Annotated in this window: 41 protein-coding genes (1 of these 41 running past the window's edge); 17 read left to right on the top strand and 24 right to left on the bottom strand. The window is 55.7% G+C overall.

Going from position 1 to position 57,671, the window contains the following annotated elements; genetic code table 11:
* Positions 1–705: 705 nt before the first annotated feature.
* Positions 706–1,665, top strand: coding sequence for an integron integrase (locus Q354_RS0106395; RefSeq protein ID WP_027856879.1), 960 nt, complete (start codon positions 706–708; stop codon positions 1,663–1,665).
* 163 nt (positions 1,666–1,828) lie between these two features.
* Here Q354_RS0106395 and Q354_RS0106400 read toward each other — a convergent pair whose 3' ends face one another.
* The 4 genes from Q354_RS0106400 to Q354_RS0106415 form a co-directional block, all read right to left on the bottom strand.
* On the bottom strand, positions 1,829–2,206 hold the full coding sequence (locus tag Q354_RS0106400) for a RidA family protein (RefSeq protein ID WP_027856880.1): 378 nt from the start codon (positions 2,204–2,206) through the stop codon (positions 1,829–1,831).
* Positions 2,207–2,344: 138 nt separating this feature from the next.
* Positions 2,345–3,883, bottom strand: a complete 1,539-nt coding sequence (locus tag Q354_RS0106405; protein WP_407637270.1) for a BCCT family transporter — start codon at positions 3,881–3,883, stop codon at positions 2,345–2,347.
* A gap of 110 nt (positions 3,884–3,993) precedes the next feature.
* Entirely contained in the window at positions 3,994–5,004 is a 1,011-nt protein-coding gene (locus Q354_RS0106410; RefSeq protein ID WP_027856882.1) for a dipeptidase, read from the bottom strand.
* Between the two features lie 13 nt (positions 5,005–5,017).
* Positions 5,018–6,463, bottom strand: a complete 1,446-nt coding sequence (locus Q354_RS0106415; RefSeq protein WP_027856883.1) for an aldehyde dehydrogenase family protein — start codon at positions 6,461–6,463, stop codon at positions 5,018–5,020.
* 93 nt (positions 6,464–6,556) lie between these two features.
* Here Q354_RS0106415 and Q354_RS0106420 point away from each other — a divergent pair, with 93 nt between their 5' ends.
* From Q354_RS0106420 to Q354_RS0106435, 4 genes are all read left to right on the top strand, one after another.
* Positions 6,557–7,453 carry a LysR family transcriptional regulator gene (locus Q354_RS0106420; RefSeq protein ID WP_027856884.1) on the top strand — a complete coding sequence of 299 codons (897 nt, stop codon included), beginning with the start codon at positions 6,557–6,559 and terminating at the stop codon, positions 7,451–7,453.
* A gap of 651 nt (positions 7,454–8,104) precedes the next feature.
* Positions 8,105–9,826 (top strand): hypothetical protein, encoded by a 1,722-nt coding sequence (locus Q354_RS0106425; RefSeq protein WP_027856885.1) that lies wholly within the window; start codon positions 8,105–8,107, stop codon positions 9,824–9,826.
* A gap of 24 nt (positions 9,827–9,850) precedes the next feature.
* On the top strand, positions 9,851–10,600 hold the full coding sequence (locus tag Q354_RS0106430) for a DUF3726 domain-containing protein (protein WP_027856886.1): 750 nt from the start codon (positions 9,851–9,853) through the stop codon (positions 10,598–10,600).
* 260 nt (positions 10,601–10,860) lie between these two features.
* On the top strand, positions 10,861–11,595 hold the full coding sequence (locus tag Q354_RS0106435) for a sulfite exporter TauE/SafE family protein (RefSeq protein ID WP_245601001.1): 735 nt from the start codon (positions 10,861–10,863) through the stop codon (positions 11,593–11,595).
* Between the two features lie 20 nt (positions 11,596–11,615).
* On the opposite strand, the gene Q354_RS0106440 is transcribed toward Q354_RS0106435, so the two are convergent.
* The 5 genes from Q354_RS0106440 to Q354_RS0106460 form a co-directional block, all read right to left on the bottom strand.
* Positions 11,616–13,358, bottom strand: a complete 1,743-nt coding sequence (locus Q354_RS0106440) for a M14 family metallopeptidase (protein ID WP_027856888.1) — start codon at positions 13,356–13,358, stop codon at positions 11,616–11,618.
* Positions 13,355–14,209 carry an ABC transporter permease gene (locus Q354_RS0106445; protein WP_027856889.1) on the bottom strand — a complete coding sequence of 285 codons (855 nt, stop codon included), beginning with the start codon at positions 14,207–14,209 and terminating at the stop codon, positions 13,355–13,357. Before Q354_RS0106445 ends, Q354_RS0106440 begins: the two co-directional genes overlap by 4 nt.
* Positions 14,210–14,215: 6 nt before the next feature.
* A complete protein-coding gene (locus Q354_RS0106450) occupies positions 14,216–15,139 on the bottom strand; it encodes an ABC transporter permease (RefSeq protein WP_027856890.1) in 924 nt (307 codons plus the stop codon).
* A 66-nt stretch (positions 15,140–15,205) separates the two neighbouring features.
* Positions 15,206–16,732 carry an ABC transporter substrate-binding protein gene (locus Q354_RS0106455; RefSeq protein ID WP_027856891.1) on the bottom strand — a complete coding sequence of 509 codons (1,527 nt, stop codon included), beginning with the start codon at positions 16,730–16,732 and terminating at the stop codon, positions 15,206–15,208.
* A 47-nt stretch (positions 16,733–16,779) separates the two neighbouring features.
* A complete protein-coding gene (locus tag Q354_RS0106460) occupies positions 16,780–18,612 on the bottom strand; it encodes an ABC transporter ATP-binding protein (protein WP_027856892.1) in 1,833 nt (610 codons plus the stop codon).
* Positions 18,613–19,033: 421 nt separating this feature from the next.
* On the opposite strand from Q354_RS0106460, the gene Q354_RS0106465 reads away from it, so the two are divergent.
* From Q354_RS0106465 to Q354_RS27260, 3 genes are all read left to right on the top strand, one after another.
* The gene (locus tag Q354_RS0106465; protein ID WP_036228833.1) at positions 19,034–19,948 is read left to right on the top strand and encodes a LysR family transcriptional regulator; all 915 of its coding nucleotides are present in this window, start codon (positions 19,034–19,036) and stop codon (positions 19,946–19,948) included.
* 319 nt (positions 19,949–20,267) lie between these two features.
* Positions 20,268–21,308, top strand: a complete 1,041-nt coding sequence (locus Q354_RS24840; RefSeq protein ID WP_169828864.1) for an ABC transporter substrate-binding protein — start codon at positions 20,268–20,270, stop codon at positions 21,306–21,308.
* On the top strand, positions 21,305–23,701 hold the full coding sequence (locus Q354_RS27260) for a putative bifunctional diguanylate cyclase/phosphodiesterase (RefSeq protein ID WP_051559952.1): 2,397 nt from the start codon (positions 21,305–21,307) through the stop codon (positions 23,699–23,701). The genes Q354_RS24840 and Q354_RS27260 overlap by 4 nt, the downstream gene beginning before the upstream one ends.
* Before the next feature lie 103 nt (positions 23,702–23,804).
* On the opposite strand, the gene Q354_RS0106480 is transcribed toward Q354_RS27260, so the two are convergent.
* Both Q354_RS0106480 and trmA read right to left on the bottom strand, forming a co-directional pair.
* Positions 23,805–25,784 (bottom strand): methyl-accepting chemotaxis protein, encoded by a 1,980-nt coding sequence (locus Q354_RS0106480; protein ID WP_027856894.1) that lies wholly within the window; start codon positions 25,782–25,784, stop codon positions 23,805–23,807.
* Positions 25,785–26,031: 247 nt separating this feature from the next.
* Positions 26,032–27,120, bottom strand: a complete 1,089-nt coding sequence (gene trmA, locus Q354_RS0106485; RefSeq protein ID WP_027856895.1) for a tRNA (uridine(54)-C5)-methyltransferase TrmA — start codon at positions 27,118–27,120, stop codon at positions 26,032–26,034.
* 196 nt (positions 27,121–27,316) lie between these two features.
* Between trmA and metG the strand changes: the two genes are divergently transcribed.
* The 3 genes from metG (at position 27,317) to Q354_RS0106500 (ending at position 30,534) form a co-directional block, all read left to right on the top strand.
* Complete coding sequence (gene metG / locus Q354_RS0106490) at positions 27,317–29,362, top strand: methionine--tRNA ligase (protein ID WP_027856896.1); 2,046 nt, start codon at positions 27,317–27,319, stop codon at positions 29,360–29,362.
* 425 nt (positions 29,363–29,787) lie between these two features.
* The gene (cspE, locus tag Q354_RS0106495; RefSeq protein ID WP_027856897.1) at positions 29,788–29,997 is read left to right on the top strand and encodes a transcription antiterminator/RNA stability regulator CspE; all 210 of its coding nucleotides are present in this window, start codon (positions 29,788–29,790) and stop codon (positions 29,995–29,997) included.
* Positions 29,998–30,129: 132 nt separating this feature from the next.
* Entirely contained in the window at positions 30,130–30,534 is a 405-nt protein-coding gene (locus Q354_RS0106500) for an SMI1/KNR4 family protein (protein WP_027856898.1), read from the top strand.
* Between the two features lie 207 nt (positions 30,535–30,741).
* Here the strand turns inward: Q354_RS0106500 and Q354_RS24850 are convergent, their stop codons facing one another.
* Positions 30,742–31,770, bottom strand: a complete 1,029-nt coding sequence (locus Q354_RS24850; RefSeq protein WP_051559953.1) for an AraC family transcriptional regulator — start codon at positions 31,768–31,770, stop codon at positions 30,742–30,744.
* Positions 31,771–32,537: 767 nt separating this feature from the next.
* On the opposite strand from Q354_RS24850, the gene Q354_RS0106515 reads away from it, so the two are divergent.
* Positions 32,538–33,641 (top strand): phosphoribosylaminoimidazolesuccinocarboxamide synthase, encoded by a 1,104-nt coding sequence (locus Q354_RS0106515; RefSeq protein WP_027856899.1) that lies wholly within the window; start codon positions 32,538–32,540, stop codon positions 33,639–33,641.
* Positions 33,642–33,704: 63 nt separating this feature from the next.
* Here Q354_RS0106515 and Q354_RS0106520 read toward each other — a convergent pair whose 3' ends face one another.
* The 3 genes from Q354_RS0106520 to Q354_RS24855 all read right to left on the bottom strand — a co-directional run bounded on the left by Q354_RS0106520 (position 33,705) and on the right by Q354_RS24855 (position 37,414).
* Positions 33,705–34,685 (bottom strand): sterol desaturase family protein, encoded by a 981-nt coding sequence (locus Q354_RS0106520; RefSeq protein WP_027856900.1) that lies wholly within the window; start codon positions 34,683–34,685, stop codon positions 33,705–33,707.
* A 102-nt stretch (positions 34,686–34,787) separates the two neighbouring features.
* Positions 34,788–36,212, bottom strand: coding sequence for a DUF4856 domain-containing protein (locus Q354_RS0106525; protein ID WP_036228931.1), 1,425 nt, complete (start codon positions 36,210–36,212; stop codon positions 34,788–34,790).
* A gap of 230 nt (positions 36,213–36,442) precedes the next feature.
* Entirely contained in the window at positions 36,443–37,414 is a 972-nt protein-coding gene (locus Q354_RS24855; protein WP_084332497.1) for a DMT family transporter, read from the bottom strand.
* A 125-nt stretch (positions 37,415–37,539) separates the two neighbouring features.
* Here Q354_RS24855 and Q354_RS24860 point away from each other — a divergent pair, with 125 nt between their 5' ends.
* Positions 37,540–38,460, top strand: coding sequence for a LysR family transcriptional regulator (locus tag Q354_RS24860; protein WP_051559955.1), 921 nt, complete (start codon positions 37,540–37,542; stop codon positions 38,458–38,460).
* Positions 38,461–38,491: 31 nt separating this feature from the next.
* On the opposite strand, the gene Q354_RS24865 is transcribed toward Q354_RS24860, so the two are convergent.
* The 3 genes from Q354_RS24865 to rapA all read right to left on the bottom strand — a co-directional run bounded on the left by Q354_RS24865 (position 38,492) and on the right by rapA (position 44,898).
* The gene (locus tag Q354_RS24865) at positions 38,492–40,915 is read right to left on the bottom strand and encodes a putative bifunctional diguanylate cyclase/phosphodiesterase (RefSeq protein WP_036228836.1); all 2,424 of its coding nucleotides are present in this window, start codon (positions 40,913–40,915) and stop codon (positions 38,492–38,494) included.
* A gap of 33 nt (positions 40,916–40,948) precedes the next feature.
* The gene (locus tag Q354_RS0106545; RefSeq protein WP_156948254.1) at positions 40,949–41,779 is read right to left on the bottom strand and encodes a substrate-binding periplasmic protein; all 831 of its coding nucleotides are present in this window, start codon (positions 41,777–41,779) and stop codon (positions 40,949–40,951) included.
* 251 nt (positions 41,780–42,030) lie between these two features.
* A complete protein-coding gene (gene rapA / locus Q354_RS0106550; RefSeq protein WP_027856903.1) occupies positions 42,031–44,898 on the bottom strand; it encodes an RNA polymerase-associated protein RapA in 2,868 nt (955 codons plus the stop codon).
* A gap of 285 nt (positions 44,899–45,183) precedes the next feature.
* On the opposite strand from rapA, the gene Q354_RS24870 reads away from it, so the two are divergent.
* The 4 genes from Q354_RS24870 (at position 45,184) to Q354_RS0106570 (ending at position 51,901) form a co-directional block, all read left to right on the top strand.
* A complete protein-coding gene (locus tag Q354_RS24870; protein WP_051559956.1) occupies positions 45,184–46,488 on the top strand; it encodes a DEAD/DEAH box helicase in 1,305 nt (434 codons plus the stop codon).
* A gap of 216 nt (positions 46,489–46,704) precedes the next feature.
* A complete protein-coding gene (locus Q354_RS27265; protein ID WP_051559957.1) occupies positions 46,705–48,597 on the top strand; it encodes a sensor domain-containing diguanylate cyclase in 1,893 nt (630 codons plus the stop codon).
* A gap of 288 nt (positions 48,598–48,885) precedes the next feature.
* On the top strand, positions 48,886–49,926 hold the full coding sequence (gene gshB, locus Q354_RS0106565; RefSeq protein WP_027856904.1) for a glutathione synthase: 1,041 nt from the start codon (positions 48,886–48,888) through the stop codon (positions 49,924–49,926).
* Complete coding sequence (locus Q354_RS0106570) at positions 49,910–51,901, top strand: flavohemoglobin expression-modulating QEGLA motif protein (protein WP_027856905.1); 1,992 nt, start codon at positions 49,910–49,912, stop codon at positions 51,899–51,901. Before gshB ends, Q354_RS0106570 begins: the two co-directional genes overlap by 17 nt.
* Before the next feature lie 57 nt (positions 51,902–51,958).
* Here the strand turns inward: Q354_RS0106570 and lhgO are convergent, their stop codons facing one another.
* From lhgO to Q354_RS0106600, 6 genes are all read right to left on the bottom strand, one after another.
* Positions 51,959–53,170 carry an L-2-hydroxyglutarate oxidase gene (gene lhgO / locus Q354_RS0106575; protein WP_027856906.1) on the bottom strand — a complete coding sequence of 404 codons (1,212 nt, stop codon included), beginning with the start codon at positions 53,168–53,170 and terminating at the stop codon, positions 51,959–51,961.
* A gap of 118 nt (positions 53,171–53,288) precedes the next feature.
* Positions 53,289–54,608: an ATP-binding cassette domain-containing protein gene (locus tag Q354_RS29060; RefSeq protein WP_084332500.1), complete on the bottom strand. Its 1,320-nt coding sequence runs from the start codon at positions 54,606–54,608 to the stop codon at positions 53,289–53,291.
* 28 nt (positions 54,609–54,636) lie between these two features.
* Complete coding sequence (locus Q354_RS0106585) at positions 54,637–55,395, bottom strand: ABC transporter ATP-binding protein (protein ID WP_027856908.1); 759 nt, start codon at positions 55,393–55,395, stop codon at positions 54,637–54,639.
* On the bottom strand, positions 55,392–56,348 hold the full coding sequence (locus tag Q354_RS0106590; RefSeq protein WP_051559958.1) for a branched-chain amino acid ABC transporter permease: 957 nt from the start codon (positions 56,346–56,348) through the stop codon (positions 55,392–55,394). Before Q354_RS0106590 ends, Q354_RS0106585 begins: the two co-directional genes overlap by 4 nt.
* Positions 56,348–57,223 carry a branched-chain amino acid ABC transporter permease gene (locus Q354_RS0106595; protein WP_027856910.1) on the bottom strand — a complete coding sequence of 292 codons (876 nt, stop codon included), beginning with the start codon at positions 57,221–57,223 and terminating at the stop codon, positions 56,348–56,350. Before Q354_RS0106595 ends, Q354_RS0106590 begins: the two co-directional genes overlap by 1 nt.
* A 108-nt stretch (positions 57,224–57,331) precedes the next feature.
* A protein-coding gene (locus tag Q354_RS0106600; protein ID WP_051559959.1) for an ABC transporter substrate-binding protein crosses the window boundary here: on the bottom strand, positions 57,332–57,671 show its 3' portion. 809 nt of this gene lie beyond the right edge of the window; only the last 340 of its 1,149 coding nucleotides appear in the window; its start codon lies beyond the right edge, outside the window; it ends in the stop codon at positions 57,332–57,334.

Genomic DNA, 57,671 nt, shown 5'->3' on the forward strand with positions numbered 1-57,671 from the left:
CTAACACTTAGTTCACGACGCGAGCTTGCGCTGTTTGCAAGCACGCCTCGTGTAACGGATTGTTGGATTGGGCCGCCGTGACCAAGTAGCAGTTATTCATGTACTTAAAGGCGGTTCCACTGGAATATAATAGGTGTGCGTTGTCTCCAATCCAGTCAAATACCCAGAAAAAACAAAGCCCATATCCCGCTTGGCCTTACGGTAAACCGCAGGGCGCGTCGTTCTGAACCAGTTCATACGCGCGCCCTGCGGTTTACCGTATAGGAGAAAGGAAATCGGAGATATAGGACATTTTCTGAATCTTGCACGTTTCGGAGGCTCCTTCCCTGTTAACCCTAAAAACCACTTAACTATATGATACTTTTATATTTTTAGGGTAGGCATCATATTCAACAGTTTTAATACTGCGCATGCGCGTTTTCATGTCTTTAGGAAAAAGACAAAAAGCGTAAATTTTTGAGGAATATCAATAGCTTGCAGATACATCATGTATTTTTCCTCCCTGAAAAACGAGCATGCGCGTATATATGAGATATCGCGCATTACCGATGTACTGCGCGTGTCCTTATAAGTGTCTGATTGTATAGCATATTTCCCCTGATTTTGTCATCGACTGAGGGCGGCCTTGCGCGTTATACCCTTGGCAAACTTCGCTTTTTTGAAATACACTGTATATCCATACAGTTTTACAGGGAGTGTGAAACAATGGCAGCAAGCCCCTTTTTGAACCGGATTCGATCAGAAATCCGCTTACGCGGCTATAGCCTGGCAACCGAGAAAAGCTATATCAGCTGGATCAAGCGCTATATCTACTTTCATAACAAACGCCATCCTCAAGAGATGGGCGCTGCTGAGGTACGGGCTTTTCTTAATCATTTGGCAACTAACCGCGAGGTCGCGGTCAATACCCAGAAGTCAGCGCTGAACGCTCTCGCCTTTCTTTATAATCAAGTGTTTAAGCAACCCTTGGGAGACCTTGGTTTCAGGTATACGAAAAGCCCTCAGCGCCTGCCGACTGTTCTGACAACGGACGAAGTTTCCAGTATCCTTGCCCAGCTAAAGGGCCGCGACAGCATCATCTTCCAGCTTTTATATGGCAGCGGATTACGTATCAGCGAGTGCCTGCGGTTACGGGTGATGGATATCGACTTTGATCAATGCAGCCTGACAGTCCGATCAGGGAAGGGGGATAAAGATCGTGTCACGATTCTGAGCCCTTCCCTACTACCTGCTCTGCGCGCTTTAAAAGATAGCGCCATCGCTCTGCAGCAGAAGGATAACCTCAGCGGAGTAGGCCCTTCCCTGCCCTATGCTCTGGGCCGTAAATATCCAAATGCATTTCGCACCCCGGCCTGGATGTATATCTTTCCTTCGACATCGATCTCTGCGCACCCGATCACAGAACAGAGCTGCCGTCATCATCTGCACCCTTCAGTGCCACGTAAGGCGTTGAAGAAAGCCACTATCGCAGCTGAGATAACGTACAAAAAGATAAGCTGCCATACCTTCAGACATTCGTTTGCCACCCATCTGCTGCAGGCAGGGCGTGATATCAGGACAGTACAGGAGTTGCTGGGACACAGCGATGTCGCGACGACACAGATCTATACCCATGTGCTGGGACAGCGGTTTGCCGGTACTTCCAGCCCGCTGGATCGGCTTTGAGAGGCTGTAACAGAGAAGGAAAAAGGGGGAATCCGGTCGCCAGACTCTGAATCAATCTTCAGATTCCCCAAGGGGAGCACTTCACTTCAGGAGCCTGCGGACAGGACTCCCGGGTGAAGTAAGGTAAACATGTAACAGAAAGCCAAAGGGTGGTTAAACCCTGTTACTGTGGCACGGCCGCGTAGGCAACGATTTCACACAGCATCTCTTCGCGGGCCAGGCCGGCGACGATCATTGCAGCGCGGTTCGGGTACGGCGCTTCAAAGTATTCAGCGTAAACCTTGTTGAAGACCGGCAGCTGGCTGCGGTCGGTGACGTAGATCAGTACCTGGGTCACGTCAGCCATGCTCAGCTCGGCGGCTTCGATGGTGTGTTTGAAGTTTTCCATCGTCTGACGCGCCTGGGCTTCGATACCGCCCTCTACCACTTTACCCTCAGCATCGATCGGGATCTGCGCGGTGGAGAGCTGTCCATTGGCGATAACAGCCCATTCCAGTGGTGCTTTGGAAGCGTAGAGGTCGGTTTTTACTACAGTTTTCATTTCAGTATCGACTTTAGATAAGTTGGGGAGTGTGTCGTTTCTGGCTTTCCGATAAATCGAAAAGCCTTAAAAATCCGGAATTTTGGCAAAAAAAAGGAGCGCCGAAGCGCTCCCTTGCTCTTCAGTTGTTCAGCGTTATTACAAGCCCTGCTCGTCCGCCATCTTTCTGGCGATCTGCGGTGCGGTCCAGAGTGATGGCAGCAGTACCAGAGATACAGGTACGGCCGTTACCACGATGAAGGACTGCAGTGCGGAGATACCGCCGGAGCCGATGGAGATCAGCAGCGCGGCAACCACACCCATCATGATGCCCCAGAACACACGCACAGAGCTCTGTGGGTGGTCAGTACCGGTCATAACCATGGACACTGCGTAGGTCATGGAGTCACCGGTGGTGGCGACGAAGATCGTCGTCAGGATCAGGAACAGTACTGAGATGAAGAAGCCCATCGGCAGCTGTTCTGTGATCGCCAGCAGTGCCGCCGGCAGGTTGAAACCGGTGAACGGCTCGGAGATCACGCCTGGGTTCTGCAGTTCGAACGCCAGACCGCTGCCACCGACGATGGTGAACCAGAAGCAGGTGATTACCGGTGCAACTACAGAGATCAGCAGGATCATCTCGCGGATAGTACGGCCGCGGGAGATACGCGCTACAAACATCGCCATCAGCGGGCCGTAACCCAGGAACCAGCCCCAGAAGAACACGGTCCACCAGTCCAGCCAACCCGGGCTTGCACGGAAGGTCGCCATCGGGATGAACTCATTCAGGTAGATACCGAAAGAGTGCAGGTAGCTGTCAATGATGAAGGCCGTTGGGCCGAAGATCAGGATGAAGGCCATCAGGATCACAGCCAGGATTACGTTCGCAGAACTCAGAATCTGGATACCACGGGTCACACCGCTCACGGCGGAGATGGTGTAGATACCGATCAGGCCGATCAGGATAGACACCTGAGTACCGTAGGTGTTCGGGATACCAAACAGTTTTTCCAGACCGAAGCTGACCTGCAGGCCGAGGAAGCCGATCGGACCAACCGTACCGGCAACAACGGCCAGGACACAGCTAGCGTCAACAATCGCGCCCAGTGGGCCAGTCATCACTTTGTCACCGAATAACGGGTACAGCAGGGTACGCGGTTTCAGCGGCAGGCCTTTTTCATAGTGCAGGTACATGAATACCACACCGGTCAGGCTGCCCAGAATCGCCCAGGCCAGGAAGCCCCAGTGCATAAAGCTCTGTGCCAGCGCGTTGTACGCAGCATCGGTTGTGCCGGTCTCACCACCAAACAGCGGTGGCGGAGAGGTGAAGTGTGCCATCGGCTCAGCAGCAGCCCAGAAGACGCCGCCACCTGCCAGCAGGGTACACATGATCACGGAGATCCATTTGAAGCTGGTCATCTCGGGGGTTTTAACACCACCCAGAACCACAGAGCCGGTGCGACCCAGTGCCAGTACCAGACCAATAACAAAGGTCAGCAGCAACAGTACCTGCCAGTAGGCACCGAAGTATTTAGTCGAAGTGGCGAAGGCGCTGTTTACCCAGGCGGATACCATTTCGATATCGTAGAGGGCCAGTACGGCAAACAGTGCCAGTACGCCTCCACTGATCAGGAATACCGGCATATCAACTCCGGCAAACAGACCACCCTTATTGGTGTCTGAATCACGCATGGCCATGGAGGCCTCGGACGCATTACTCATATTAGTCTCCTGATGGATCTCTTATTTTTATGTATCAGAGCTCTAATCAACCTGCCGGGGAGAGTCGGGGGCCCTCCCCGGCAGTATCAATTACCGGTTGCCTGCGGCTGCAGGCCATCATCCAGGAAGTTGAGCCAGTTCAGGCCCATGATTTTGGCCACTTCTTCAGCGCTGAAGCCGCGAGCCAACAACCCTTCGGTGATGTTCGGGAAGTCTCTGCTGTCCTTAAACCAGGACAGTGGACGCGGCCAGTCCGCATTGGACTTAGAGCCTTCACCGTAATCCATGGACTTGGACCAGCGACCGTTACGCATCCACTCCAGTACGGACAGGGGCTGCTCCTGGCATAGGTCAGTACCGATACCGATGTTGTCTACGCCCATCAGGTCAGCCGTGCTGGCTACCATGTCGCAGAACTCTGCCAGGGTGCAGTCCGGGCCGTTCTTCAGGTGGAACGGGTAGAGACTGAAGCCCAGCAGGCCACCGGATTCGCCCAGCGCCTTCAGAACAGTGTCTGATTTGTTGCGCTTGGCAGCGTGGAAGCTGGTCGGGTTGGCGTGGGAGATCACGATTGGACGCTCGGAAATTTCGATCGCATCCAGTGTGCTTCGCTCGCCGCTGTGGCTCATGTCCACAATCATGCCAACACGGTTCATCTCTTTGATCGCCTGGCGACCAAAGCGGGTGACACCGCTGTCTTCTGCTTCGTAACAACCGCAAGCCAGCAGGCTCTGGTTGTTGTACGTCAGCTGCATGATCATCAGGTTCAGCTCGCGCATCACCTCAACCATGCCGATGTCGTCTTCGATTGGAGAGCAGTTCTGCGCTCCGAACATGACACCGACCTTGCCCAGTTCTTTGGCGCGACGGATATCCGCCGCGCCCTTAACTGGCATGATCAGGTCGCTGTTCATTTCGAAGTGACGGTTCCACTCTGCGATGCGTAACAGTGTTTCGCGGATCTGCTCGTGGTACACGATGGTGGCGTGAACCATGGTCACACCGCCTGCGTGCAGCTGTTCGAAGATCTCACGGTTCCAGTTGGAGTACTGGAGGCCGTCGATCACGATCATTTCGTTATGAAGCTCTCTGCTCATTGACCTGCCCCCGTTATGCGCGGATGTAGGTGGTTTTCACAACGGTGTAGAATTCCTTGGCGTAAGTACCCTGTTCACGAGGACCGAAGCTGGAATCTTTACGGCCGCCGAACGGTACGTGGTAATCGGTGCCGGCAGTTGCCAGGTTCACCATTACACAGCCTGTCTTAGCGTTGCGTTTGAAGTCAGTGGCGTACTTCAGAGATTCGGTGCAGATACCACCGGTCAGGCCGAAGTTAGTGTCGTTCAGAGTCGCCAGTGCTTCTTCGTAGTCTTTAACCTTGATGACACAAGCGATCGGCGCGAAGGCTTCTTCACGGTTGATAGTCATGTCGTTAGTGGTTTCAGTGAACAGAGCCGGCTGCATGTAGTAGCCTTCTTTCTCTTCGTTCAGGACTTCACCACCGTAAACCAGCTTGCCGCCTTCGCTCTTAGCCAGTTCCAGGTATTTCAGGTTGGATTCCATCTGACGGGCATCAGCCACGGCACCGATGTGAACGCCTTCTTTCAGAGGGTGACCCACAACCAGTTTCTTCATGCGCTCTACAACAGCTTCTACGAAGCGGTCGTGGATGCCTTCAGTCACGATCAGACGGGAGGAAGCAGTACATTTCTGACCGGTACCGCCGTAAGCGCCACCCACTGCGCACTCAACCGCGTTCTCCAGGTCAGCGTCATCCAGTACAACCAGGGCGTTCTTGGAGCCCATTTCCAGCTGACACTTAACCAGGTTAACGGCCGTCGCAGCAGCCACCTTGCGGCCAGTCTCCAGGGAGCCGGTGAAGGTCAGTGCGTTGATATCGCGGGAGTTGATCAGTACATCACCCACTTCAGCACCCGGACCCATTACCAGGTTGAAAGTACCGGCTGGCAGCCCCTGACGGGAGATGATTTCAGTCAGTGCCCATGCAGATGCAGGTACCTGGTTAGCAGGTTTCCAGACGATGGCGTTACCGAATGCCAGCGCAGGCGCGATCTTCCAGGCACCTGTTGCAGTCGGGAAGTTCCAGGGCGTGATAATACCGACAACACCCACCGGCTCGCGGCGTGTTTCGATTTCGATACCCGGACGTACGGAGTCAGCCGTTTCGCCCATCTGACGCAGCACTTCAGCGGCGTAGTAGTGGAAGAACTGACCGGAACGGTAAGTTTCGCCGATACCTTCAGCCAGCGTCTTACCCTCTTCACGGGCCAGGATTTCACCCAGCTCGTTTTTACGTGCGATCAGCTCGTCACCGATAGCCATCAGGACGCTGTAACGCTGTTCCAGGCCGCTCTTAGCCCACTCAACCTGACCAGCAGTCGCCGCAGCGATTGCAGCTTCAGTCTGAGCTTTGTCAGCCTGAGCGTATTGACCGATTACGTCGCTGGTGTCGGCAGGGCTGATGTTTGCCACGCTGCCTTTGTTACCTTCTACCCACTCACCTGCGATGTAATTACGAAAAACTGAATCAGACATATTGACCTCCTGAAAGTGATTGGAAGCATCATATGCCCTGTGCTTTAATAACAAAAATTAATAAATAATATTCCTTGATAAGGAAGACTTATCATGCTGCCAGAACTTAAAATTACTCAGCTGCGCCACTTTGTCTGGGTCGCAGAACTCAAGGGCTTCCACGCCGCTGCAGAGAAAGCGCACCGCACCCAGCCGGCGATCTCGCTTTCTATAAGAGACCTGGAAAATAAGCTGGGCGAGTCCCTGTTTGAAAAGCGAAACGCCAAAACAGCCAAGACCGAGCTGACCCCGTTCGGCCAGCATTTCCTGCCCAAGGCCAAGGAGCTGATCGCCCATCACGATCGCATCGCCGAAGATATGACCTTGCTGGCGGAGCATAAGACCGGCCACCTGCGTCTGGCCTCAGTACCTTCTATTGCCAGCCAGGTGTTACCCGAGTTGCTGCTGGAGTTTGTCGCCGAAGCACCTGAGCTGCATGTGAGCTTCTTCGACGACAATTCCGATGCCGTCCTGAAGATGGTGGAAAACCAGCAGGTGGATTTTGGTATCGCCAACCTGTTCCATGAGCATGAGCACAGCGACAAGACCTTCACTCCGATCTGGGAAGACCATATCGGCGTGGTATGCCCCCAGGACCATCCACTGGCACAGCAGAAAGAGGTGCACTGGAAAGCGTTGCGCGAACACCGTCATATTAGTAACGGCACCTCGCGACTGCTGGAAGATACCGAAGCGCGCTCGCTGCTGGGTCACTCCCAGTTCTATGTCTCTAACATGATTTCACTGGTGGCGATGCTGGAAGCCGGGTTTGGGGTCACCACCCTGCCCCGCTACGCCTTTCCGAAAGAGAGCAATACCCTGACCTTTGTCCCGCTGGTAACGCCCGAAGTGATCCGGCGCATCGGCATTGTAAAGCTGACCAACAAGTCGCTGACACCACCCGCCCAGGCGCTGGTGGATTTTATTCTGAGTAAAAGCGCCAAACAGTAACCCTCTGCCTGATATGCACTGCCCGGCAGAAACACACTCGGCCCTGTGGAAGCGATTTCGAATCTGTTGCCAGATCGATCGCCCCCGGGGTTAGCCGTCATAAAAGCCACGGCTAAACAGCCGCTGGCGCAGCCCTGCCCCCTCCCGAATCAGTCATTTTTCCGAAAATAACGACAAGTGCATTATTTCCAGCATCACTTGCCTGACTGCTGCGGCATTAGCCGCGCGCGATACCCTGACTTCTATTTTCTGGCAACCCGAATAAGTTGATCTGACCCCAACTAAGCTTAGAAAAAATAATACCTTTCATGCTTTTGATAAGTTGCACTTATCGAACGATTTAACCTTTTGATTTGTGCCGCGTCTGTCGTTGCCCGATTATGAACAGGCAGCCGGGGTGTTATGGAACGATCCCTCTCCGACTGTCACCGGATAGATCACCTGAAATGCGCAACGGAGATTGTCCTCAGGTGCAGCGCCCTCTGACAACAACGATTACAAACGGAACCGACAGAGGATAAAGCTGGACATGCCGGGCCGGGTGTAGCCCGACATGATCAAACACAGGTTCCGACACATCTATGCTGCCGCTGGTGATAGCACCGGCTTTTTAAAAAAGAGATGTGTAGCAAATTAACGAGGACAAAAATAATGACGACGCCTGCAGCCATTAACGCCTCCCTTCGGGGTGACAATGCACTGCCGCTACGACCAGCACGCCAGGTAATGAATCTGGAACGTCTGGGCGCCATGCATCAGAGCCGATTGAGTTTCATGCGCACTCTGGTGCGTCGCATCATGCGTGAGCGCTGGCAGATTGAGCCGGCCCGCTTTGAGCTGGACGAACAGGGCTACGGCACTGTGGTCTACGAGATCAAGGCGCCTCACGGCCTGTTCAGTTTCGTACTGTTTTCCAACTACCTTGCACCGGAAGACCGTAACGACCGCGTAATCGCCACCCAGTGGGACCTGACCATGGCACTGGTCGATGGCGACGTGGACGATATCTATCTGGAGAAACTGCGCCAGAACGTCCCTAAACAGGAAGCCGGCCGCGTCGACTCCCGTGTTTTTGTTCTCTCCCGCGCCAACCGCAGTGCGCGTAATTTTGACTATGTCGTCAATCAGCTGGCACAGGGTGAACAACCTGACGTGCAGAAAATTGCTGAGGTCGGCTACCTGTACCGTACCACCGCTGTGTATGGCAGCGGTAAGCTGGGCATGGCTGACTGGGAGAAAGTACGCTCCCGCTGGCCAGACTTCGCCCGTCCGTTTGCGGCCGAGATGTTTGTCTGCCTGATGCTGCGTAACTTCAGCCTGCTGCAGGCAGAACATATCGCCCAGCATAAGGCTCCGGACAGCTACAAGCCGATGGACCCACAGATCAAGCGCTACTTCGGGATCGGTAACTCCACCGGTCTGGGTATGGCGCCTTACCTGATCAACCATCCGCTGCTGATTAACCAGTGGGTTGAGATGCGCGAACTGGCGCTGGCACGCGTGCGTGTGCTGGGGAATATCGATGCCCGCCTGCGCACCCGTCTGGTTGAACTGCTGGCACGCAGTGAAGTCCACACCTCCCAGATCGTGACTGAAGATGAGTGGCAGACAGCTAATAACCAGCAGGTACTGCTTGATCTGGCTGCAATGAAACAGCAGATCGATGACAGCTTTGACAACTGGGATACGCTGCTGAAATGGAGCGAAGAGAACTGCTCCCTGCAGGGCCAGGAGTTGCTGGTCTCCGTGATGCTGGAACTCTATCCGGAGCTGGTAGACGACGTAGAAGACTACACCTGCGCCGAAGAATTCCTCGACCTGGACCCGTTGATGCCGGTGCAGCAGCTGAAGGAAGTCATCGAAACCCGTTACGACTGGGCACTGGAGATCGACTTTGGTGCCGATGGCGCCCGTGAGATCTTCTGGTACCGCTCCGAAGAGAAGATGGAGCCGCGCCTGGGCAACACCAACGAAGAAGATGGCAAAGAGAAGCAGATGGCACTGGGCGTGGGTTACGCGGTGCGCAAATGCTACGACCAGCTGTGCGAATACGTTGAGCAAAACCCTGAACACAGCACTGCCCGCTTTATGGTGGCCCGGCCTAAACTGCGTGGCATCGTGCGTCGAATCCAGAGCATGAACCGCTGCATCTATGGCGACATCCAGGCGAACCTGCTGGACCGTGACGTACTGCCGATGCACCTGCTGCGCGCCAAGCTGGCCTTCTTCGGTGTCAGCAAGTTCGATCCACGCTCCCGTCTGTGGGTACGTAATACGATGTTCCAGGGCGCGCCGCTGCTGGAAGACATTGGGAAGACGTTCAATGATGACTGGTTTATGCCGCTGGCCCCTGAACAGTCCAACCCACAATAAGCACGGCAGTTAAGGAGAGTACCCATGATTGTATCCATGAATGAACTGAAAGCTGCCCTGCGTCGCTGCTTTGAAGCCACCGGCTACTACGTTGGCAACTATGAAGACGCCGCCAATATGATCCTGTGGCTGGAAAAGCACGGACTGAATGGCCTGGGTGAGCTGGAACGCGCCCTGCCGTATATCGGCGAGGACAACAACAAGCCGCTCAGCACGGTAGTGTACGAAGACAGCACTTCGGCGATTATCGACAGCAACGGTCGCAGCGCGCTGAACTGCATCGCCGCCTCCGTCGACCTGGCCCACGCTAAGGCGCTGGAGTGCGGTATTGCAACCGTGACAGTGCATAACTGCCACAACCGTATGTTTATCCTCAAGGCACTGACCGATTGTGGTCGCCGCGGCATCAGTGTTGCGGCTTACTGGCAGAACGGCAGCCAGACGGTAACCGAGCACACTGCCGCCATCAAGGCCGGTGCCCGCTACCCTAGCTACAGCGAAGCCACCACGACACTGGAATCCAACCCCGACGACAAGCAGGCGCTGACGATTATCTGCAGTTCCCGTGTCGACCTGACCTCTTCATTGCAGAAGTCCAAAGGCAACCGCAACTCGCGCTATGTCAGCGCCAAACAGGTTGCCGAGAACAAGGAGCTGAGTGTCGATAACGGCATCGAGCTCAGCGACGAGCTGTGGGCCGAGATCAATCGTATCGGTGAAGGTATCCTGGTAGAAAACAGCGAGCGCTCCCGCCAGGGCGCTGGTGGCCGCTAAGCCTGAGGCTTAGCAAGCAAGACCCGGGAGGTGCCCTGGCCGGCATCTCCTGAAGCGGTTTAATCAGATCCCCTGTATTGAACCGCTTCATCCCCTGATGATCTGACCGGCGATAGAGGCAATCATCAAACTGCTTTAGGATGCTCCTATGCAAGGGAATCAGCGAACCAGTCAGAAGTATTTCGGGCTTATTCGCAGATTCCCCTTTATCCACAGCCCTCGCCCTGAGGGCTGTTTTTTTGCCTGTCACGGAGCTTTTTTTGCTGTCATTCTCTCTCTATGACCTGCTGGCACTGCTGATCGTCACCTGCGGTATTACCCTGCAGGGCCTGGTGGGTATCGGCTTTGGCCTGGTTGCCGCACCACTGCTTTACCTGATCAACCCGGCTTATGTTCCGGCACCAATCCTGATCTCCGGCTTTCTGCTGTCAGTGTTACTGGTACTTGGAGAACGCAATAGCGTCGACTGGCGACGGGTGCTCACCGCTTCCCTGTTCCGCCTGCCCGGTGCCTATCTCGGCACCCTGCTATTGCTAACCCTGCCCCAGCAAAGCCTGAGCATCCTGTTCGGACTGACACTGCTATTTGCCATTGCAGTCAGCTGGCGCGCCTTCAGCATTCAGATCACCCCCTTTAACCTGGCCACCGGCGGCTTTTTCTCCGGCCTGATCGGCACCGCCACTTCGGTCGGTGGCCCCCCGATCGCGCTGGTATATCAGCAGCTGGACCGCCTCACGGTCCGCAATGAACTGGCCGCGTTTTTCCTCATCGGTACACCGGTCTCGATCCTGATGCTGTTCTCGCAGGATGCCGTCAGTGATGAAAGCCTCGCCCTGACAGTAAAGATTCTGCCTGCGGTCATCGCAGGCTGGGGACTGTCACGCATCCTAAACGGCAGACTGAAAGCCGGCTCGGCAAAACCGGCTTTGCTTGGCATCTCCCTGCTGTCTGCTCTGGTGGTACTGATTGACGGGTTGTCCAGCAGCCTGGGGTGACAGCGCCCGATATCAGCGGGCTAGCGTGACATTGCCTGATGAGCGTCATAGGCGGCGATCACCGTGGCCATCTGAATACTGTGTGCCTTGATGAAATCCTTACCATAGATGGTCTCATCCGGGTACTCAGTGATCAGTTGCAGCGGCACGTCCGGTGCCTCATCGGCTGAGATCATACAGGGAAAACCATTTACCACCCTGAAGCCGCTCTCTCCGGCATAGATCCGGAAATGCTCCAGCTGGGATCGGTTAAAGGCCATCAATTCAGGAATGGCCGCCAGAGATGCGGTCACCCGATGTATAAACTGCTCCGCCTGCTCCCGCCATTGGCTGCAATGACGCAGAATCAGGAAGAACCCCTTCGGCAATGTCCACATATCAAAGCCACGCGGGACATAGCCCGACAGTGGCCGGGTCCACTCATGGGATGGATAGCCATGCAGGTTGATATGCAGCCGGGCCTGACTTAGCGCCTGCGCCTTACGGCGAATCTCCTTTTCATACAACGGACCGCCTGTACGGTACCCGAGGTCATCCCCCAGAGCGGTGTAGCGCGCAGCATGGTGCATATGATGCGGGTTTTCGACGATCAGGCGCTGGTGCAGCGCATAACCATCCGGATTTTCCAGTGGCGAAATTGTAAAGTGGCAGTTATCCCGCTGAGCCAGCTTTTGTGCCGCACGCAACGCCCCGACCACTCCGGTGGTCTCGTTGGAGTGTTGCCCGCCACTGATCATCACCGGTGCATCGGCACCCTTACGGTAGCGGGCGAGAATCCTGCGCCCGGCTCGCGACTCGGCGCTGAACGGGTCTCCATCCACTTTTGCCAGCTCGGTTGCAATCTGAGCAGTACTGAGGGGAGCGACGGCGGCATCCAGCTCCTGTAGCGGGCCTTCAATTTCCTGCCCGGACAGGCTGCGGCTCTCCACTACCACGGACAGGGCACGGCCCCCACTACGGATCTCAGGCACAATCTGCCCCGGCTGGCCCTCGCGGTCATCGACCGTTCGTCCGGCCCTGACCTGAAAGTACTCCTGGGCTGAGAAGTATAGGTCTTCATGAAGCGCCTCAAACAGGCTGATCACTTCATGATCATGAGCGATCGTATGATCAGCTCCCGGCAGTCGGACACTGATATTCAGCTCACCAAAGTAGGGTTCCTGCACGCCCCAGTCATGCCGGACGATGGCGGCCATCGTATCGGAGAACAAGCGCTCGTAATCGGTTTCCAGACGTTCATCCTGCAGCAGCCTGTTATCGGCGTCGAATACTCTCAGCCAGCCGGTCGGCGAATAGTGAGTGGCACCGATAGCGTCCTGATGCAGCCGGTTAGGCGCAAAAACCCGGTGCTGGGTTTGCAGGCCCGATGCCCGGCTCAGGGTTATCTCATAGTAGCTGTCGCAACCGGAGTTGGGCTCGAAACGAACCGGCGTCTCCCCCACTAATGCCGACAGCGGGTACGCTTCCAGCCTAAAGCGCTTTTCGGTCGCCTGCTCATGTTGCGGATAGCGGATATGGATATCGGTCACACCACAGGCTTTCAGGCCGATCTCTTCCAGAAAGAAATGCAGCAACGGCTTATAAGCGCTGTGAAAGCGCGCTTTTATGCCCCGACGGACAAAGGCCGCTTCAGCAGCCTGACGGCTTGCCAGGTCATTAAACAGCCAGGCCTCTATCATCTGACCCTGCCGCGCAGGGACGGCGTACTGCGCAATCAGTTGATCTATCGTCGGCGCGATGGTGCGCGAGAAAATCCGTGTCATCGCGAAGTCCTGCCGGTCGGGTCCAGCGTATCGCGTAGCCAGTCACCCAGCAGGTTCAGGCCCAATACGGTGAGCAGGATAGCCAGTCCCGGGAATACACTGACCCACCAGGCATTCTGCAGGTAGGTGCGCCCGTCGGCCAGCATGCCGCCCCAGCTCGGCGTCAGCGGATCAACGCCCAGGCCAAGAAAGGTGAGGCTGCTTTCCAGCAGGATATTGTTGGCCACGTTCAGGGTCATCAGCACGATCACCGGCCCCACCAGATTCGGCAGCAGGTGGCGGAACAGGATATTAAAATCACTGACACCGATTGCCTGGGCCGACTGGATAAACTCCCGGTCGCGCAATGCCAGTACAGAGCCCCGAACCAGGCGGGCGTACTGAACCCATTGCGAGATGATCAGCAGAATAATCATATTGCTGAGTCCTCCACCCACGATGGCAATAAAGGTAATCGCCAGCAGGATAAAGGGCATTGCCAGCTGAACATCGGCAAAGCGCATCACCACCATATCCCAGAAACCACGGTAGTAGCCGGAGACCAGCCCCATAATCACCCCCACCACCACGGCTCCGGCCACCGAGACCAGGCCCACCTGCAGCGAGATCTGCCCGCCGGCGACCACCCGGGCCAGTACGTCACGGCCCAGTGGATCGGTACCGAACAGATGTTCAGGACTGGCAAACGGTGCCAGCAGGCGCGCAGACAGGTCGATCCGGTCTGCTGCTCCCGGAAACAGCAGGTCGGACAACAGCACCAGCAAGCAGATACCGCCGGTCAGGACGGCGCCGAGAATAAATTCGAGATTTTTAAAGCGTGAGAAATTCATTACAGATACAACGGCAGACATAACAACTTACTCCGTACGAATACGTGGATCGACCAGGCCATAAGCGATGTCCACCAGCAGGTTCACCGCAACGATCATCATCGACAGCACGGTAATTACCGCCTGCAGCACCGGGTAGTCGCGGGCGCCGACAGCATCAAACGCAAGGGTGCCGAGTCCGGGCCAGTTAAATACCCGCTCAATCACCACGATGCCCCCCAGCAAGCCACCAAACTGCAGGCCGAAGTAGGTAATTAATGGAATCGCACAGTTACGCAGGGCGTGCTTATACAACACGCTGCGCTCACTGAGCCCCTTGGCACGGGCCACCATGATGTACTGGGATTGCAGCGTCTCCAGCATGGAGGTTCGGACCAGACGTACATTGGTTGCGGTCAGGATGATGCCCATAGTCACCGCGGGCATCAGGAAGCTGGAGAAGCCATCCATTCCGCTGGGCGGCAGCCACTGCAGGGTGATAGAAAACAGCAGCACCAGCATCAGCGCCAGCCAGAAGTTGGGAAATGACAGTCCCAGCAGCGAGAGAATACGGATGAGCTGATCAGGCCACTTGCCGCGGGCAACAGCGGCTTTAATCCCCAGCGGAATAGAGACCACGATAGACACGACCATCACTGCCAGCGCCAGCATCAGTGTCGCGGGCAATGCGGTACCGATCAGTTGGGAAACGGGAGTCCCGCCAAGAAAGCTGCGGCCGAAATCCAGCGAGAAGATACCGATCAGAAAGTCGGAATATTGCACCAGAAAGGGCTTATTCAGTCCCAGACCTTCACGGATCTGAGCCAGATCCGCTTCCGTCACACTGCCTGCGCCCTGGGTCAGCATCAGAGCCGGATCGCCGGTAAGGCGAATGGCAAATGCAACGATCAGCGTGATCGCCAGCAGCACGAAAGCCGCCTGCAGAAAACGCTTAAGTAAAAAGTTAACCATCACTTTTTTCCTTCAACATAAGCAGGGGCTGCCTTCAGCTCATCTGATCCGGCAGCCCCAATCAGGTCAGTCGACAGTCACGTCGCTCAGGCGCAGACGGCTGTCAGGCACGGGAGTAAAATTCTTCACCCGCTTGGAGATGCCATAGATCGCATTGACGTTGTACAGCGGAAGCTCCAGAGCCCGGTCGGCTGTGTAATTGGCAATGGATTTGAGAATCTGCTCACGCTGGCTGCGATCGGTCAGGCCACGCTGTGATTCGAGCATCTGATCCAGTTCCGCATCGCTGTCGTACGGATTCCACTTTTCACCGCTGTGATACATGAAGTAGGCCGTATTATCGTAGTCCAGCGTCCAGCCACCCCAGGCCTGCTGGAACATGGCGCCGGTTTTACCGGCCGGGATAATATCGTTCAGCAATACGTTGGTTTCATAGGGCTTGATAATGGCGTTCAACCCGATCAACTGCAGGTAGCTGGCAACCGCCTGCGCCACTTCATTAAAGGTTGCGTTATCACCACGGATATCGATCTGGATCTTGCTGCCGGGGGCCACGCCTGCCTGTTTCAGCAGCTGCTGCGCCTTGTTGGGGTCATAGGGCAGCGGCTTCATCTCAGGATCGTTGCCAAATGACAGTTCACTCTGGAAGCTGGCAATCGGTGCCGCCTGTCCGCCCAGGATGGAATCGATAATCGCCTGACGGTCGACTCCGTAGATCATCGCTTTACGCACCCGCTCATCGGCGGTAATCCCGCTACGGGTGTTAAAGCGCAGGGCGTATACGGTCGGGCTGACGGAGGTTGCGATCTCCAGCGTTTGATCGCCTTCAATCGTCGGAATCATGCCAATCGGAATAGTCGGCGGGATCACCATATCGACCCGACCCGCCTGCAACTCGGCGACTGCGGTAGAAGGCTCACTGATAAAACGGTAGTTCAGGTTGGAAAGCTTAGGCGCGCCGCCCCAGTGACGGGCAAAGCCTTCCAGTTTAACGCCGACCTTAGGCTGATAAGACACCAGCTTGAACGGACCGGTGCCGACCGGGTGAGCGTTGAAATACTCTTCGCCTTTCTCGGCAATATATTGTGGCGGCACGATCATCGCACCGTAGCCGGCCAGTTTAGTCAGCAAAACAGGATCAGCTGCATTCAGGTGGAAGTCCACCGTGTAGTCGTCGATGATCTCGACCCGTTCGATGGCGGCATAGTTGGATCGCTGAGGCCCCTTCCTGCCCTCTTCTCCCATCAACCGATCAAAAGTAAATTTGACCGAATCAGCATTGAACGGCTCACCGTTATGGAACACGACCTCTTCACGCAACCTGAAGCGGATACGCTTACCGTTGTCGAGTTCCTCCCAGGCGATAGCCAGTCCCGGCTCCAGCATCAGGTCCGGTCCGCGATAGGTCAGGCCATCATAGATATTGGTGGCAACGGATGCCCAGTTAACCAAAAAGGTATCGATAGGGTCCCAGCTACCCGGGTCCTGCGGTGACGACACCGTCAGCGTGCTGGCAAACGAAAAGGTTGATACGGCCAGGCTACTGGTTAGGGCGACGGCCTTGAGGGCTGTCCCCAGACGCTTTTGAGTCATTTTATTATTCTCCGATGTGTAGTGGCTTAACGGTAAGACGGTGCGAGTCAGTGCGCTTCGGCAACAAAATGGCCGGGCGCTATCTCCTGATGCGGCACTATGGCGGGCTCATCTCCAACCCGGCGGACCGGACTTGGGATTTCACCGTTGAGACGCCGGTGGTCACGCACCAGCGTTGGATCGGCAACCGGAACGGCACTGAGCAAACGCTGGGTGTAGGGGTGTGTCGGGGTTTCCAATACCTGCTGGCGGGTTCCGAGTTCGGCGACTTGTCCAAGGTAGAGTACCGCCACCCGGTGGCTCATCTTCTCCACCACCGCCATATCATGGCTGATGAAGAGATAGGCCAGGCCATGCTCCTCCTGCAGCTCCATAAACAGGTTGATGATCTGTGCCTGAATCGAAACATCCAGGGCGGACAATGCCTCATCGGCGATAATCAGCCGTGGGTTTGATGCCAGCGCCCTGGCGATACAGATCCGCTGGCGCTGGCCGCCGGAAAACTCATGAGGGTATCGGCTGGCGTGCTCCGCCGTCAGCCCGACGCGCTCCAGCAGCTGGTGCAGCCGGTACTGAACCTGCTTATTACCCGCAATCAGCTGATGGGTATGGATCGGCTCGGCAATCGAAAAGCCGACGGTTTTACGCGGATCCAGGGAAGCAAAGGGATCCTGGAAAATGTACTGGATCTCCTGCCGTAGTCGCTGTCGCTCGGCACGTCCCATACTTGTGAACGACTGGCCATCAAATGAGATATTGCCGCTGGTTGCGCTTTGCAGCTGCTGAATGGTGCGGCCGATAGTGGACTTACCGGAACCGGACTCGCCCACCAGCGCCAGGGTTTCGCCCCGATAGATATCGAAGCTGACGTTCTCTACCGCATGTACGCGATGCGTCACGCCGCCAAAGAAGCCTTTCTTGATATCAAAGCGGGTCACCAGATTCCGTACGGACAGCAGCGGCGACTGGTCATAGCGCGCCGTATCCTGGGTATGCTCTGCGCCGATAATCCGCGGTACGCCTTCATCCATCACCGTAACAGGGAAGCGCTTAGGCGACGTTTCACCTTTCATACTGCCGAGCTTGGGCACGGCAGATAGCAACGTCTGGGTATAGGGGTGCTCTGGACAGGCAAAGATCTCCCTTACCGGCCCCTCTTCGACCTTGCGGCCTTTCCACATCACCACCACGTCATCGGCGATTTCCGCAACCACGCCCATATCATGGGTGATAAAAATCACTGCCATGCCAAGCTCTTGCTGCAGGTCACGAATAATCGTCAGAATCTGAGCCTGAATGGTGACATCCAACGCGGTTGTCGGCTCATCGGCAATCAGGATCTTGGGGCGACAGGCCAGGGCCATCGCAATCATCACACGCTGTCGCATACCACCGGACAGCTGATGGGGATAGCGTTTCAGGATCTCAGCCGCATCGGGCAGGCGGACCATTTCCAGCAGCTTCTGCCCTTCCTGCATCGCCGCGGCCTTGCTCAGCCCAGCATGCAGAATCAATGACTCCGCAATCTGGTCACCAATGGTGAAGACAGGGTTCAGCGACGTCATCGGCTCCTGAAAAATCATCGCGATATCGTTACCACGGATATCACGCATCTGTTTCTGCGTCAGTGTCAGCAGGTCTGTCTTGCCAGCCTCGGTATGGAAATTGATCTTTCCACTGGGGTAGGTCGCGCCCGTCGTTTCAGCCAGTCGCATAATCGATTGGGAAGTCACAGACTTGCCAGACCCCGACTCCCCTACGATTGCCAGGGTTCGGCCCGGCATGACGGAAAAACTGAGCTCATTGATAACACGGGCTGCGCCAAACTGCACTGTGAGGCCTTCAACAGTCAGGATCGGGGCGGGTGAAACATCAGTCACAGGACTATCCTCGATGATCATTATCGGATGTGCATATCGCACTCCGCTCGAACCGATATCAGGCGCCGGAGCTTCCCCATACCCTAAAAGGCCGGGGGAAGTGCCTGCGGTCGCTCTCGTCATTCCGGCATAAAAAAGCCGATTAAATGCCTTCTATTGCAGGGAAAACGTGCACTCTGTTGTCAGGTTCGATGGCGTTTTAAATTTATTTTTCTGGTTACCACTGCGGCATGAACTAATCAGCCTGACAATGGATAGCTTCCGACCAACGGTGGCTGTAACAGGTGCTGCGGCAGCACCCGAACCGACGCAATCGCTTTGGACAATCGGGCCGGTTACCTGAGCACATGATGCAAACTTAACTTAATGACATCCACTCATATTAAGGTATTATCTATGCATAAATGTTATAGGTTATGTGATGCGATTCAGACAGATTGAAGCCTTTCGCTGCGTTATGTTACGCGGCACTACCGCTGCTGCTGCGGCCGAGATGCACGTCTCCCAGCCCGCGATCAGCAGGCTGATCAGCGACCTCGAACACTCACTCGGATTTATGCTGTTCGAGCGCCGCAAAGGGCGCTTGCACCCGACACTGGAAGCCACAGAGTTTTTCCGCTCTGTAGAAGAGAGCTTTCTGGGGTTTGAGAGACTGGAAGCGGTGGCAGAAAAGATTCGCACCCGGGTTCCGAGCGAGCTGAAGATTGCCAGCACGCCCGCTATCGCCAGTTCATTACTGCCACTGGCGATTAAGGAACATAAAAAGTACTACCCCGATGAGCGCATCACCCTATACACCGAAAATATGTCTCAGGTGGTGGTCAAGCTGCAGGCAAACGCTGTCGACTTAGGCGTCGGCCTTGAGTTGCCTAATCTGATCGGCATTGAAAATGAATTTATCGGCAATGCCCGATTTGTCTTCGCCATGCAGGCGGGCCACGCGCTGGCCAAAAAGGACGTTATACAGGCCAGTGATCTGACCGGTGAATCAGTGCTGACGGTGATGGATTCTGATCCCGCTTACTGGGACAAACTGGGGCACGCCTATAAGCTGATTAAAGGGCAGATTCAGGAGCATATCGCTATCGATACGGCGCATACCGGCTATGCGATGATTGCGGAAGGCATGGCGGTAGGAGTCGTCGAACCTTTTGCCGCCAGGGTTTGGCGAGGCAATAACGTTATCACCCGTCCTTTTGAACCTGCCGTACACTACTCCTATGGTCTAGCGTACCCCACGGGCACCCGACAGCATAAATCGCTGCATTTCTTTGCTGAGACTATCAAACAGGTTGCCAGACAGATGCCCGAGTTCAATGAAACCGTTAGTGGGTAGCAGTTATCCGGCAACAGCCGATCGCTCGATCGATCAGGCATTGCGGTAGCAAAAGGCCGCCCCGCACCGTGTGAATGCCAATTTATCAACTGCGACCGGGCTTTTCAGGCCCGGGCAGGCAGTATTAGAGCCTGCTTTCAAAAACCATTTGATTATTGCCCGGTAAGCATTGATATTAATCTCAGATCGCTTAGCGACCCCGTGTTCGTTTCTGCTAAATCCCTCCCTGACCCGGAATTTCAGGATGTTCAATATAATAAGAAATACAATCTGCTTTCTTTCCTGCCTTTTATTTACCTCTTCAAGTTTCGCCTTCAGTGTGACCTTCATCAATCCCGGCAAAGAAGGTGAACGCTTCTGGGATATGGTGACCGAAACAATGCAGGCGGCGGCCTCGGATCTCGATATAGAGTTGGAAGTACTTTATGCACAACGTAACCGCCTGCAGATGAAACAGCTGGGTATTGCGGCCACACAACGGCCGCTGCCACCGGATTATCTGATCCTGGTGAACGAAGAGCAGGCCGCTGTCGATATTCTCGAAGCGGCAGCCGACAGTCAGATCCCCACCCTGATGCTGCTGAACGACTTTCTGCCCAGCCAACGCCAGCGGGTTGGCTTTCCCGGTGGAAAACATCCCCATCTGCTCGGCGCGGTCACACCGGATAACTATGCCGCCGGCAGGCGGATGATGCAGGCACTGGCTAAATGTTCCCGGGAAAATAACCCAGACAGTTCCGATCACCATATTCTGATGATCGCCGGCGATCGCCTGACACCGGCCTCGATCGACCGAAATAACGGTGCAATCGCGGCCCTGGAATCTGATCCCCGACTGAAGCTCGACCGGCTGCTGTTTGCTAACTGGAACCGGACTGAAGCCCGTCAGCTCACCATTAACTACCTGAACTGGGCAGAACGGAATAATCTCAGACCCGGGGCAATCTGGGCCGCCAATGACCCGATTGCTGCAGGTGCAGCTGAAGCGCTGCAGGCAAGGAACCTTCAGGCAGGTCAGGATCTCTGCCTGGTGGGGCTGAACTGGTCTGCTGAAGGGCTGGATATGGTGCACAGTGGCACCATGGTTCTTACGGATGGCGGTCACTTTCTTGCCGGCGCCTGGTCAATGATTGCGCTCTACGACTATCAGCAGCGCCGCCTGGCCGGCGATTCAACGCCGGTTGGTGAGCTTTCCTTCGATATGCAAAGTATCGATGCAACCCTGGTACAGGATTATCGGGATACCCTGGGGGATGAACGCTGGGAGAAAATCGACTTCCGCAGTTTCACCCTGTCTGGCAAAGACCGGGATCACTACGACTTTTCATTACCAGCCCTGTTTAGCAGCGTACGCTCATGATGAGATCTGCTCTGCGTTCTGTGCAGCTGAAATTCCTGTTCATTCTGATTCCGGGCATGCTGCTGGCATTTGTTCTCTCCTACGGATTGACCTATTACGGTTCGACACAACACTTCAAGGCTCAGCAGGATGCCCAACATGCAAACCTGAAGGTTTACCCCGACATACTGGCCGAGCCGGTGTGGAATTTTAACGCGCCCGTCGTCCGCAGCATTTTGCAGGGGATGATGACTGATCCGGATATTCTGCTGATAGAGGTCTACGACGAAGGGAATAACCTGCTCGACAGGGTTAAGTCAGACCAGCACGCTGAGACAGCCACCGCACTGGAATTCAGCGCACCGATTATCTACCGCAATGCACATATCCGCCAAACCGCCGGCAGCCTGAAAGTGCTGGTAGGCAATGCCAGCCTGCGGGGGGAACAACAGCGGCACCTCAATGATGCAATCGTCTCGCTGGTCCTTTCAATCATCGCCATATCACTCGGCGTGATGCTGATGCAGTACCGTGTTTTTGGTGAGCCGATCCGGCGCCTGATGAAAGCAATCAATACCAGCCAGCACCAGACCCGTTTTGACAAGGTCGACCTCACCGGCCTGCACGATGACCAGTTGAGCGATATTATCCGCGCCTTCAACGTTATGCAGTCGCAGCTGGAACAGCAACACCAGCACCTGCTCAGCAGTGAGCAGCGTTTCCGCAAACTCTACCACACCACACCGGCGCTGCTGTTTACCCTGGACCATCAGGGCACCATCCTTCATACCAGCCGCTATTTCCTGCACTATCTGGGTTTTGACAGGGACACAGTAAATGGCCGCTTGCTGCGGGACTTCTGTGATATGCCCGAAGAACAGTGGGCCGGGCTTACGCGCGACCTTTTATGTGCCAGCTCAATCCATAAGCTCCCTCTCCGTCTGCGCAACAGCCAGGATAAGTGGCTGGATATGCAGCTGGACGCAAGCTGCTCACCCGATGACCCGGACATGGCCGCGCTGGCAATCATGACTGACGTGACCAGCCTGAAAGATGCCCACCGCGAGATCAATCGACAGGCCAATACCGACAGTTTGTCCGGCCTGCCTAACCGCAGCAACTTTATTCAGCAACTCACACGACAGATCAGAGAATCGCGGAAGGCCCACTCTGATCTGAGCGTTATGTTTATCGACCTGGATCGATTTAAGTCGGTTAACGATACCTTTGGTCATAAAATAGGTGACGAACTGATCAGCATCGCCGGTATGCGCATCAGGCACGCCCTCCGCCCGGGAGACCTGCTGGCGAGACTGGGTGGCGATGAGTTTGCAGTGTTGCTGCACGACAGCAGTGCCGACCAGTGCGCCAACATCGCCAAACGTATTATCAGCAGTCTCGAAAGCGCGTTTCCACTGGCTGACAGCGATATCTATATCGCTGCGTCCGTTGGTATATCGCGCTTCCCTCAGGACGCGGCATCACCCGAGGAGTTGCTGCAGAAAGCGGATATCGCCATGTACCGGGCTAAGGAGGAAGGCGGCAACCGCTATGAATGCTATATCCCGGAACAGGATGAAAAAGCCAGAGACCGCGCCCGCATCGAAAACCTGTTGCGCCACGCACTGGAAGACAACTTGCTGGAGTTGCACTTCCAGCCCATCGTCGACCTGGCCAGTGGTGAGCTTCGCGGCGCAGAAGCACTGGCAAGACTACGCGATTATGATGGCAAGCTGATACCGCCTAACCTGTTTATCCCGCTGGCAGAAGAGTCCGGACTGATAGTCCCGATCGGCTCCTGGATTTTGCATCAGGCCTGTGCACAACTCTCGACATGGCAAAAACAGCATGGTGAGCAGCTGTATATGTCGGTCAACGTTTCATCCCGCCAGCTTCAGTCCAAACAGTTCCTGCCTGCACTGAAACACGCCTTGAAAAACAGCGCTATCTGCAGCGAGACTCTGGTACTGGAGATCACCGAAAGCCTGCTGATGCATGACAGCCAGAGTAACCGACAGATATTCAGCGAAATAGACCAGACCGGTTGCCATATCGCCATCGATGACTTCGGTACCGGGTATTCTGCGCTCAGCTATCTGATGAATTTTCCGCTGGATCTGCTGAAAATCGATCGTTCCTTTATCAGCAACTGTGTCGAAAATGAAACCCATCGCGGGCTGGTGGAAACCATCCTCAATATGGGCCGCAGCCTGAAACTGGATGTGATTATTGAAGGGGTTGAGACTGCTGAACAGCAGGCCCTGCTCTCCGGTTTAGGGGGACAAACCGCGCAAGGTTTCTATTTCAGCCGTCCACTGTTAGCCGCAGAATTCAGTCAACGGTATATCGTGGATACCTCAGCGCAGGACAACCAGACGGAAGAACCAACAGAGGCGGATAAGGCCCCGCTGTGATCGCGCATTCAACGGTATCCTGAAACACAACTGCCGCTATCAAGCGGCAGTTGTGCTACATCCCGTCAGCCAGCGCCGGCGGGCACTGAACTGCAGCAGATAACTAAACCTTAAACTCGTTGACCATTCGGTCGAGCTCGCTGGCCATCTCCGACTGGCTTGAAGCATGCCCGGCAATACTGCTGGAGCCACTGGCTACCTGCTGCGTACTGGTATCGATCTGGGAGATACTGCGACTGACATCGCTGATCACTGCGACCTGTTCTTCCGCTGCCGTGGCGATCTGCGCCGACATCTGGTTAACCTCGTTAATGGCGCCGGAGATCTGCTGTAACGACTGCTCGACTTTCTCGCCACAATCCAGCGACTCCTCCATCTTCACGCGGTTGGCGCTGACCATCGCATCCGCCTCGGACACCTCCTGCTGAATCTGCCGCATAATGCTGTCAATCTCAGTCGTCGAAGCCTGAGTCCGCTGCGCCAGCGTGCGGACCTCATCTGCCACCACCGAAAATCCACGTCCATATTCACCGGCACGGGCCGCTTCTATCGCTGCGTTCAGTGCCAGCAGGTTCGTCTGTTCAGACACATCATTGATCACGCTGACCACGTTGGAGATCTTACCGCTGCTGATATTCAATCGTTCGATCAGGGCATTCAGCTTCGCTATATCCTCCGCCAGCGCCTGGGTTGCCGAGAGAGACTGCTGTACCACCCCCATCCCCTCATCAGTCAGTCGATGCACTGCATCCGCAGAGTCCGCTGCCCGGGTGGTGGAGTTCGCGACCTCCTGTACAGCACTGGCCATCTGCTCCACCGCAGTGGCAACCATGGTTGTCTCATGCTGTTGTTGATTCAGGCTTTCGGCATTCTGCTCTACCGTTATAGCGGTCTCGCCGGAGATAGAGGAAAGACTGCCACAGGTTGTCCTGATACGCTGCACCGCATTACCGAAAGTTTCCAGCGTCTGGTTAAGGCTTTCAGCAACCGCTCCCAGCTCATCACGCCCCATGACCTGCGCGCGCGCCTGCAGATCATTTTCATCCCGAACCCGGCGCATGGTTTCTGACAGTGAATTCACCTGCCCCTGGATGCCCCGGATCACCCACATCGCCACAACCACCAGAGCCGTCAGCACGAAAATAGTGATTACCGTATCCCAGATCAGGCGAGAACTGGATTCACTGTGCAGCAGAGCGGCACGGGCCAGAATATCTGCTGTCACCTGATCTTCCACCTCTTTAAGCAGATTGATCCTCTCGGTAGACATACGGAACCAGTGTTGGCTATCGATACCGAAGCCACCCTTCTCCGCGTTACTGCGCGCGACATCGCGCATCTGCATCACTTCAGTGATGGCCGGACCGCTCATTCTGGCGTTATAGAATTGCAGCTGGTCTGCACTGGCGATCGCCCTGAAGACATCCGAAAAGGCCTCCTGCTGACTCACCAGCTGTATAAAGCGGCTATAGAATCCCTCACCAAAACTGTCCCTGGCAAAGACACCACTCAATACCGCACGCTCAATTCCCGACCGTTCCTTACTCTGCAGCAGCGCATAGAATGCGGCGGTCTGACGGGTCACGTTGGCATCGCTGCTGGCACCCGCCACCTGGGGAGCTGTATCCAGCAAAATACGATTAAGGTCGGTATAGAAGCTGATGCCGGCGGCAGTACCGATACTCTGCTGATCGACCCGGGCACGGACACGGGTGAGTTCTGAAAGCTTCTGCCTGGCCTGGGTAAGGCCGCGTTTGATAAGTTCGCTATCGGCGTCATAGCCAATCAGGAAATCAGTCCAGTTTTCATAGGCCTGATCCGATTTCTGCCGCTGAGTCGTGAGCTCATTGCGGAATTTCTTACCTTCGGAGCCGAGAAAACCGGCGGTAGTGCCACGTTCCTTCTGAAGTTCATGCACCAGGGAACTGCTGACTGCGACTAATTCGGTCAGCCCTTCCAGGCGCTGAACCTCCTGCAATGTGGATATCTCGGTACTAATACGACTAAAAAGGGAAATAGCAAAGGCAATCAGGGGGATAGCGACAAGCAATAGTAGCTTGTGGGCGAATTTCAGATCCTTCATCACTAACTCCGGGCTGTGGACTCCTGGCGATTCAGCACAGATCCCGGCAGACCGCCCGGTCTAGGGATAATTTCCTATGCTGAGATCGATATCATCGAACGATATTCCAGAAAGAAGTATAGATGGCGGCCCATAAAACACCGAAAAATAATCTCGTATTACGAAAGAAAGCTGAATCAGTAATGGCCATAAAAAACCGGGCCTCTGGGGTGAGGCCCGGTTTCTGCTGTGGCGATCGCAGTGGAGGTTATTTCCGCGTCAGGTAAACACCACATTCCAGGTGATGGGTATATGGGAACTGGTCAAACACGGCAAATCGCTGAATGTTATGGGTCTTGGTCAGTTCCTGCAGGTTCGTTTTCAGGGTCTCCGGGTTACAGGAGATATAAAGGATATTGGTATATTCCTTCACCTGCTGCACGGTATCGTCATCCAGTCCGGCACGTGGCGGATCAACCAGCACTGTGGTGAAGTCACAGGCCTCAATATTCAGCCCTTGCATACGGCGCTTCTTCAGTTTGCCCATCAGTACCTGGGAAAACTCCTCTGAACTGATCCGCACCACATCAACGTTATCGACGTTGTTCACCTCGATGTTGAACTGAGCCGCATGTACCGAAGTTTTTGAGATCTCTGTGGCCACGACTCGACGGAAGTTCTGAGCCAGCGGCATAGTGAAGGTACCGGCCCCACAGTAAAACTCCACCAGGTCGCCGCCCGCGTCTTTAGAAGCATCCAGTGCCCATTCAATCATCGACTGACAAACCACGGCATTGGGCTGGGTAAAGCTGTTCTCAACCTGTTTAAAGGTATATTCACGGCCATTGATCGGCATTTTTTCCAGCACAAAATCCCGCTCCAGCAGGATTTTGGTTTTACGGGCACGACCCACAATGTCGATATTGAACTTATCACGCAGCTTACGGGCTTCCACGGCCCACTCTTCACCGATGGCGCGATGATAAAGCAGGCTGACCAGCAGCTCGCCGCTGAGCGTGCTGAGGAAATCCACCTGAAAAAGGCGACGACGCAGCTGCTCATTCGGGCGGATCTCATCCAGCAATGCGAACATCACATCGTGAATACGCTCCGATACCATCGGGCAGCTTTCCAGTTTCGTATGCTTATACTTGTTGCCCGGCTCAAACATGATGTAATCGAGGTCATCTCCCTCATGCCAGGTCCGGAATTCGGCGCGCATACGGTAGTGCTCGCGCGGAGATTCGTAAATCTCCAGCGCCGGGATATCAAAAGCAGAGAACTCCTGCTCGACCCAGGCTTTCTTTTCTGCCAGCAACGCTTCGTAATTTTCCGGTTCCACCTTGGGAATGGCCATCTCTACCTCTTACACCTTCTGAACATCAAAAATTAAGCCCGATTTCACCAGCACAAAGCTGGCGCTGAAATCTGAGGGCGCAGATTTTACCCTATTCCGCGCCGAATTCCGCCTCTAATTGGTTCATATAGCAGATCAAAAAGCGTAAACTCTCGTACCTTATTCGTGTGACATAATTCAGGTTTTACACCCCACCATGACTGACAGTAAGCGTAAGATTCTCGTTACCAGCGCCCTGCCGTATGCCAATGGCCCAATCCATCTGGGTCATCTGGTGGAATATATCCAGACTGATATCTGGGTACGCTTCCAGAAACAACGCGGCCACAACTGCACCTACGTCTGTGCAGACGATGCCCACGGCACCCCGATCATGCTTAAGGCTGACCAGATGGGGATCTCCCCACAACAGCTGATCGATCAGGTTAGCCAGGAACATCAGCGGGATTTTGCCGGCTTTATGGTGGGTTTTGACAACTATTACAGCACCCACTCCGAAGAGAACCGCGAGTTCGCGTCGACCATCTACACCCGCTTGCGTGATAAGGGCCATATCGCCCGTAAAACCATCACCCAGGCATATGATCCGGAAAAAGAGATGTTCCTGCCGGACCGTTTCGTTAAGGGTGACTGCCCGAAATGTAACGCGCCGGACCAGTACGGTGATTCCTGCGAGAAATGTGGCGCCACCTACAGCCCGGTCGATATGAAGAACGCCTACTCGGCGGTCTCCGGTGCCAAGCCGATTGAGAAGGAGTCCGAGCACTACTTCTTCAAGCTGGGTGACTTCGAACAGTTCCTGCGTGGCTGGGTTGATGCCCATGTGCAGGAGCAGATGATCCACAAGCTGAACGAGTGGTTCGAGTCCGGCCTGCAGAACTGGGACATCTCCCGCGACGCGCCTTACTGGGGTTTCGAAATCCCGGATGCGCCAGGCAAGTACTTCTATGTCTGGCTGGACGCGCCAATCGGTTATATGGCCAGCTTTAAAAACTGGTGCGATAAGAACGGCGTCGACTTCGACGAATACTGGAACGAAGCCTCCAACACCGAGCTGTACCACTTTATCGGTAAGGATATCGCCTATTTCCATACCCTGTTCTGGCCTGCAATGCTGGAAGGTGCCGGTTTCCGTAAGCCAAACGGTGTGTTCTGTCATGGCTTCCTGACCGTCGATGGCCAGAAAATGTCCAAGTCACGCGGCACCTTTATCATGGCTGAGACCTATCTCAACCATCTGCGCCCGGAATATCTGCGTTACTACTTCGCAGCGAAGCTAGGTTCCGGTATCGACGACATCGACCTCAACCTTGAAGACTTCCGCATGCGCGTCAATGCGGATCTGGTCAACAAGGTTGTAAACATCGCCTCACGTTGTGCAGGCTTCATCAAGAAGAAGTTTGACGGTCAGCTGGGTGCAACCCTGGTTAACCAGCCACTCTACGACGAAGCCGTTGCTGCGGGCGAATCGATCGCTCAGGCCTACGAGAACCGTGAATACTCCCGGGCCATGCGCGAGATTATGGCGATTGCCGATAAAGCCAACGTCTATATCGATGCGGCCGAACCATGGGTACTGGCTAAGCAGGAAGGCAAAGAACAGGAAGTGCAGGACTGCTGCACTATGGGTATCAACCTGTTCCGAGTCATTCTTTCCTACCTGACCCCTATCCTGCCTGAGGTTTCGGCTGAAGCAGCGAAGTTCCTCAACATCGAGAGCTTTGACTGGGATGCGATCCAGCAGCCACTGCTGAATCACCCGATCAACAAATTCAAGCCGCTGATGCAGCGTGTCGAAGAAGATAAAGTGAACGCGATGATCGAAGACAGCAAGCAGACTCTGGCAGCCGCAGCGGCGGCCGCACCAGCGCCTGCCAGCGCAGAAAAGACACCACTGCAGGAAGAACCGATCGCAGATGAGATCAGCTTCGATGATTTCGCTAAGGTCGACCTGCGAATCGCCCGTATCGTCAAAGCGGAACACGTCGATGGTGCTAAGAAGCTGCTGCAGCTGACTCTCGATATCGGTGGCGAGACACGTAATGTCTTTGCCGGTATCAAGTCGGCCTACAGCCCTGAAGACCTGGAAGGTAAGCTGACCGTGATGGTAGCTAACCTGGCCCCGCGTAAGATGAAGTTTGGCATGTCTGAAGGCATGGTGCTGGCAGCCGGCCCTGGCGGCAAGGACCTGTGGATTCTTGAGCCACACGAAGGTGCCCAGCCAGGCATGCGCGTGATGTAACAACAGCAACCCGGGCGCTGATGCCCGCTGCTGAACAGAAAACCCGGTGCACCCACCGGGTTTTTTAATATCCGCTACAAAAAAACTTAACGAATTTGTCATAATTTTTTCCTTTCATCGCCTGCTTCAGGCCAACACCATCTGCCCCAAAGCCCTGAAATGGCGGGCCTCAGGGACAAACACAGTTATTTTCAGGCGGTAGCTAAAAAAGATTCGACATCCGTCTATTTTGGTGTAATATGCATCTGGGCCTGCGAAACAGACCTACCGATGCAACAAATTTGAATCCTCTGTTACACCATTGCAATAAGTCATGTTGTCCTGAAGATTTTTCTCTCGCTTGTCATCGTAAGTAAATCTGAACTCCGGCTCAGAGCGCATAACGCGTAAAGTTTTTCATTTGCAAAAAAGATTCAGGAGACATCATGTCTAAATCTACTGGCACAGTTAAGTGGTTCAACGACGATAAAGGTTTCGGTTTCATCTCTCAGGATGACGGCGGCGCTGACGTATTCGTTCACTTCCGTGCTATCGTTGCTGAAGGTTTCAAAACTCTGGCTGAAGGCCAGAAAGTAAGCTTCGAAATCGAACAGGGCCCTAAAGGCCTGCAGGCTGCAAACGTTACTATCCTGTAACATTGCCCCTGACATTACCGGCCAGCTCTGCTGAGACGGTAATTGTTTAAAAAAGCCCGACTTGATCGGGCTTTTTTGTGTCTGACTGAAACAGCGTCAACAAAGTCTCCTGAATCCATATAAGGCCTGAGTATGGAAGATATCTATGAGAGCCTGCGCGAAAACAACGCGGAGTGCCTGATCCCACTTGAACTGCCCGATGCAGACCAGATGGTTGAGGTGGAAGAACAGATCCTGATCCCTATTCCACGTGAGTTTCGTGAATTCCTGATGCAGGTAAGCGATGTGGTATGCGGCTCACTGGAACCGGTTACCTGTGCCGACCCGCATTCCCACACCTATTTGCCGGAAGTCGCAGCCAATGCCTGGGATGCGGGTATGCCGCGTGAGTTTATTCCGGTATGCCAGTCTGGTGATGATTACTACTGCATTTCACAGGAAGGCGAAGTACTGTTCTGGCGTGACGGGCTGATTGATGACTCTGAAACCTGGGAGTCTATCTGGTACTGGGCAAGGGATGTGTGGCTGGAGAGCTGAGCCGGAAACACCCGGAGTCTTTCAGCACAGACATTGGAAAAAAGCCGGTTACCAGGCTGGGAAGTTTGATAACCGGTGTTTCCTAATAGAAAGGACACAACTGCATCGGAATAGCCGCGGGCTTTCCCGAAATTTGCAGCTACTTTAAACAGGTTTCTGTCCTACATCTTCACTGCCTGCGCCAATTCCTATACTGCAGCAGCCAGTCTAAAGACTTCCAGCCAGCCGCTCGCTGCGATAGAGGCCCGGAGACATACTGGTCCAGCGTTTAAAGGCCCTCGAGAAGGCGCTCAGCGATGAGAAGCCCAGCATAAAGGCGATCTCACTAAGTCCCAGGTGAGACTGACCGAGATAATTACAGGCCAGATCGTAACGCAGCGTTTCCACCAACTCAGTAAACGAGGTATCACGCTGACTCAGCCTTCGCTGCAGCTGCCGTGAACTCATACAGAGCATGGCGGCAATCGAATCCTGTGACGGAACCCCCTCCGCCAGCAAGGCAGCAACTGCCTGCCTTACCTGAGTAACGATGTCACTTTTTTCTAACCTACTGAGATAGTCAGCAATAATAGTTTCACTTTGCGACGCCAGTTCCGGGTTACCCGTTGGCAATGATATGCCTAACGAGCGACAACAAAATACGATGCCCGTACTAGAGGCATTAAACACAACAGGGCAGCGAAAGTAATTCATCCAGGGAGCAGGGTCGACAGGCTGGTCTCGCTCGAAATGGACACTGAGCGGCACATAGTGCTCCCCTCTCAACTCACGGCAGAGAGAGATGACCGTCGCGCAAAGTGCATCAAGCGATTGCTCTGCAATAACGCTCTTGCCCTCCCGGTTCTTACGGACATTAAAGCGCAGATAGAGTTTGCCATTATCCTGGACACTACTCATCCAACCGCCACTGGTAATCACCGGTGTATATCGCACCAACCGGTCGATTACCTCTCTTAAACTTGAGCTGGCCCAGATAGAGAAGCCCAGCGCATGAAAGGTGGTTGGCTTGACGAATTTTGCCACCTCCAGACCGAAGGCTTCATTTTCGGTTGCATCTGCGGATAGCCTTAGAAGGCGGGCCGTACTCTCAACCGGAAAGCGGCTATTGGGATCAAAAGCCTGTTCTAACTTTATGTCAGCGCTGGAACACAATGCCCCGCTGTCTATCCCGGCAGCCTCCAATGCACGAGCAACTGCGACAACCCAACCTCCGGTCGTGGTTCCATTCGGTGACATACAGTTACTCCGGCATCAGCAGTCTAGGTTTAACGAGCGCCCTTTTTTAAACTAATTAGTAAAACTATACAATTGATGGGGGTTAACCTTTAGTTCAATAAAATCAAACCCATTTCAACAGAAATTCAGAACCTAAGTACTATACATTTCTGATAATACAGGCATTTTGCCAACCATCCCCTTACCCGCAACCAAGCAATCTGCTCGACACTTTAGTTTAACATTCTTAGATTTCCGCCCGTATCTACAGAGGTCGACCGGACTACGAGCAGTCATCCGGCCACTGAAAAACCACAAAGCGACTATTTAACAGTCAGATTCCCGGGATACCGATCGGACCGGGCAGGTCGGGGATTGGGGAGCAGGCCATCAGGGCCATCGTTGCCATTACCACGAGCAGCAGTTTCATCCGGTTAACCATTGTTTTTATCCTTTAAGTGGCCAGAAGCGGCATACATTCTACCCAAATTGTTATTAAAAAAGCGCGCTCTTCACTCACCATCTAAGCGTCATCCCGTCCCGCCGCAGGACAGCAGGCAGGCGATGCAAAGGTGGCAGTTACTGCCATATCTGGTAGTATCCCCATCTTGGAATCAGGCCCAGATATCGAGTCCATAAAACCTCGTCCCGCCGCCTGTTGAGAGTTTTCCAGGGAGCCACTGAATATCGCCATCCCACTGTGGGCAAGCACCGGCCAAGGCCAGTGTTTGCGGGTAATTCGGAGACTCCCTTCCCCTTTGATTCACACTGAATACAGGACAGTTTGAATGAGTCTTGCTGATAAAGTGTTGGCAGTGAATAACGACCTGCCAATCCGCACCGATGCCCCGGTTCATAGTGGTAAAGTCCGCTCCGTTTACTGGCTGACTAAAGAAGACAGCGCCCGCCTGATCAAAGAGAAAGGCTACGACGTCCAAGAAGGTGCCGAACTGGCCGTGATGGTGATCAGCGACCGGATCTCTGCGTTCGAGTGTATCTGGACGGGCGAAGGTGGCATGAAGGGCGTACCCGGCAAAGGTGCGGCACTGAACGCAATCTCCAACCACTGGTTCAAACTGTTCCGCGAAAACGGCCTGGCCGACAGTCATATCCTGGACATTCCGCATCCGTTAGTATGGGTAGTACAGAAAGCCAAACCGGTAATGATCGAGGCGATCTGCCGCCAGTACATCACCGGCTCCATGTGGCGCGCCTACGCTAAGGGCGAGCGTGAATTCTGCGGCATCCAGATCGCCGAGGGACTGCAGAAAGACCAGAAGCTGCCTGAACTACTGATCACGCCATCGACCAAAGGCATCCTGAGCGGTATCCCGGGCGTGCCTGAAGTCGACGATGTCAACGTCACCCGCGACGATATCGTCAACAACCACGAAGCGTTCCGCTTTAAGTCGAAAGGGGATGTCGACCGCTACGAGCAGCTGCTGAAAGAGGGCTTCAACCTGATCAGCGACGCACTGGCAGAGATCGATCAGGTATTTGTCGATACCAAGTTCGAGTTCGGCTACGTCACCGATGCCGACGGCAACGAGAAGCTGATCTATATGGACGAGGTCGGCACCCCTGACTCCTCCCGTATCTGGGATGGCCCGTCCTATCGCGACGGTAAGGTGGTCGAGAATTCTAAGGAAGTGTTCCGACAGGAGCTGCTGAACTACTTCCCCGATGCCGACATCCTGGTCAACAAAGACCGTATGGAAGAGCGCTACGCCCTGGCCCGTGACAACGAACTGCCTGCGGCGCTGATCCAGAAGGTTTCCGACACTTACGTCGGCATTGCCGAGAAGATCATCGGCAAAAAGCTGGTTCAGTCTGACAACCCGAAAGCAGAGATTATCGAAGTCCTGCGTAACGACTTCGGCCTGATCGACTGAACAAAAGCGCCGCAATAAAAAAAGCACCTTCGGGTGCTTTTTTGTATCTGCTTTACTCCACGCCTAGAGACTACGATCCGGCAACAGCTGAGCAATACTCCCCTTCAATATTCCAAAAGATTCCCCGAACGGTGTCAGGTAAAGCCGTTTAAGGCTGTGTTCGCCCTCCTCAACCCGTTCGCGGATGCCAAAGCGGATATCGGCACCGGGTTCCGACAAGTGCAGGCTGCCGCCCAGCCAGTCCCAGATTGCCAGTACGGCACCGAAGTTCTTATCGAAGTGACGCGGGGTCGTGGAGTGGTGGATCTGGTGTTGCGCCGGAGAGATCAGCAGGTGCTCCACCGCTTTCGGATACCATAGCTGGACATGACTGTGACGCAGGTTGGAGCCGGCCACGTTGAAGGCAAATACCGCAATGTTTACGCCCAGCACCGTCACCAGATCAACCTGACTGCCAAACAGGTAGAGGAAGCTGCCGATGGTCACACCCTGCACCAGCGCGCTGCGCAAGGTGAACAGCACGCCCTCCACCGGATGGGTGCGCATCACGGTCAGCGGCGTCAGGCTGCGGGCACTGTGGTGCACCTTATGAAAGGCCCATAGCGCGGGAACCTCGTGCATTACACGGTGCACCAGGTAGCGGGCAAAGTCATCCAGCAGGAACAGGGTCAGAGTAAAAGCCGCCGCTACTCCCCAATCGGGTAGCAGACTTCCTGCAGAGGGAGGCATCCCGAACTGGCTAAAGAAGAAGCCAAATAGCCAGGTGGCCAACACGGTCTGGGTTAGCAGCGCCGGGGCTATCAGGATCATCAGCAGCTTGTTGATCAGCACCAGCAGGTAGTCGGCCCGGGCTGAAGCTGACCACCAGATTCCGGGCGACAGCGTAGTAGCGATCACCCGACGCCAGCCCTGCCCCAGCTTCCAACGCAGCCAGATTGTGCCAATACCTAACGCAAGCAGCAGGTAGCCCCAGAACACCCGTTTGCGGGGCTCGGTAAAGGTGTCGCTCAGTTGATCCAGGTAATCGAGAACTATCGCTTCCATCTTGCTGTGTTGCTGCGCCGGTTGAACAAGGAATGACGGCTACAAAAAAGCCAGCTCCGGTCAGGGAGCTGGCTTTCGTATCAGCCTGAGAGGGGTCTGATTTTAGTCGTTTTCAGCGCTGGTCGCAGCTTTGGCACCCAGTTTCTCAACCAGGTCGCCCATGCCTGCCAGTACATCGTTGCTACGTGCCTTAACACCGTACTGATCAACCATCAGCTGCTGAACTTTCAGCATGTGCAGCATGTACTCTTCCATATCGATGGAAGCGCTCTGTACATAGTTGCCGTTAGCATCGATACCGGATACCTGAGTGTTACCCAGCAGTACCGGAGAGTAACCCACCAGACGGTTCAGCTTAACGCCGGTTTCGCCCAGATCCTTACCACCCATCTGCAGCGCCATCGCAAAGCCTTTCAGCTCGCCCCAGTGCTTGGAGTACTTACGGAAGTTGTCACCCAGGTCACCATTGGCTTCCAGGATAGTGTTGATCTTCTGCAGATCTTTGTAAGTCGAGCCCGCGTACTTAAATACCGCTTCTGCGATCACTTTTTCCCAGTTGGTCTTGATCACATCGGCGTAGCCTTTCAGCTCGGCACGCTGTGCATCGGTCAGATTTTCGCCTTTGGCATCAGCCAGCAGCTGACGACCGTCGATGAACGCTTTAGTGATTGTGTGCAGGTAGTCAGTTTTACCACCTTTGTCCGCACCCGCTGCATAGTAAGCGTGGGCATAGGTCATTTCGGTGTACAGGCTTACCTTGCCATCGTTGTTGGCATCAGCAATATCGAAGGCATCGCCTTTCTGCTTAGCGATCGCGTAAACCTGCTTGGCAGACAGCTCCATAGTGTGCGCCGGAGTACCGAAGTAACCGAAGGCTTCATCCCAGACATGCTCTTTACCGGTGTATGGCTTGCCTGGCTTGTAAGCCATACCGTTTGGCTTAATGTTGGCTTCCAGTTTCTCATCCAGGTAGTTATCAACCGCCTGGTTGTAGAAAACCGCACCCATTGCAAACTTGGAGATCAGCTGCGCGTAGTCCAGACCATTCAGTGGGTCGTAGCCTTTGTCCGCAGCAGAAGCCTTGTCGATCATGAACGCCAGCACTTCGGCAGCGGTCATGTTGCCTGGCCAGCTGGTTACCGCGCCTTTATAGGCCTTACCTGCCAGGTTCTTCTTCTTGGACAGCTGGTCTACTTCGGTCTGAGCAACCGCGAACTCACCCTTGGTCTTAGGATCGATGATTGCGCGGCCCGCTTCCTTACCTTCAAAGTAAGCCATCATCTGAGCTTTCAACTCAGGGTTGGCTTCGCCATTACCTTTACCCGCCAGCTTCTTCAGGGAGTTATGCAGTGCATGACGCGCCATCTGGCCGCCGTAGGAGACAGAATGCTTAGCGTCGCCTTTGTAATCCTTTACCGTTACCGGGAAATCAGCATAGACAGGTCCGTGTTCATGCGCCTGTGCAGATACAGCAATAGAGCTCAGTGAGGCAATTGCCAGTGCGGATACGATTTTTTTTAGTTTCACAGTCACTACCCTAACTTGAAGAATGGCCGTACAGCCCCCGGAAACGGGACCGGCTATAAATTTGCGAAGTAAGTTAGCATAGCAGAAAGGCAAATACCACTGATAAACATTCCCATTTGCACAATGAGAATGGCGATTATTAATATTTACTGACCCCGATCAATAGAGCTCCTGTGACTCTCAAAACCCGGTACCTGGCGGGACAATCAGCGCCCCGATGCGGATAATTATTATCGCTCCGGGGCGGACAGATTCCCGGCCGGATCCTGCCCGGCGATACTCAGGCTCTCACTGTCGCGGATAAACAGCGCCATCAGAATCAGCACTACGGCGGTAATCTCCAGCCTGCCCAGACTGTCTCCCAGCAATAAAGCACCACAACACATAGCTACAATCAGCTCCAGTGCCCCGGCAACTGCGGTTCTCTCCGGCTGGCAACGGGCCGCCCCGACGATAAACAGCAGCTGAGGCAACACTGCCGCGGCGATCGCGATACCCAGCGTTGCCATCACCGCGATATCGCTTTGAGGCAACAGCCGTACCGGTGCCAGCCACACCACCAGCGGAATCAGCACCAACAGGTGTCCGAGCGAACCCCAGGCGATCCGTGACAGCGGCTTCATATCCAGCCGCGGCGCCGAGAGATACTGAATCTGCAGAGCGATCATCAAAGGGGCCAGAAAGCTGCCCGCCAGAGCAAGACCCTGACCGGCGCTCAGGCCTTCAGGTCGTACCGCCAGCGATGCCGCCACCGCAATCAGCAGAGCGGCGACAATGGTATTGCCTCCCGGCATGCGCCCGAACAGCAACCAACCCACAATCACGCTGAATACCGGATAGGTATAGTAGATAACGATCACGCTGGCCGCCGGAATCACCTCCAGTGCATAGAAGTAGCCGAAGATAGCAACACCGTTACCGGCCCCCAGCAAGAGCATTCGCCCAACCTCTGGCCGCAATGCCGGCGCGACCCGAAGCGCCCAGCACAGCAGCACGGCAGGAATGATAAAACGATACAGGCTGATCATCTCAGCCCCGAGACCATCCGCAATCAGCAGCCGTGCAAACAGGGGGTTCAGGCCAAAGCCCATCGCTGCCATGACGATCAGCCCGGTACCGCTAATACCGGGCAACTGCCATAAAGGCCCGCGACTGAGAATAGCGCTCTTTGGGTCAGCGCCAGATAAAGGCCTTAAGCTCATGGGTCATCCCTCTCTCTGCAATGAACGCCTGAAGGATAGAACCTAAATGATTAGAGATATATTGAATAACTCGCGATATAGTTGAGAGATACTAATCAACAGGTCAACCAAGGGCAGAAGCATAGGTGCGACTGGATATCCGACACTGGGAATTACTCAAAGCGATCCATGAGAGCGGCACCCTGCATAAGGCAGCCGATCAGCTGGGCATCACCCAGTCCGCTCTCAGCCACCGGCTGGCCGAAGCGGAGCGACGCCTGGGGAGCGCAATCTATGAACGTGAAGGCCGTCGCCTGCGCTTACTGCCGGCCGCGGAACAACTGACCCGCACGGCACTGGAACTCCTCCCTGCCCTGCAGCGGGCGGAATCCGACTTTATGCAGTACAGCCGGGATGCTACCACCGTAGTGCGCTTCGGCGTCGCCGCCTACAGTTGCTATCACTGGCTACCGGGCTTTATGCGCTGGCTGGAAAAACAGGCACCAGGCCTGCAACTGGAGCTGGTCGCCTCAGCTACCCAGCATCCGGTACGCAGTCTGCAGGATGGCAGTGTTGATCTGGTAATGGCCCCGGGAGATCTGTCTGCGGCCAGCATCGACAGCACGCCCCTGTTTGATGATGAGCTGGTATTAGTCGTGCCACCAGATCACCCGCTGGCAACCCGGTCGTGGATCAAGGCGGAAGACCTGCTTCAGCAAACCTACCTGACCTACAGCGGTTCCGCCCAGCCCGGCTTCGAATATGAGCGATTCATCCGTCCATCAGGGATCATTCCGTTGCAGGTGAAGGTGGTTGAGATGACCGACGCCATTGTCGAACTGATCGCCGCCGGCTTTGGCGTCAGTATCCTTTCCCGCTGGGCGGTCAGTGCGGCACTGGAAACTAATCGCGTTGCGGTGGTTCAGGTCAGCAGTCAGGGGCTGGATCTGGGCTGGTCGTCACTGGCCCGGGAGTCGGGCAAAGAAGTATCTGCCGCGGGGGTATTGCGCAATCATCTGGAACGCTGGTTTCAGGACTCCCATCCCGCTACAACGACTAAGGCCTGAAGCCCCTGAATTGACGGCGGGGCGGCCAGTGTCAGTCAGACACAATCGCCCACTCCCCTTCCAGCAGGTTATAGAACGTGCCGGCCGGTACTGGTTTTGAGAACAGATAGCCCTGAAAACAATGGCACCCCAGTTCGGTCAGCGTATCGCGCTCCGAATAGGTTTCCACACCTTCTGCGATCACCGCCAGATCAAGCCGGTCGGCGGTCGCAATAATGGCCTCGACAATGGCGGCCGCTTCGGATGAAGGTGACAGGTTGGAGACGAAGGAGCGGTCGATCTTAAGGATATCCAGCGGCAGGTAACGCAGGTATTTCAGTGATGAATAACCGGTGCCGAAGTCATCAATGGCAAAAGAGATACCGCGCTGGCGCAACAGCTTCATTTTACTGCTGGCCACCTCAAAGTTGTTCAGCAGCATATTTTCCGTGATTTCCAGCTCAACCATCAGCCCCGGCAAGTCCAGATCATCCAGTAAACGGAACAACCGCTCGACAAAATCCACCTGCATAAACTGCATCGGACTGATGTTGATCGCCAGCCGTCTGAAGTGCTCAGGCAAGCCCTGTTTACGCCAGGCCGCCAGCTGGCCCAGGGCACGGGACAGTACCCAGTAACCGATTTCGATAATCTGACCGCTTTCTTCGGCAATCTGAATAAATTCCGCCGGCGGCACCATGCCCTTGACCGGATGCTGCCAGCGCAACAGCGCTTCAGCCCCGATAATCCGACTCTGTCCATCCACCTGGGGCTGAAACCAGAGCTCAAGCTCGCCTTGCTCAAGCGCCTGATGCAGCCCCTTCTCTATCTGCAGCCGCTCCTGGGCGGAAGACTGCATCTCCGGATCATAGAACTGGAAACCATTACGCCCCAGCGCCTTAACACGATAAAGCGCGGTATCGGCATGACGCAGTACATCCATCGCGGTCGAATCCCCGGCCGGAAATACCGATATTCCGATACTGGTCGAGCTATACAGCAGGTGTTCGTCTATCTCGAAGGGGGTCGTCATCTGATCGAGGATCTGCTGCGCGATCTGCGCGGCGACTTCGGCGCAGGCATCCGCAGAACGTCCCGCTTCAGGCAGCAGGATCACGAACTCATCACCGCCAAATCGGGCGCAGGTCGCTTCTACCGGCAGGATAGCTTTCAACCGATCGGCAATACCGCAGAGCAGCCTGTCTCCGACACCATGTCCCAGCGAGTCATTGATGGTCTTGAAGCGATCCAGATCCATAAACAGCACCGCACCGCAGCGATAGTTCACATGATGCAGCTCCAGTGACGATGTCAGCCGGTCGAGAAACAGACGCCGGTTCGCCAGACCGGTCAGGGTATCGAAAAACGCCAGTTCATAGATTTTCTGCTCGGCCTCTTTGCGCACCGAAATATCACGCGCCTGAATCAGGATATAGCTCTGGTCATTCAGGTTAAGCCTGATCGCACGGGCCTCAACAGGAAAGTGCTTGCCGTCCGAACGTAACTGGATATCTTCGAAAGTCAGCGGCTGTTTTTCATCCAGCTCGCTGAACATGCTCTGGAAATCGCTGCGTGAGTAGTTCTGGCTGAAAGCTGCCAGCCCCTCACCCAGCAGAAACTCCCGCGCCCGCGCCAGTGTTTCGATCGCCTGGTTATTGACCCGCACAATAGTGGAATCCGGCCGGCACAGGAACATCGCATCACCGGCATTTTCCATCAGTGAGCGGGAGAAGTGCTCACTCTTGGACAACTCCTGAACCGTATTGCTGAGCCGGTTTGTCATAAGCTGGCGATCGTGCCAGAGCCCGGAGAAACTGCGGACCAGGTCTCCGATCTCATCGTCTTCGGCGTACGGCAGCTTCGAACTGTCGGTTGTGTGACGCAGGCCATTGACCCATTCCACGATATTCAATACCGGTTTGGAAAGGTAGCGATAGAACAGCAGCAGAAAGATACCGGCCAGTACCACATTGTGTAACAGCCCCAGCATCAGACCGGTAATCGCCCGCCGGGCAAAGTTGCTGGCGATATATGCCGCATCCAGATCGATAACCAGGTTACCTGAGCCATTATTTGACGAGGGCACCCAGAGCCGGGTATTGATATGGGTATTGACTTCAAAGAAGTAGCCGCCGATACCTGAAAACACCCCTTCAGCCGGCAATGGTTCGCGAAGACTTTCAGCCAGTGTGTCGCCGAAATCATCCACCAGCTGGGCATGAAAGATCGCCGGATGCGAGATCAGCGTGCGGGTAATCTCTTCCGCCTGCATCAGGTTAAGGTTATAGATAGCACGCTGAGCCGTGTCTTTATGTAGCGATACAATTCGCTCAATCTCAGCCACTGAGCGCTGCCGTTCCTCCCCCAGATCCAGCCAGATCTGCCAGCTGGTAGAAAGCAGTCCCAGCACCAATGAGATAAGCAGAACCGAGCGGGCCTGTTTATAAGCGATTCGATCTCTGAACCTAATACCCATTCGGGATAATCCTGTCTGAAAAGCCGTTCTCGGTTAAAGATATTTTGAATAGATCGCTTTGAAGACACCGTTGGCCTTTATAATGCCAAGCCCTTCGTTGAACTTTTCAGTCAATACAGCAGCACCCGGATACTTTTTACTCAGGCAAAGGTGAAGCGGGGTACTTTTCTTATCTGACAATCTTTTTGCCTTAATATTGTCATGTAACCCCAGCTGGCGGGCGCGGTATTTAGTCGACATTTCACCGTTATAAAACACATCGACATCTCTGAATACAACAGAGTTAATACCATTATCCATTTCACCCGTAGTCTGGTGTTCAACTCCCCGGCGGGCCAGCTCTCTCTGGTTTCCCCAGTCTTCCACAGCGATCACCCGGAAGTTCTTCAGATCATCCAGCTTATTAAGCTGACTGTCATCCCGGCTACGCGACATAATCGCAACCTGATTGATTTCGTTGACTTTATCGCTAAAGAAAATAAATTCTTCACGATCCGGCCGCCTTGAACAGCTCAGAGTACCGGCAATACGACCATGCTCAATATTTTTCAGAATCCGCTTCCAGGGCGCGGTCTTCACATCCGTAGTAATACCCACTGCAGCAAATGCGGCCTGTGTTACCTCGACATCGATGCCACTGATATTATCGTCAGACTCAACCACCATATAGGGTGGATAATCCACAGCGTAAAGCACCACTGTCTCAAATTCAGCCAGAGCAGGAGCGGTGTAAAGAAGAATTAGAAGAGGGGAAAACAAGCGTTTAAACAGCGAACAAAAGAGCATCCATTCCCCCTGGTACTGCGGATTATTTAGCACATTATCAAATATAGGGTAATTGATGTAAACATAGACAGCAGTCAATACGGTACCATTTATTAATCTGTATCAACCCCCAAAATATATAGCTTATTTATCAATAACTTATACTTTAGTCTAGCATGCGTTTGAGCCTCTCCCCCGGGCCGGACACAGCAGTAGCCCCTCTACACGGCACCTCGCCGCCCTTCTGAGGCGGGTTAATGCCATATACGAGAAAGCCCCGGCAGGTGATGCCGGGGCTTTGCAAAGGAGGCTTCAGAGCAGGCTGGCTGTCTAAGCAACCCGATCAGGGATCAGTCGCTGACGACTGCCACCCGGATCGCTTCCATCTTCAGGCTGGCTCCGCTCAGATGTCCGAGAACAGTTTCGATCTGTTCCTGCTGGGCATCGATCTCCTCTTCACGGATACTCGGATTCGCTTTGGCCAGTGCTTCCAGCCGCAGCAGCTCATCACCCAGCAGGGTCTGGGCTTTGTCCACAGCCTGTGAGACCAGCTCGTCCTGCTGGCCTTTGGCGACGGTATCGCACTTGTCGATCAGGCCATTGATATCTTCACGGGCATGGCGCACCAGATTCTGAGCGACTGAGCGAGGCAACCGTTCACCCAGCTTGTTCAGGTGTCCGACGGTGATAATGCCACTCAGGTCATTGCCGTTGCTGTCGAACAGCACCCGCAGGCTGGCCTGCGGCATATAACGTTTTACCTGCAGCTCACGCGGTGCCGCACAGTGCAGCGAGTAGATCGCTTCCACCAACAACGTCCCCGGCTTCAGCGGTGGCAGTTTCATGCTGCAGACCGTGGCGTTACCGTACTCGGAGCCCAGGATCATTTCGATCGCGCCGCTGACCATCGGGTGCTCCCAGGTCAGGTACTGCATATCCTCACGGCTCAGCGCCTCGGTGCGGCTGTAGGTTGCTGTGCAGCCCTCTTCCGGCAAGCCCGGGAAGTGAGAGTGCAGCATCTTATCGGTCGGGTGCAGTACCACTGAATTAGCGCTATGATCCTGCTGGTCAACACCAAACTGGTCGTAGACCCGCTCCATGTAGCTTTCCAGTGTCAGACGCTCGCTGATCACCTCCACTTCCTGTAAAAGCGCTTCCGCCTTTTCGCTGTTACAGGAGTTCATCTCCAACAGGCGGTCACGCCCCTGCTGCAGCTCTTCCAGTACCAGCTGGGTTTCAATACGGCTGTCATGCAACAGCTGCTCAATCATGGCGTAGTCCTGTGGCTGATGCAGGCAGGCATTCAGCGGCTCGGCAAACTTCAGATAGAGGTTCTGTCCGGCCGGGCCAGCACGTTCAAAGGCATCGATCCCTTCGTGATACCACTGCACCAGCACATCCTGGGCGCTGTCGACGTAGTATGGCACATGAATCTTCACCGTATCCTTCTGGCCGATACGGTCGAGACGACCGATACGCTGCTCCAGCAGGTCCGGGTTCAGCGGCAGGTCGAACATGATCAGGTGGCTGGCGAACTGGAAGTTACGGCCTTCGCTGCCGATTTCGGAGCAGACCAGAATCTGGGCATACTCCTCCTCATCTGCGAAATACGCCGCGGCCCGGTCACGGTTTACCAGGGTCATCTTTTCGTGGAAGACCGCAGAACGAATGCCCTTACGCAGGCGCATATGCTCTTCCAGCGCCTGGGCCGTATCAGCCCGGGCACAGATCACCAGTGCCTTGTCATAGCGATGCTCTTTCAGCCATTCCGCCATCCACTCGACACGCGGGTCCTGATCCAGCCAGTCATCGCCCAGCAGGGTTTCCGGGTGCAGCACCTTATCCAGTGGCGCATCCGCTGCCTCGGCAACGAAGGCATCCGGTGCCTGCAGCGCGTAGCTGTTCAGTTCGCGGCCCGGGAAGCCCGGGATCGCATCACGGGTGTTGCGGAACAACACGCGGCCGGTGCCATGGCGATCGAGCAGGCTGCTGATGCAGCGCTGACGGGCGCTTTCCGGATCGATAGTCTCGATCTCATGCAGTAGCTTGTCAGCGGCATCATCACCCAGATAGCTGTTCAGACGCTGTTGCAGCTGCGGATTGTCGTGCAGCTCGGTCATGGCGTCTTCATGCAGCAGCGCCTGTACCAGATCGCTCACCGAGCGGTAGTCTTTCTCTTCGGCGCGGAACTGCTCCAACGAGTTGTAACGATCAGGATCGAGCAGGCGCAGGCGGGCAAAATGGCTCTCGATACCCAGCTGCTCCGGTGTCGCGGTCAGCAGCAGCAGGCTTGGGATCGCCTCGGCCAGTTGTTCAATGGTGAGATAGAGGTGACTCGGCGCCTCCTCGCTCCAGCCCAGATGGTGGGCCTCGTCGACAATCAGCATATCCCAGTCGCATTCCAGCGCCTGGTTCAGGCGGGTTTCGCTGCTGGCCAGGAAAGACTGGCTACAGAGTACCAGCTGGGCGCTTTCAAACGGGTTATCGGTGCCGGACAGCTCCATCGCAGTGCAACGCAGTTCATCCATAATGCTGAACTTCAGGTTGAAGCGACGCAGCATCTCCACCAGCCACTGGTAAACCAGGCTGTCTGGCACCGCGATCAGGGCGCGCCGGGCACGGCCACTGATCAGCTGCTGATGCAGGATCAGGCCGGCTTCAATGGTCTTACCCAGGCCCACTTCATCGGCCAGCAATACACGGGGGGCGTAACGGCCGGAAACTTCCTTGGCAATATAGAACTGATGCGGCAGCGGCTGTACCCGGCCACCCAGCAAGCCAAAACTGTCTGACTGCTGCAGGCGATGCTGGTGCTCCAGAGTGTCCAGGCGCAGGCGGTAACGGTTGAGTTTGTCGATCTGACCGGCAAACAGGCGATCCTGCGGCTTGCTGAACTGCACCGCGCTTTCCAGTTCGATCTCAGGCACGACCTGAATATCGCCTTCACCATCTTCGCCCATATAGATATACAGGCCGTTGTTCTCGATGCGCTCTTTTACGGTAAGCTGCACACCTTCGCTGGTGCTGATCTGATCGCCTACCGCATAGGCAACACGCCCGACCGGGGCGTTGTTGATCGCGTAGGTGCGGTCTTCTTCTGCGGCGGGAAAGTGGATGGTGACACGGCGGTCGGCGTTTTCAACTACGATGCCAAGCCCCAATTCTGACTCGGTATTACTCACCCAACGCTGACCGGGAACGAACTCTGCTGCTGCCAAGGTGATTGCTCTCGCTTCTGATCGTGAAAAGGTTGCGCATGATAGGGGTTTAGGGGCAAAGATTAAAGGACTCTGTCCCGGTAATTTCCCCGGCAGCCCATGCTTCAACTAAGTACAGGCGCCTCCACAGTGTAATAGCAGATTCAGCGGCCTGCCGGAAGAGGGCAGAAAAAACCGATCACACTCAGAAGGGTGTAGGCGTGGCTGACACAAGATGTAATAATTGCCCCACTTTATTCACCCCCGGCGGGTGCCTCACTTTTCAGTACAGCAGCAAAATACCCTATGTCTTTTCTTGATCTTCAGTTAGACCTGGAACTGGTCCAGGCCCTGGCCGAGAACGGTTTTACCGTTGCCACAGAGATTCAGCAGCAGGCGATTCCCGCCATGATGGATGGCCTGGATCTTCTGGCCTCTGCCCCGACCGGCACCGGAAAAACCCTGGCCTTTGTCCTGCCGGCTGTGCAGCATGTACTGGATCGGGATGAGCGCGCCACCAACGCCCCTAAAGTACTGATTCTGAGTCCGACCCGCGAGCTGGCGCGCCAGACCTTTCAGGTCGCAGAGCAGCAGTGCAGCTTCACCAGCCTGACCAGCAACCTGATTGTCGGTGGTGTTCCCTACGGCATGCAGCAGGCTGAGCTGGAGCAGGACTGCGATATCCTCGTCGCCACGCCGGGTCGCCTGCTGGAGCTGGATGAAAAAGGCTGGCTGGACCTGAGCGATGTCAGCATTCTGGTGATCGATGAGGCTGACCGTATGCTGGATATGGGCTTTATCGAACCGATCCGTAAGATCGCCGCCCTGACCCCGGAAAAACGCCAGACCGCAATGTTTTCCGCCACGCTGGAAAGCGAGAAAGTCCGCCACCTTGCCGCCGAGCTGCTGAATGATGAAGCAGTCACTGTGGAGGTCAGCAAACCCCGGGCGGTCGCCAGCAATATCGTGCAGCGCATCTACCGTGCCGATAACGACGATCACAAACAGGCCCTGCTGAAGCACCTGATCACTCAGGAGAATGTCCGCCAGGCGCTGGTGTTTGTAGCCAGCCGTAATCAGGTCGACAGCTGGAACAACTTTATCCGCGAACAGAATCTGATGTGTGATGGCCTGCACGGCGAGCTGCCACAGGGCGAACGCAACCTGCGCCTGAAGAACTTCCGTCGCGGCCGCCTGAAAGTCCTGGTCGCCACCGATATCGCGGCGCGCGGACTGGATCTGTCCGAAATCAGCCACGTTATCAACCTCTACCTGCCACTGAAAGGCGACATCTACGTGCACCGTGCCGGTCGTGCCGGGCGCGATGGCAGCACCGGTTACGCCTACTCCATCGTCGACAGCAATGACTGGGATCGCCTGGGCCGGATCGAGCGCTACCTGGGCGAGCCGATCCGTCACAGCAAGATAGAAGGCCTGGAGGCGAAAAAGAAAGCGCCGCACCGCGATCCGGCTAAAACCAAACCGAAAAAGAAAAAGGCCAGCGCGGCGAAATCGGCTAAAAGCAGCAAGAGTACCAAGAGCCGGGGCGCCAGGCCCGGCGCGAAGAAAATTGCCGAGAATGTCGCCGCTAAAAAGAACAAACAGCGCTGATTTTTGCCGCTATCGCTGCGATCCGCCCGGATCGCAGCGGACTGACCTGCCACCAGATTCACCCTCTCCAGCCGCCTGAACCACCGCTTTACAGTCAGCGACTTAATCGAAACATTTCTGATAATCCCAACTAAACTTCAAACACAGAGCGCCCAGATTTTGAGCGAATAGTCACAAATCTGTCTTCATTGTCCACGTCCTCTGGAATGGAGAAAAATGACCCGATTAATTGGGATCTACGGATTTTCCGGTATTATCCGGCGTATAAGACGCCTTAGCCTGGCCCCCGGCGGCCCCCTGTTTCTGCTGATCTGGTGCGCCAGCCTGATTGCGGCGGTTTTCAGCGGCATTGCCGTTGTCGTCTACCAATGGTCCGGTATCGCACTGCAACACAGTGATACGACGCTGCATATCACCCTCTACCCGCCCATGCTGATCGCCACCCTCTGGGTGCTCTGGTTTGGCTTCTGGTGGGGCGCCAGTATCGCCTTTCTGTCGACCCTGAGTCTGTCGCTGTACAGCGGCATGCTGGCACCGCTGGCAATCATTTTCTCCTTTGCCGATCCTCTGGGACTGGCCGTGCTGGCAGTGGCTTACCGCGCGATGCCCTTCAATATCGACCTGCACAGCCTGCGCAACCTGACATTTTTCATAATGATCTCCTTTGTCGCAGCGATTTTCAGCTCGTCCGGAGCTTTCATCTGGACCTACAGCGAGCAACTCAGCATGCAGGATGCCCATGCAATCTGGGAGGGATGGTGGATAGGCGCACTGGCACAGAACCTGATCGTCATTGCCCCGCTGCTCTGGCTGGGCACCCGCAGCGTCCGGCGCTGGCGCGAATTCCACCTGCGCCGTCTGGACCCACCGCCATTGGGGGCTGAAAATGCGCTGGCGATCGTCGCCCTGATATTCTGCGCCATCATTGGCTACCTGCTGATCTCGCTGCAGCTGGGACGGCTGATGTTCCTGCAGATCGATACCAACAACCCGGCCTTCTCGCACAAGACTCTGATCAACGGCCTGGCCGATACCACCAGTGGCTTTATCGGCATTATCTGCGTGGTGATCGGTTTCGTTACTTTTTTCGGACTCAAGCTGTTTGGCTACCGCACCAAGGCATTGCAGAGTGAGGTTAAACAGAGACGTTCCATGCAGCGTCAGCTGGAGCGCCAGAACAAGCTGCTGGCTCAGATCGCCGAAATCAGTGCCGAAATCCAGTCCGCAAAGTCCTTTTCCGAAGCACTGGAGCGGGTCCAGTACCATTTCCCCAGGCTGATGCCGGAGACTTCAGGTATTCTCTATATCCGTAACGAAGATGACCACCTGCAGCGCTACCTGCACTGGGGCACCTTCCAGGGCGCGATCCCCCACCTGGATGAAGAAGCCAGCGGCGCCATGCCAGACAGCCCCTATCCGCAATCAGCCCTCTGCCTGCCCCTGATGCATACTGACACCCAGTTTGGCGTACTCTGGCTCAGCCATATGCCCAACAACCTGATGGAAGACCCGGGCGTAACCCAGAACCTGCTGGAACAGCTCACCCTCTCCCTCAGTAACCGCAAGCTGCAGGATCAGCTCGCCCATGAAGCAACCCACGACCTGTTAACAGGCCTGTTTAACCGCCGTCATATGCAGGAGTGGATGATCAAAGAGATTGCCCGCAGCAAACGTACCGGCGAGCAGATCAGCGCCCTGATGGTGGATATCGACAAATTCAAACAGTTGAATGATCACTACGGGCACCAGATGGGTGATCAGGCACTGCAGGTCGTCAGCCGCTACCTGAGCCAGCATATCAGGGAGCATGACCTGAGCTGTCGCTATGGCGGAGAGGAGTTTCTGCTGCTGATGACCGATTCAGACCAGCAACAGGCCTGTGACCGTGCCGAAGCGATACGTCAGGGGGTAGAGGGATTGTTTGTGCGTCAGGGCGAGCAGCGCATCTCCGGCATTACCGTCTCCATCGGCATTGCCACCTTCCCGGACCACGGTCAGGATGCGGAGTCGCTGTTGCTGGCCGCCGATATGGCGCTTTATGCCGCCAAGAACAGCGGCCGAAACCGCTGTATGATCGCGCCTCGCCCCGCCAATAGTAACGAGACCTAGCCTGAGCCGATAATAACGACACACAACGCAAGGAGATGTTGCAAAACCGGTAAAAAATAAAGACAATGCCGCACCTTTGCCCCTGTCTCTTTACCGGCACCCAATCATCCCGGGCTCCAACCGGTTACGGCAAAGCACGTTTTCTACTCTGTTTTTTGTTTTCCGCAACCTGCTCAGCATAGCCTGAACAGCTACCCCAGCCTTGTCGGCGGCACGTCCCTGTCCGTTGTCTGAGAGGATAGCTCCTGCGTTGACGGAAGTTCATGCCTTTGATGGCAGGAGACCCGAATGAAGATATGCTTCCTGATGTACCCCTGGGAACGTGTAAACCCGGAATCAGACTCCACCCTGCGTCTGATCCACGAATCAGCCAGCCGCGGTCACACGGTCGCGATTACCACGCCCGGCAGCCTGACCATTCGCGATAGTGTCGCCCATGCATTTTGCAGTGTGCTGCGCAAGGATATGAAGATCTCCTCCAGTCCAGCCACTTTCTATAAGCAAGCACAGTTTAACCGCGCCAAGCTGCCACTGGCTGGCTTTGACGTCATAGTGATGCGCGCCAACCCGCCGCTGGATACGGTGGCCCTTAACTTCCTCGATTCTGTCCGCAGCGATACTTTTATCTTCAACGATATCGACGGCCTGCGTATCGCCAACAACAAGCTCTATACCGCCTCCTTTTCCGGTGAAGCCAGCCGCTATATCCCGGCAACGCACGTCTCCAAGAACAAGGATTACCTGGAACGAATCCTGCTGGATTCCGCCTCCGATAAGATGATCATGAAGCCACTGAACGGCTTTGGCGGCGAAGGCGTCATCGTTATTGAGAAGAGTGCCACTCAGAGTTTCAGGTCGCTGCTGGACTTCTATATCGGCGGCGAAGGCGATGGTGGCAACTATGTGATACTGCAGGAATATGTCGAGGGTGCAGAGAACGGCGATGTGCGCATCCTGATGCTCAATGGCGAACCGATCGGCGCAATGCGCCGCGTACCGGCCAGCAACGACCTGCGTTCTAATATCAGTGTCGGCGGCAAAGAAGTTAAGCATGTTCTGACGAAAGAAGAGAAACTGCTGTGCAGGCATATCGGCCCTAAGCTGGTGCGCGATGGCCTGTTCTTTGTTGGTCTGGATGTGATTAACGGTAAACTGATTGAGGTGAATGTCCTCAGCCCGGGCGGTATCACCCGTATCAATCGCCTCAATCGCACTAAGCTGCAGACAAAAGTGATCGACTTTATCGAAAATGTGGTTAATACCAAGGACGCGGTGCTAGAGCGCAAGAACGCCTTCCGCAAGGTGATTGAAGATGCTGACGCTGTCTGAGCAGGAGATCCTGCGGTTAATCGAATCCGGCGAGCCGTTTGAAGCCACCTTGAATGACGGCTCCTTCCGCATCAAGGTCGAGGACTATGTACCGGTAATCTGCACGGCAGTGCATGATGGCAGCCGCTTGCGCAGCGAATTGCACGGCAACTGTATGCTCGATGAAGCAGAGCGTTACTACGAAGAGGACCCCTATACCGGTGAGATGATCGATGCCATGCCGATCACCCTGGTGGGTTGCGATTCTCGCTACGAGTACGACCTCAACCGTCCGCTTTCGCTCTGCGTCTACAAACACGCCTGGGGCAAACAGGTTTGGCGGCGTAAGCCAGGCAGTACTCACCTGAAGCGCAGCCACGATAAACACCGTTGCTTCTTCCGGGTGCTGGATGCCCTGATCAGCAAACTGCAGAAGCAGTTTCGTAGCTGTGTCCTGTTTGATATTCATTCCTACAATCACCTGCGTCGGGGTGATAATGCAGTCACCTTTAACCTCGGCACTGAACAGATCGATATGGAGCGCTGGGGCCCGGTTGTGCGCCAGTTCCGCAAGGCGCTGGCGGCAGTCAGCCTGCCGAATATAGAAGTCACAGCCGCGATAGACCGCGTATTCCTGGGCAAGGGCTACCTGATCAGCCATGTCAACAGCCGCTTCGAGAACACCCTGGTTCTGCCAGCCGAAGTCGCTAAGGTCTATATGGATGAGCTCAGCGGCGAACCCTACCCGCTGGTCATAAACCAGCTGAAGGAAGAATTGAAGCAGGTAATATCCGGGACGGCAGCCCTGTTTGCCCGCCGCCACACCCGCCAGCACCGAATGAACCGCTCCGACATCCTCTCCTCAGCAGAAGATCCGGTGCTGATGCGGGTAGACAGAGAGCTGTTTCGAATCGCCCGAGGCGTCGAGACCCTGCAATATATTAACCCGATCAATATCCGCCAGGAGCGCAAGCTGTTTCTCGCCCGCAACGGTAATTACCAGCCTGATTTTCGCTATCGCCAGCTAGAGATCGATCCCTACCTGTTCCGCGAACAGCTCTACCGGCTGCCCGTCGAGGATATCCGTGATCCGAGCGTGCAACAGCTTTATCGAAGCGTCATCGACGGCTTTGCCGAAAAAATCGATCTGTTAGTCAGCATAGGCGGTGGCCAGTTCCTCTATAACTCCCTGCGTTACTATGGCGAACCCAGCGAGCAGGATATAGCCAATGCCCGCTTCCTGCTCTATGCCCCACCGGAGGAAGAAACAACCGAACCGGCCTCGATCCCTGCGGATGAGATGGTAGCCTATTTCCGCCAGACCGCTGAGGACTGGGGGCTCGACTGCAAGGTAGAGACCAGTAACCGCCTGGTGGCAGCCGCCATGGTCAACAACAGCCGCAAGACCCTGCTGGTACGCAGGGATGCCACGGTGACCCAGACTGAACTGAATGCCCTGGCACACCATGAGCTGGGCGTGCATATGGTGACCACCCTGAATGCGCGCGAACAGCCACTTAAGGTGTTCTCGCTTGGCCTGCCCTCCAACACCCATACCCAGGAGGGGCTGGCAATCCTCAGCGAGTACCTGTCCGGTAATATCTCCCTGAAACGTCTGCAGACGTTGTCATTGAGAGTGCTGGCGGTACACGAAATGCTGCGCCACGGTGACTTTCGTCGTACCTGGCTCTACCTGCATGAAGAACAGGGTATGGCGCGGGAGAAAGCCTTTAGCCTGGCAATCCGGGTACACCGTGGCGGCGGCTTTACCAAGGATTACCTCTACCTGAAGGGATTGCGAGATGCTCTGCATCACTACCAGCAACAGGATATTACCGGCCTCTTTATTGGTAAGACCGGCTTTGAATACCTGCCGATTATCGACGAACTGATTGAGCGCGGGATTCTTATGCGACCCCGCTTCCTGCCCGGGTTTATGCAACAACCGCGCGACTCATCAGCCATCCTCAACTACCTGATCTCAGCGATTCGCTAAGGTTAGATGCCCCGGCAGATCTGCCGGAGCCCGCTCCTCCGATGCCGGAGGACAGCCTCAGGCCAGCTCCGCGTCCTTCTCCATCAGCGTCTCCAGCTGATCGATAATATGGCCGCCAATCGGAATCGCCGAGGTTGCCGCCGGGGACGGCGCATTGCACACTACCAGCGCGCGGCGGCTGTTGCGGAACAGGAAATCATCCACCAGGGAGCCATCCCGCGCTACCGCCTGGGCCCGGATACCGGCCGGATAGGCCTGCAGATCGGAAAGCTTCAATTGTGGACAGTACTTCTGTACCTGTTTCAGGTAGCCCGGCTTGGAAAGGCTGTTTTTCAGCTCAGTCAGGCTGCTGCGGTAGTGACGTTTCAGCAACCGCAACATGCCGGGCCAGCTGAAGGTCTCGATGCTGTCACGCAGGCTGAAATCCCGCCGGCGGTAACCTTCGCGACGGAACGCCAGCACCGCATTGGGCCCCACCGTGACGCTGCCATCGATCATCCGCGTCAGATGCACACCGAGGAATGGCAGGGTCGGATCGGGGATCGGATAGATCAGGTGATTAACGATCTGGTTATGCTGGCTGTCGAGCTGATAGTACTCGCCGCGAAACGGGATGATGCGGAAGTCCGGTTCGATGCCGAGCATCCGTACGATACGGTCCGACTGCAGGCCGCCGCAGGCCACCAGAAAGCGCGCCTGAAAACGACCTGCCGCAGTATAGGCGGTGACACGGTCGGTGAACTCCTCCAGCTTATCCACCTCGGTTGCCAACTCAATATCGGCACCGTTTTCCCGCACGATCTGCGCCATCTTCTCAACAATAGCGGCATAACTGACAATACCGGTGGAAGGCACATAGATCGCACCAACACCGCTGATATTGGGCTCGCGCTCACGCAGCTGTTCAGCATCCAGTACTTCGATCTCAATCTCATTTTCGGCGCAACGCTCAATCAGGCCCTGCATCCGCTGCAGTTCGGTGTCGTTGGTCGCCACCAGCAGCTTGCCGAACTCATCAAAAGCGATACCGTGCTCACGGCAGAATGCCTTGGTGGCGATATTACCCTGTTTACAGAACTTCGCCTTCAGGCTGCCCGGCTTGTAGTAGACCCCGGCGTGGATCACACCGCTGTTGCGGCCGGTCTGATGACGCGACAGTACCGCTTCCTTTTCCAACACCAGCAGGGAGCAGCCGGGGTGACGCTGTTGCAGCTGCATCGCCGTCGACAGGCCGAGGATACCGCCGCCGATCACCATAAAGTCATAGATCTTTTTCAACTGCTGCTCCATCAGGCCAGAGAAGTGGATAAGCGCTAAATGATATAGGATCTGCTGGAAAAATCAGCGCCTGACAGCAAATCCGGTCTCCGGGCCGAAAGGGCTGGTATCAGATACCGAGATAGGCCTCCTGCACCTTCTTGTTCGAAAGCAGCTCCTGCCCCTTACCACTCAGGACAATGCGGCCCGTTTCGATCACATAGCCCCGGTCGGCGATCGCCAGCGCCCCGGCGGCGTTCTGCTCCACCAGGAAGATCGTCATCCCCTCCTTCCGCAGGCGGCGCACCGCATTGAAGATCTCCTCCACCAACAGCGGCGCCAGCCCCATACTGGGTTCATCCAGCAGCAACACCCGAGGCCTTGCCATCAGGGCCCGGGCCATCGCCAGCATCTGCTGCTGTCCGCCCGACAAGGTGCCTGCCGCCAGGCCACGCTTCTCCTTCAGGATCGGAAACAGCCGGTACATCTTCTCCAGGTCGGCCTTGACTGAATCATCGCGCCTGCGGCTATAGGCCCCCAGCAGCAGGTTATCCTCCACCGTCATCGGGCCAAACACCTGCCGTCCCTCAGGGATCTGAGACACCCCGGCAGCCACCCGCTTGTCGGCTCGCAGCCTGGTGATCTCCTCGCCATAGAGATGGACACTGCCGCCGCTGACCGGCTGGATACCGGACAGGCTGCGCAGCAGGGTGGTCTTGCCAGCCCCATTTGCGCCCACCAGGGCCACCAGCTCACCTTCATTAATCTCGATATCGATCTGTTCTAATGCCTGGATCTGGCCGTAGTGGCTGCTTAGCCCCGCTACCTTCAGTACCGGCGGCACCACCTCCGGCATGGTTTCCGCCACCGGCTGGGAGGCCCCCAGCCCGATCGGGGCCGGTGCCAAATTGATAATCCGGCTGCGCAGCATGCGGAAATGCTCCTCGGCATCGTCGCTGAACAGCGGATCGCTGTTTTCCAGAAAGGCGCTGTTGATCTCATCCCAGTCGGCCTCGGTCAGGTATTGGCGTGCCAGCGGAATCACCTCCCCTTCCTCTTTGTTGATATGCTCACGCACAGACTGGGAATAGTCCCGCAGCAACTGGCTGAAGCGCTCACGCTGGCTGCCGAAATCCGCGATACAGTCATGCAGCGCGGCGCGCAGCCGGGCCATGATCAGGTCGCTGCCGCGGTGCTCCCGCTGCAGCTCATCGATCACCCTGGCCGCTTCGGGATGGCGCTGCAACAGCCGGGCGAAGAGGTATTTGTCCTCTTTGGGGTGGTGCATTTTGTCAGAGAACTGTTCGGTATAGTCGAAAATCGCGCTGAACAAGCGAGCATCCGGCGCAACTTCATCACAGTCCATCCGCTGGCGCAGTTCATCGATCAGGTTGAGCAGTTTCCAGGTCCGGGCATGTTCGGTGCTGATCACTCGGATAGCCGCAGTCATATCAGGTTCCTCCGTGTCGGATAGGGTATCAGGCAGCGCCCAGGTAGGCGGCGATCACATCAGGGTTACAGCGGATCTGATCCGGACTGCCCTCGGCCAGCTTCTTGCCATAATCGAGCACCAGCAGGTGCTGGGAGATATTCATCACCAGCTTCATATCATGCTCCACCAGCACCACGGTGACACCGGACTGCGCCACCTTCTGGATCAGCTGATCAATCTCAGCGGTCTCGGTGCCGTTGAGTCCCGCCGCCGGTTCATCGAGGAACAGGATCTTCGGCTCCGAAGCCAGGGCGCGGGCGATCTCCAGCCGCTTCAGGGCGCCGTAAGGCATCGCATCGGCTTCGCTGCCGATATAGTGCCCCACCCCGGCAAACTCCATCAGCTCCTCGGCCTGCTCCCGGCAGGCGCGATCGCCCCGGGTGATTGAGGGCAGGCGCAGCATCGCCTTGAAGAAGCTGCTATCCAGACGCAGGTGGCTGCCCACCATCACATTCTCAACCGCACTCATATTCATACAGATCTGCAGGTTCTGGAATGTACGGCTCATCCCCCGCCGCGCCAGCTGATGGGGCGCCAGGCCCCGGGTATTCTCACCCGCCAGCAGGATCTCTCCGCTGCTGGGGGTGTAGACGCCGCTGATCAGGTTAAACAGGGTGGTCTTCCCGGCCCCGTTGGGACCGATTACCGAGTACACCACCCCCTCCGGGATCTCAAAACTCAGATCCTGAATGGCATGCACGCCGCCAAAGGATTTCACCAGGTTTTCGACCCGTAACAGACTCATGCCTTACCTCCCTTCAGCCGCCCCGTCACAGTCGGCAGTAGCCCCTTGGGCATAAAGATCATCGTCAGCATCAGGATCAGGCCGAAGATGATCATCTCCAGATCCTCCAGGCCACTGAGCAGCTGTGGCAGCAGCACCAGAATCAGTGCGCCGAGGATGCCGCCATAGGTTGACGCCATGCCCCCCAGCACCACCATGGTAACCAGCTCTATCGAATGGAAAAATCCCGCCTCCGTAGGTGTAACAAAGCCGCTGTAATGGGCAAAGACGCTGCCCATTACACTGGCGATCACCGCCGAGAAGACGAACACCAGCACCTTATAGTGAGTGGTATCGATACCGGCCACCTGGGCCGCCACCTCGGAACCATGCACCGCCCGTAATGCCCGCCCTACCGGCGAGTCGATAATATTCAGCGCCAGCCAGACACTCAGCACCAGCAAAGCCGCCACCACCCAGTACCAGGCCTTCTCGCCATAGATCTCATAGTCAAACAGCATGAAGGGTCCCACCCCCATACCGTCCGGCCCGCCGGTAAGCCAGTCCTCGGTGGCGATCACGATGGAGATAATGATCCCCAGCCCCAGGGTCGCCATCGCCAGGTAGTGGCCCTTCAGCTTCAGGATCGGTCGTGCCAGCACAAAGGCGATCAGGCCAACACCCACGGAGCCTGCCAACAACGCCGCCAGGGCCGACCACTCATAGTTGACGGTAAGGATCGCCGAGCTATAGGCCCCGAGGCCAAAGAATCCGGCATGTCCCAGACTGATCTGACCGGTATAGCCGATCAGCAGGTTGAGGCCGACCACCACCACGGCACTGATACCGACCTTGATCGCCACATCAAACTGGTAGGCGTTCTGCAGCAACAGCGGCAGCAACAGGCAGATCAACACCAGCGCCAGCAGGCCGCCATAACGGGGCGTCTTCAACAGATGCTTTATATGGCTCATCACACACGCTCCGTGCCGCGCAGGCCAAACAGGCCACTGGGCATAAAGAACAGGATCGCCAGGATGATCACGAAGGGCACCGCATCCTTGTAGTCGGAGGAGATATAGCCCGCCGCCATCGCTTCGGCGATCCCCAGGATCAGGCCACCGGCGATCGCACCGGCCCCACTGCCCAGGCCACCCAGTACCGCCGCCACAAAGCCCTTAAGGCCGAGCATAATGCCGACGTCATAGGAGGTCAGGGTGATCGGGGCCACCAGGATACCGGCGATCGCCCCCAGCATGGCGGAGAGGCCGAAACTGATCAGCAGGATAAAACCGGTGTTGATCCCCATCAGCTTGGCTGCATCCGGGTTATGGGAGGTCGCCAGGATCGCCTTACCCAGCAGGGTCTTGTTAAAGAACCAGCTCAGCGCCACCACGATCACCAGAGTGATCCCCAACACCCAGAGGCTCTGGGGCAGAATAGTGGCACCGCCGATAGTGATCGGCTCATCGCCGCTGAAGGCTGGCAGGGCATGGAACTCCTTGCCCCACACCAGCTGCACCAGGCCGCGCAGGAAGATAGACGCGCCGATGGTGATAATGATGATGGTCACCACTTCGGCATTGCGTGCCGGGGCCACGGCAAACTTCTGCAGCGCCAGCCCGGCCACGGCCGTGACCGCCACCGCCGCCAGGATCGCCACCGGCATCGGCAGGCCCGTGCCCACCAGTGCCACGGTACACATACCGCCGATCATCAGAAACTCGCCCTGGGCGAAGTTAATGACGTGGCTGGCGTTGTAGATAATTGAGAATCCCAGCCCCACCAGCGCATAGATGGCGCCGATAGTGATGCCGGTAAAGAGATATTGCAGGAATTCGGCAGACATGGAGCATCCTCCCTGAGGCAGTCAGCAGCGCCCCAAGTGTCTCGATCGATAGATAGCAAACGGAAAAAACGGGGAGCAGCCGCGCCCCTCCCCTACAGCCCTATGACCTTAGTTCACCATCTGCCAGCTGCCGTTACGGATCTCCAGCATGCGGAAGGCAGTCAGATCCAGTCCCAGGTGGTCCTTCTCTGACATATTCACTTCACCGGCAGTGCCCATATAACCGCGGGTCTGCTCCAGCGCCGCGCGCACCGCTTCCTTATCCGTGGACCCTGCCTGCTTCATGGCATTCACCACCAGCATCAGGCCATCCAGCGCATGGCCACCAAAGCTGGATACCGGGCTGTTATATCTGGCTTCATACTTCTGCTTGTACGCCATGATCACCGGTTTCTGGGCATCGCCCTCCGGTAACTGCTCCGCCAGCAACAGCGCCGAGGCGGGCAGT

The sequence above is a fragment of the Marinobacterium jannaschii DSM 6295 genome (assembly GCF_000620085.1).
Classification (GTDB): Bacteria; Pseudomonadota; Gammaproteobacteria; order Pseudomonadales; family Balneatricaceae; genus Pontibacterium; species Pontibacterium jannaschii.

Coding starts and splice junctions, on each gene's coding strand:
- Q354_RS29060 (WP_084332500.1), bottom strand. CDS start 54,608: ATGACTGCGGCTATCCGAGTGATCAGCACCGAACATGCCCGGACCTGG.
- Q354_RS0106595 (WP_027856910.1), bottom strand. CDS start 57,223: ATGTCTGCCGAATTCCTGCAATATCTCTTTACCGGCATCACTATCGGC.
- Q354_RS0106445 (WP_027856889.1), bottom strand. CDS start 14,209: ATGTCTGCCGTTGTATCTGTAATGAATTTCTCACGCTTTAAAAATCTC.
- Q354_RS0106590 (WP_051559958.1), bottom strand. CDS start 56,348: ATGAGCCATATAAAGCATCTGTTGAAGACGCCCCGTTATGGCGGCCTG.
- Q354_RS0106405 (WP_407637270.1), bottom strand. CDS start 3,883: ATGGCCATGCGTGATTCAGACACCAATAAGGGTGGTCTGTTTGCCGGA.
- Q354_RS0106440 (WP_027856888.1), bottom strand. CDS start 13,358: ATGACACGGATTTTCTCGCGCACCATCGCGCCGACGATAGATCAACTG.
- Q354_RS0106415 (WP_027856883.1), bottom strand. CDS start 6,463: ATGTCTGATTCAGTTTTTCGTAATTACATCGCAGGTGAGTGGGTAGAA.
- trmA (WP_027856895.1), bottom strand. CDS start 27,120: ATGGCCATTCCCAAGGTGGAACCGGAAAATTACGAAGCGTTGCTGGCA.
- Q354_RS27265 (WP_051559957.1), top strand. CDS start 46,705: ATGACCCGATTAATTGGGATCTACGGATTTTCCGGTATTATCCGGCGT.
- metG (WP_027856896.1), top strand. CDS start 27,317: ATGACTGACAGTAAGCGTAAGATTCTCGTTACCAGCGCCCTGCCGTAT.
- Q354_RS24850 (WP_051559953.1), bottom strand. CDS start 31,770: ATGTCACCGAATGGAACCACGACCGGAGGTTGGGTTGTCGCAGTTGCT.
- Q354_RS0106570 (WP_027856905.1), top strand. CDS start 49,910: ATGCTGACGCTGTCTGAGCAGGAGATCCTGCGGTTAATCGAATCCGGC.
- Q354_RS0106430 (WP_027856886.1), top strand. CDS start 9,851: ATGATTGTATCCATGAATGAACTGAAAGCTGCCCTGCGTCGCTGCTTT.
- Q354_RS0106465 (WP_036228833.1), top strand. CDS start 19,034: ATGCGATTCAGACAGATTGAAGCCTTTCGCTGCGTTATGTTACGCGGC.
- gshB (WP_027856904.1), top strand. CDS start 48,886: ATGAAGATATGCTTCCTGATGTACCCCTGGGAACGTGTAAACCCGGAA.
- Q354_RS0106410 (WP_027856882.1), bottom strand. CDS start 5,004: ATGAGCAGAGAGCTTCATAACGAAATGATCGTGATCGACGGCCTCCAG.
- Q354_RS0106400 (WP_027856880.1), bottom strand. CDS start 2,206: ATGAAAACTGTAGTAAAAACCGACCTCTACGCTTCCAAAGCACCACTG.
- Q354_RS24855 (WP_084332497.1), bottom strand. CDS start 37,414: ATGAGCTTAAGGCCTTTATCTGGCGCTGACCCAAAGAGCGCTATTCTC.
- Q354_RS0106500 (WP_027856898.1), top strand. CDS start 30,130: ATGGAAGATATCTATGAGAGCCTGCGCGAAAACAACGCGGAGTGCCTG.
- Q354_RS0106420 (WP_027856884.1), top strand. CDS start 6,557: ATGCTGCCAGAACTTAAAATTACTCAGCTGCGCCACTTTGTCTGGGTC.
- Q354_RS24865 (WP_036228836.1), bottom strand. CDS start 40,915: ATGGGTATTAGGTTCAGAGATCGAATCGCTTATAAACAGGCCCGCTCG.
- Q354_RS0106515 (WP_027856899.1), top strand. CDS start 32,538: ATGAGTCTTGCTGATAAAGTGTTGGCAGTGAATAACGACCTGCCAATC.
- Q354_RS0106425 (WP_027856885.1), top strand. CDS start 8,105: ATGACGACGCCTGCAGCCATTAACGCCTCCCTTCGGGGTGACAATGCA.
- Q354_RS27260 (WP_051559952.1), top strand. CDS start 21,305: ATGATGAGATCTGCTCTGCGTTCTGTGCAGCTGAAATTCCTGTTCATT.
- Q354_RS0106480 (WP_027856894.1), bottom strand. CDS start 25,784: ATGAAGGATCTGAAATTCGCCCACAAGCTACTATTGCTTGTCGCTATC.
- Q354_RS0106585 (WP_027856908.1), bottom strand. CDS start 55,395: ATGAGTCTGTTACGGGTCGAAAACCTGGTGAAATCCTTTGGCGGCGTG.
- Q354_RS0106395 (WP_027856879.1), top strand. CDS start 706: ATGGCAGCAAGCCCCTTTTTGAACCGGATTCGATCAGAAATCCGCTTA.
- Q354_RS0106450 (WP_027856890.1), bottom strand. CDS start 15,139: ATGGTTAACTTTTTACTTAAGCGTTTTCTGCAGGCGGCTTTCGTGCTG.
- cspE (WP_027856897.1), top strand. CDS start 29,788: ATGTCTAAATCTACTGGCACAGTTAAGTGGTTCAACGACGATAAAGGT.
- Q354_RS0106455 (WP_027856891.1), bottom strand. CDS start 16,732: ATGACTCAAAAGCGTCTGGGGACAGCCCTCAAGGCCGTCGCCCTAACC.
- Q354_RS0106520 (WP_027856900.1), bottom strand. CDS start 34,685: ATGGAAGCGATAGTTCTCGATTACCTGGATCAACTGAGCGACACCTTT.
- Q354_RS24870 (WP_051559956.1), top strand. CDS start 45,184: ATGTCTTTTCTTGATCTTCAGTTAGACCTGGAACTGGTCCAGGCCCTG.